Source organism: Allobosea sp. GW821-FHT03A12, assembly GCF_058986765.1.
This window is the reverse complement of the sequence record NZ_JBYSVZ010000001.1, coordinates 1,071,016-1,128,686: the sequence shown is the minus strand read 5'-3', so window position 1 is coordinate 1,128,686 and position 57,671 is coordinate 1,071,016. Positions and strand designations below refer to the sequence as shown.

Here is a 57,671-nt window from a genome sequence, read left to right as displayed (position 1 = left end):
CCACGGTTCGAGCGGCGCCTCGCTGGCACCGAATATGACCGGTCGGCAACATCGCGCTTCTTCTTGTGATGGTCGGCCGGCAATGATCTTTACATTCCGGGCGAACGACCGCACGAGAGGAGCTTGGCGCAATTTCATCTCCAGGTTGTGCGCCCGTCCGGGGGGACTTTCGTGATATCCGTGCTCGCCGCCGAGGCTGAGGGACCATCTGACACGCGGCTCCGCTCGCGTCTGCGCGCGGGAACGGCGCTCGTGCTCCTGTGCACGTCGCTCACCGGTCCGGCGCTGGCTAATGGCGGTGCCGGCGGCAGCGTAAGCCTCGGCCCGGTCGGCGGTGCTGGCGGCGTCGACAATCCCGATATTGCCGGCGGCGCGGGCAGTCCCGGGGTGGCTGACGCAATCAACGCGTCCGGCGGCGGTGGTGGCGGTGCCGGTGCCGGTACAGGCGGTGCCGGGGGCGCGGGCGGCACGAACGCCGGCGACACCGGCGGCACCGGCGGCGCCGGTGGCGCGCACGGCTATGTCGGCGTGGTCCTGCCAGGCGCCAATGCGAGCGGAGGGACCGGCGGCGACGGCGGGAACGGCATCAATCACATCGGAGCGCCCGGCGCAGGCGGCGGCGGCGGCGGCGCCGGTGGCTACGGCGCGGTGGTGACGGGCGCCGGCAATGTCGGGGCGATCGCTTTCACGATCAGCGGTGGAAGCGGCGGCAATGGCGGCAACGGACTCGTGTTCGGTTCCGGCGGCTCGGGCGGCTCGGGCGGCACGGGTCTGCTCTTCACGGCCGGCAGTTCCTCGCTGGCTCTCAGCGGAACCGGGACCATTCGGGGCGGTGACGGCGGGGCCCGCGGTGCGAACGGCAGCGCCTCGGCCGGCGCGGGTGGCGAGGGCATCGTCGGCTCGAACCTGACGATCACCACGGCAGGCACGATCGCAGGCGGCATGTCCGGCGACGGCGCGACCCAGGCGGCGGCGATCCACTTCACCGGCGGTGCCAATGCGCTCACCTTCCTCAATGCCAGCAGCGGCCTCTCCGGCGGCATCGTCGTCGACAGCGGTACGCTGGTCTTCAACCAGCCGACCGCGGTCACGGTCGGCAACGTCATCAGCGGCGGCGGCGCTATCGACAAGCAGGGTGCCGGCACGCTGACGCTGACCGGCAGCAATACCTATACTGGTGGCACGACGCTCACCGCCGGCACGCTCTCGATCTCGTCGAATGCCAATCTCGGCGACGCATCGGGCAGTGTCACCTTCGCCGGAACCAGCACCTTGCAGGTGACGGGAAGCTTCTCGACTGCACGGGCAGTGGCGCTCAACGCCAACGGCACGATCGAGGTGACCGCCGGTCAGACCTTCACCATGGCTGGCACCATCTTCAGCGCCGGCAGCCTGACCAAGACCGGTAGCGGCACGCTGACGCTGACCGGCACCAATTTCTACACCGGCGGCACGACGATCTCGGCCGGCACGGTGTCGGTCTCGTCCAACGCCAATCTCGGCGCGTCCAGCACCACGATCACGCTGAACAACAGCACCATCGTCGGCGGGGCCGGGACCGGGGCCGACGCCGTGCTGCGCACGACGGCAAGCTTCTCCAGCAATCGCAACATCGCCTTCACCGATGGCGGTGGGCGGATCGAGACCGCGACCGGCACGACGCTGACCCTCACCGGCTCGATCACCACCGGCGGCAGCGCCAGCTTCATCAAGCAGGGCGCCGGCACGCTGGTGCTGACCGGCGACAGCTCGGCCGGCAATAACGGGCGGACCTGGGTCAACGAGGGCACGCTGCGGATCCAGGGCGGCGGCAAGCTCGGCAGCAACAGCGCCGGCGGGCAGGCCTATATCAGCAACGGCGCCACCGCGATCGTCACCGGCTTGGGCTCGAGCTGGGAGACCTATGGCCAGATGCGGGTCGGCGAGCATGGCTCGGGCACGCTGCGTATCGAGGCCGGCGGTTCGGTCAAGACCGGCGGCGGCGCGGGCACGGTCGGCATCGTCGGCGGCGGCGGCGACAGTTCGGTCTCGATCAGCGGGGCCGGCTCGCAATGGGTCGGCAACGGCACGCAGGTCTATATCGGCCACGCCAATGCCGGCTCGCTGACGCTCTCCGACGGCGGCAAGTTCGAGCTCATCGGCGCCAGCTCGGTCCTGCAGGCCGGCCTCGTCGGCGGCAGCGCCGGCGGCACGATCAATCTCGGCGCGGCCGAGGGCAGCGCCGCCGCCGCGGCTGGTGACCTCGTCGTCGAGACCGTCTCCCTGAACACCGGCGCCAGCAAGATCGTCTTCAACCATACCGGCGGCAGCTACAATTTCGCGGCCGACATCACCGGCCTCGGCTCGGTGCGCCATATCGCCGGCGTCACCGTCCTGACCGGCAGCAACGACTATTCCGGGCAGACGCAGGTTCTCGGCGGCCGGCTGGTCGCCAACAGCGCGGGCGCCTTCTCGGCGAACTCGGACTATACGGTCGCGACGGGGGCGGCGCTCCAGGTCGCCAGTGGCGTCGGCTCCGCCACGATTGGCTCGCTGTCCGGTTCCGGCGCCGTCATCATCGACACCGGCTCGACATTGATCACCGGCTCGACCAATCAGACCACGACCTTCTCCGGCAGCTTCTCCGGCGGCGGCTCGCTCGAGTTCGACGGCACGGGCTCGCAGATTTACACCGGCACTGGCACACTCGGCGGCTCTCTCTCGCTCTGCTCCTGCGGCGGCGGTTCCTTCGTCATCCGCGGCGGTTCGCTCACCCTCGGCGATTTCATCATGGTCGCCGGCGGCACGCTGGTCGTCGATCAGGGTGGCAAGCTCGACAACGGCGGCAACGCCCTCATCGCCAACTCGACTGTGCGTATCGATGGCGCCGGCACGAAGGTGACCACCGGCGACACCTTCGTCCAGGGTTGGGGCACCGCCAACACGATGACGATCTCGGGCGGGGCAACGCTGACCTCGACCGCGAGCACCCTCGTCAACGGCGTCTACGGCATGTCGTCGACCGCCTCGGCGTTAGTGACGGGTACCGGCTCGCGCTGGACTGTCGGCGGTGGGCTGGAGATCGGCGGCTCGGGCGCCACCTTCGCATCTTCGGTCACGGTGGCCGAGGGCGGCACGCTCGCCCTGACCTCCGGCAACCTCACGATCGACGCACTCGGCACGCTCAGGATCGGCACAGGCGGCGGAGCGGGTACGGTCGCGCTCGCGGCCGGGGCGATCCTGAATGACGGCGCGATCGTCGCCGACTTCACCGATAGCGCGACGCTGGCCATGGTGATCGACGGCACGGGCACGCTGACCAAGCGCGGCTCCGGCACGCTGAGCCTGACCGGCACCAGCACCTATACCGGCGGCACTAAGGTCACGGCCGGCAAGCTCGTCGTCAACGGTTCGATCGCGAGCTCGGTGGTGACGCTCGATGGCGGTGTGCTCGGCGGCTCGGGCACGGTCGGCGGCATCGTCACCAACGCAGGCGCGACGGTGGCGCCGGGCAACTCGATCGGCACCCTGAGCGTCTCCGGCAATGTCGCCTTCGCGACCGGCTCGACCTATCAGGTCGAAGTCAATGCCGCCGGCCAGGGCGACAGGATCGTCGCCTCGGGCAGCGCGGCGATCTGGGGTGGCACGGTGCAGGTGCTGGCCGAGAACGGCAATTACGCGGCCGCGACCACCTACACCATCCTGACCGCCTCGGGCGGCGTGACCGGCCAGTTCTCGAGCGTGACCTCGAACCTCGCCTTCCTGACGCCGTCGCTGGCCTATGACAGCCAGAACGTCAGGCTGACGATGACGCGGAACGACAATTCCTTCGGCCCGGACAATGGCGGCTCCAGCCCCAGCACGGGCGGCACTTATATCGCCGCGAGCCGCAACCAGGGCTTCATCGCGATTGCGGCGGAACGGCTCGGCGTCGGCAATCCGATCTATGACACGCTGATCTCGGGGACGGCGGCCGAAGCCCGCGCCGGCTTCGACCTGCTCTCGGGCGAAGCGCATGCGCAAGCCGTCTCGGTGATGATCGACGAGAGCCGGCTGGTGCGCGACACCATCCTTGGCCATCTGCGCGGCCCGCTGCTGACGCAGGCTCCGGGGCAGGTCGCCGCGAGCTTCACCGCCGACCTGCCCGGCCGCAAGGGTGCGATCGTCATGCCGGCGCCGGTGCCGCAGCCGCGCTACGCCTTCTGGGGCACCGCCTTCGGCAGCACCGGGAATACCGATGCCGATGGCAATGCCGCCAGCCTCAACCGCCGCAGCGGCGGCGCCCTGCTCGGCGCGGACCTGATGCTCTATGAGGCGCCCGGCTCATCGTTCAAAGTCGGCGTCGCCGGCGGCTACAGCCAGTCGCGCTTCGACCTCGATGCCCGCCTGTCGAGCGGCAGGCTCGAAAGCGGCCATGCCGCGCTCTATGCTGGAGCCCGCTTCGGCAATCTCAGGCTCGATACTGGCGCGGCCTATAGCTGGTCGGAAAGCGACATCCGCCGCCAGGTCGCGATACGCGGTTTCGGCGACCTGTTGCGGCTGCAGCGCCCGGGCTCGGTGACGCAGGGCTTTGCCGAGCTCGGCTACGCCTTCGCCTTCAGCGGGGTCGCGCTCGAACCCTTCGCCCAGCTGGCGCTGATCCGCGTCAGCACGGATGCCGGCACCGAGCGTGGTGGGGCAGCGGCGCTGCGCGTGCTTTCCAGCGATCAGACGCTGGGCTTCACCACGCTCGGCCTGCGGGCCGAGGCGCAGCTCGGGGCGATGCCGCTGTTCGCCCGCGCCATGCTCGGCTGGCGCCATGGCTTCGGCGAACTCACCCCGCAGGCCCGCACCGCCTTCGTCGCCGGCACCACCCCGGCCACGGTCTTCGCCGCCCGGATCGACCGCGACGCCCTCGTCGCCGAGGCCGGGCTCGACTGGCGCATCTCCCAGGCCACCGCCCTCGGCCTCACCTACTCCGCCGCCATCGGCGAACGCTCCCGCGACCACGCCCTCAAGGGCAGGGTCGAGATGCGGTTCTGAAGGGACGGAGCTTTCCAAAGCGAGCGCAGCAACGGTTGACAGGGCCGAGATTTCGGCACGTACTGAGCCTGCTAGGTGACTTGTGCTGGATGCCTCCTCTCTGAGCCGGGCTTCCAGGGAAACATTTCGAACCGGCGCTTTTCCTCTGAGCTCGCAAGAGCCAGGGCGAAGCGCCGGTTTTTTTTGTTTCGGTCACTCCGACGTCGCTTGCGAGGGGATAGGGATGACCGACAGGCCGAATACAGCAGAGCCCGCTCCCGCGGCCGAGATGATCCTGTACAACGGCGTGATCCGCACGATGGACCCGGCGAACCCGCTGGCGGAGGCCCTTGCCGTCGCCAGCGGCAGGATCGTCGGGCTCGGCACGCAGGCCGAGGTCATGGCTCTGCAGACGGAAGCGACCGTTCTCGTCGATCTCGGCGGCCGCATGCTGATGCCGGGCCTGATCGATTTCCACGTCCACCTCCTCCCCAGCATGATCGCGCGCCTCCACACGACGGCGCTCGACACGGCCGACGATTTCGACACGATCCTGGGCAAGATCGAAGCGGCCTGCGCCCGCCAGGACGGGCGCGATTGGGTTGTCGCCGGCTCCTACGGAGCGCTCGCTCTCCGCCGGATGCGCGAGCCCGGCGCGCTGGCGGCCCTGGACGCGGTCAGCCGCGGCCGGCCCGTTGCGATGCAGCACCTCAGCGGTCATGGCTATTTCGCCAACTCCGCCGCCTTGCGGATCGCCGGCATCGATGCCGCGACGCCGAACCCGCCGGATGGTGAGATCGTCAAGGATGCCGCAGGACAGCCGACCGGCCTGCTCATCGAGTCCGGTGCCTGGCCTGTCACCGACGCCATCCCCGAACTCACCCCAGCCGGGAAAGCTGAAGCGGCGCGCGCCTCGATCGCCTATCTCAACAGCCTCGGCATCACCGGCTTCGCCGATGCGTCAGCGAGCCTGGAGGCGCTGCAGTTCTACCGGGCCCTCGACGATGCCGGCGCTTTGACCTGCTGGGCCGCCTTCCATCTCGCTTTGAGCCCGACCTGCTCCGGTTATGCGGCCGAAGAGGCCAAGCTCATGCGCGAGCAGCGCCGTGAGCTTTGCGGCCCGCATATGAATGCCGACTTCGCCAAGATCTTCCTGGATGGCGTGCCCTCGCTGCGCACCGCCGCGATGCTCGCCCCCTATGCCGGCGCGCCCGACGAGGCGCCGGTCGCGACCTCGCTGACTCTGGACGAGCTGACCGAGGCGATCGCGGATTTCGATCGCGACGGCCTCGGCGTGAAAGTGCATGCCGTCGGCGACCGCGCCATCCGCATGGTGCTCGATGCGGTCGAGCAGGTGCGCCGCCTTAATGGCCCGGACGGGCCGCAGCACCAGATCGCCCATGGCCAGTTCATCACCGCAGCAGACATCCCGCGCCTGGCCAAGCTCAACGTCTTGCACGACATGTGCCCACCGCTCTGGCATCCCAATTCCGCCAGCCTGACGCATGAGCGGATGGTCGGGCCCGAGCGCTATGCGACGGTCTGGCCGGTGCGCGACATCCTCGCCTCGGGTGCGGCCGTCGTCGCCGCCTCCGACTGGCGCACGATCGCGCCCGACCTCGATCCGTGGGAAGCCATGTGCGGCCTCGTCACCCGGCGCGACCCGACCGGCCGCCACGATGGCGCGCATGCGCCCGATCAGGCGGTGAGCGTCGCCGAGGTCCTGCCGCTCTATACGACCAATCCGGCGGCAGCGATGCGCCTCAGCCACCGCACCGGCCGGCTCGCGCCGGGCTTGTCGGCGGACATGATCATGCTGGACCGCGACCTGATGACGATCGATCCGCTGGCGATCGCGCAGACGAAGGTTTTGGCCACCTGGTTCGAGGGCAGACTCGTCCACGGCAGCGCCTGAGGGAACTGCCGCGCCACAGCCGGAATGACATGACGACACAGTCGACAAGAGGGGAGATCAGGAGCATGCACCGCCGCCATTTCATCGCCGGAGCGAGCGCCGCCGCCGCAGGGCTTGCCATGCCGCGCCTCGGCCATGCGCAGGCGAACCGCGCCCGCACCCTGCGCTTCGCCCCGCATGCCGATCTCAGCTTCGTCGATCCCGGCTGGACGCTGGCCTATATCGCGCGCAACCACGGCTTCATGGTGTTCGACACGCTCTACGGGCTGGATTCCAGCTTCGAGCCGCAGCCCCAGATGGTGGCGGGGCATGTGGTCGAGAACGATGGCCTGCTGTGGCAGCTGACCTTGCGCGACGGGCTGCTCTTCCACGACGGCACGCCGGTGCGCGCCCAGGACTGCGTCGCCAGCATCCGGCGTTGGGCGTCTGCCGACGCGTTCGGCCAGAAGCTGATGGCGGTGACGGACGAGCTCTCGGCCGCCTCCGATCGCGAGATCCGCTTCAAACTCAAGCGCCCCTTCCCGCTCCTGCCCGCCGCGCTCGGCAAGGCCAGCCCGTATATGTGCGCGATCATGCCGGAGCGGATCGCCCTTACGCCGCAGACGACGCAGATCACCGAAGTCATCGGCAGCGGCCCGTTCCGCTTCCTCGCTTCGGAGCGGGTGCCCGGCGCCTCCGCGGCCTATGCCAAGTTCGACCGCTATGTCCCGGCTCCCGGCAAGCCGAGCTTCATCGCCGGCGCCAAGGTCGTCCATTTCGACCGGGTCGAGTGGCTCACCATTCCCGATGCCGGCACAGCCGCGGGCGCGCTCCAGTCGGGCGAGATCGATTGGTGGGAGGCGCCGCCGCCGGACCTGATTCCGCTACTGAAAGGCAACAGCAAGGTCGCCGTCGAGACGCTCGACCCCGCCGGCTCGGTCGGCGTGTTCCGCTTCAACCACCTGCAGCCCCCCTTCAACAACCCGGCGATCCGGCGGGCCGTGCTCGCCGCGGTCGACCAGGCACCGTTCATGCAGGCCATTGCGGGCGACGATCCGGCGATGTGGAACGACCGGGTCGGCTATTTCACCCCCGGCACGCCGATGGCGAACGATGCGGGCATGGCCGGGCTGTTCGGCCCGCGCGACCTCGCCAAGGCCAAGCGCGAGCTGGTCGCCGCCGGCTATCGCGGCGAGCGGGTCGTGCTGCTCGCAGCCTCGAACATCGACGCGATCAACGCGCTGGCTCTGGTCGCGCAGGATTTGCTGACCCGCATCGGCATGAATGTCGACTATGTCTCGACCGACTGGGGCACGGTGATGCAGCGGCGGACCAGCCAGCAGCCGGTCGAGAACGGCGGCTGGAGCGCCTTCATCGGCACCTGGTCCGGCAATGATCTGGTGAATCCGGCGGTCAGCATCAGCCTGCGCGGCGACGGCAAGGCGGCCGGCGGCTGGCTGACCTCGCCCGAGATCGAACGGCTGCGCGACGCCTGGTTCGAGGCGCCCGACCTCGCCGAGCGCCAGCGCATCTGCCGGGCGATCCAGGAGCAGGCCTGGCAGGACGTGCCCTTCATCCCGCTCGGCCAGTGGAAGACGCAAAGCGCCTGGCGCACCAGCATCACCGATCTGCCGCGCGGCATTCCCCTTTTCTGGGGCGCACGGCCAAGCTGAGCGGGGCAGCGGCAGCCCCGCCCTCCCCGTCACACCGCGACGATGCCCGCGGTGAAGCTCTCGACGACGCCGGCAAGATCGCGCGTCGAGCGATCGACATGGCCGGCGGCCTCGGAGACATGGGCGCCCTGGCTCAAGGTCTGGGCCGTCCGCAAGGCGACCTCCTCGATGGTCAGGGCGGCGCGTTCAGCCGCCGCGACCCCTTGCGTCACCGCCTCGACGATCGACGCCACGCCGCTCGCCTGCAGATCGGCCGCGACGATGATGCCGTTGCTGACGTTCACGATCGCCTTCGCCGAGTTGCCGATGGTCCGGCTCGCCGAGAGGGAATCCTCGGCGGCGGATCGAACGACCTTGATCCGGCTGCTGATCTCCTCCGTCGCCGCCTCTGTCCGTGAAGCCAGAAGCTTCACCTCCCGCGCGACCACGACGAACCCCTTGCCCTCCGGCCCCGCGCGCGCCGCCTCGATCGTGGCGTTGAGGGCGAGCAGGTTGGTCTGCCTGGCGATGTCGCTGATCAGGTCCGCGATCCGCTCGATGTCGCGGACGGCGCAGCCGAGCTGCTCCTTGACGGCGATCGACGAGACGACCTCGGCGGCGGCAACCTGGACGAGGGCGGTGGTGTTGCGCGCGGCATCGAGGACCATGGCGATGTTCTCGGACAGCCTGAGGGATTCGGCTTCGACCAGCCGCATGCCCCCCTTCGTCTCCGCAACGGTCGCGAGCAGCTCTTCCAATCCAAGGCGCGAGGTCGTCGAGATCTCCGACAATTGAGTGGCCGCGCCGTTCATCTGGTCGACGGCCTGGGACATCTGCTGCAAGGGCCGGCTGACGGTCTCCTTGAAGTCGCCGGCCAGGTGCTGCACCTGCGTGCGCCGCCGCTGTTCATGACTCGCGCGCTCCTCGGCTTCCTCGCCCAGCGAGGTGATCACCGCGGAAGCCTGGACATGCTCGATGAAGAGCTGCGCCATGGTCCGCAACGCCAGCACCAGCGCCAGGCCGTACATCGCCTGCTGCACCAGATTGGGGACGGCGTGATCGAGCGGCGTGAAGCCGAGCTGGACGATGCGTCCGATCATCAGCATGGCGAGGAACAGCAGTCCGGCCGAGGGAATGATCGCCATGATGAAGACGCCGGCGCAGGCCAGCCCCGCAAGCATGGTCGCGATGATCACCTCCATCTCCGGCGCGACGCTCGGATTGACGACGATCGGCAGCACCGCCCACGGCATCGCGACGATCGCGGTGTCCAGGATGATCCGGGCGACGAAACGCTGCGACGGCGCATCGGTCCTGCGCCGCTCCCGGACCCGCCTGATCCGCGCGATGCCGGCCCAGGCGGTCGCGATCACCCAGGAGGCCCAGGCCAGCGGGAAAAGCCGCCAGCCGTAATAGAGCGCGACGACGGCGATGGTGGCGGCGGAGAGCATGGCCGAAACGAGGATCGGCGGCAGCGTCTGGAGATAGCGGGCGGCTTGTGCCTGGCGCAGCGCGCCGGCGACGGAGCCCGGCAGGAGCGGGAGGCCGAGCGATCGGGTGACCCAGGCGTCGTAGCGCAGGAGCAGGCGCGTGTGCCAGCTCATCTCATGGCGAATAGCAGTCTGCTCCATCACGCACACTCTGAAACGGGGGCACCGGGCCGAAGAGCGCAATCCGCGTCCTGGGCCAGCCCGATGCTTTGACAAGAAGGCCGACCACCGGCAGCGAGCAGGCGAGGCCGCCTGCCCGAGGATGCAGGGTCGATGCCCGCTCCGGCGTCCGCATGAGCCAAGGTCAGGCGCCGGCGCGCCTGACGGACGACACGGCTGGCGCAAGATGAGGAGCACTCCCCCGCAACTCGCCGACGATGCGCCGGGACAGGTCCGCCCCCGCCTCGCCATCCGTCCGATAGGCCGCAACCATCTCGCGCAAGGTCTGCGTCGCGCGTTCGAGCTCCTGCGAGGCGCTCGCGCTCTGCACCGCCATCGACGCGTTCTGCTGGGTGATGTCGTCCATATGCGCCACCACCTTGGCGACTTCGTCGATGCCGTTGGCCTGTTCGCGCGCAGCCTCGGAGATGTCGGCCAGCGCCTCGGCGACGAGCTTTGACGCATCGACGATGTCCGAGAGCGCGGTGCCGGTGTCCTTCACCAGCTTGACGCCGCTCGCGACCTCCAGGGTCGAGTTCGAGATCAGCTTCTTGATGTCGTTCGCCGAGTCGCTCGAGCGCTGCGCCAGCGCCCGCACCTCCGAGGCGACGACAGCGAACCCTTTACCGGCATCGCCCGCCCGCGCCGCCTCGACGGCGGCGTTGAGCGCGAGCAGGTTGGTCTGGAACGCGATCGCATCGATCACGGTTACGATCTCCGCGATGTCGCGCGAGGCCGTCTCGATGCGTTCCATCGCGCTCACCGCCTCGCCGACGATCGCGCCGCCGCGCTGCGCCGCCTCGCTGGCCTTCGCCCCGAGCCCGGTCGCCTGGCGGGCGCGTTCGGCGCTCTGCTTGACCGAGGCGGCGAGTTCCTCGGTCGTTGCCGCGGTCTCCTCCAGGCTGCTCGCCTGCTCCTCGGTCCGCTCAGCGAGATCGCGGCCGTCGCGGCTGATCCTGGCCGAATTCGCCGTGATCTGCCCCGACATCTCCGCGACCGTCCGGACGATCCCCGCGACCGAGTCGAGCAGGTCGTTGACGCCGTTGCAGAGCTCGCCAACTTCGCCGCTTGCGCCTGACAGCGGGACGCGCCGCGTCAGGTCCTTGGCCTTCGCCGAGGCGACCACCGACCTGATCTCCTCGACCGCCAGTCGCAGCGCCTCCTGGGCCGTGACGTTGGCGGTGATGTCGGTGGCGTATTTGACGATCTTGTAGGGCTTGCCGAGCGCATCGAGGATCGGATTGTAGCTGGCCTGGATCCAGAGCTTGCGGCCGCCCTTGCCGAAGCGCAGATACTGCCCGTCATCGTATTCGCCGCGGCCGAGCTTCTTCCAGAAGCGGGCATAGGCATCGCTGCCGCGTTGCGCCGGATCAACGAACAGCGAATGGTGCTTGCCCTTGATCTCATCCAGGGAGTAGCCGACCGTCCTGAGGAAATTGTCGTTGGCGTCGAGCACGGTGCCGGCGAGGTCGAACTCGATCACGGCCTGGGACTTGCGGATCGCCGCGACCTGCCCCTCGAAATTCGCGATCATCGCCTTGTGGTCGGTGATGTCGGTCGCGAACTTCACGACCTTCTCGGGCTTGCCGCTACGGCCGAGCACCGGCGTGTAGACGGCCTGCAGCCAGATCTGGCGCCCGCCCTTGCCGATGCGCCGAAACTGGGCGTCGATCGCCTCGCCCCCGGCCAGCCGGGTCCAGAACCGGCCATAATCTGCCGAGGCTGCGATCTCCGGCTCGACAAAAATCCGATGGTGCTTGCCGACCACCTCGTCGCGCGCATAGCCGACCGTCCGCAGGAAGGTCTCGTTCGCCTCGAGGATGGTGCCGGCAGTGTCGAATTCGATGACCGCCTGCGTGCGACGGATCGCGGCCGCCTCTCCGGCTTCGGTCGGCCGGCGGCCGATCAGCAGGTCAATTGCCATGGTCCGCTCCTTCGACCGCATCGGTGCGAGGAGGGGCGCCGGGCTGGTCGCTGCCGTCGGCAGCCGAACGCTCGCCCGTGGCGGTGAATTGCTCGGCGATATCTTTGTAGGCGACGGAGTAATACGTCACCAGCGACTTGAAGGACAATTCGAAGATGCGGATGAAATTCGACAGGATGGCAATCTTGTCGTCGTCATGGATCTGCGCTTTCTCGATGATGTCCTTCATGAATTTGATTTCGGAATTCACTCTCGCGATAGCTTGCGTAAACGCTTCGACATCCCTGCTCTTTTTGAGAAGGACATGACTTTGCAGATCGATGACCGACATCTTGCCTCTCCGATCAAATTCGGCGCTTCAGTGCTGTTTTTCGATTGAGAACTTGCAGTGACTGCCGGTGCGCACGATGCAGGCGCTCGACCGCCGGCGCGTCCGCATCACACGGAGCCGGCGCGCCCAGAAGATAGCCCTGGGCCTCCCGGCAGCCTTCCTTGCGGATGTAGTCGAACTGCTCTGACGTCTCGATGCCCTCGACGACGGTGGTGATATCGAGCCGCCGGCCGAGATCGGCGACGAACTTGACCACGGCGGCGCTCTCCGGCCGCGTGACGATGTGCCTGATGAACGAGCCGTCGATCTTGACCTTGTCGAACCGGAACATCTGCAGATACGACAGCGAGGAATAGCCGGTCCCGAAATCGTCCAGCGCGATCCGCACACCCATGTCGCGCAGGCGCCGCAGATCGTCGATGCAGCCCGTTTCCGAACCGAACAGGGCAGTCTCCGTCAGCTCGATCTCCAGCCGGTCGGGCGACAGGCCGGACCTGACCAGGACCGCGAGGATGGTCGGCGCCAGCGTGCCCTTGCCGAGCTGGTTGGCCGAGATGTTGACGGCGACGCACGCGCCGTCCGGCCACCGGGCCGCTTCGCAGCAGGCACTCTGCAGCACGAACATGCTCAGCTGGTCGATCAGCCCCCTCTGTTCGGCGATCGGGACGAATTGCGCCGGCGAGATCCAGCCCCTGTCGGGGTGGTGCCAGCGCACCAGCGCTTCACGTGTCGTCACCTGGCCGGTCTCGACGTCGAAGATCGGCTGGTAGAAGACGAACAGCCCGTCCTTCGTCTCGAGCGCGGAGCGCAGGTCGGCTTCCAGCCGCAGGCGCTCCCGCACGCGCACCTCCATCGCCGGGGAGAAGACGAGGACCTGACCTTTGCCGGCGGCCTTGGCCGCGTAGAGGGCCATGTCGGCTCGCGTCAGCAGGAGATCGGCGGCATTGCCGTGCACCGGCGCCAGCGAGATGCCGACCGTGGCGCCAAGCTGGATGCTCCGGCCGTCCCGCAGGTCGTAGGGCGCGCTCAGAGCCCCGACGATCCGCTTGCCAATCCCGGCAGCGGCAGTCTCCGGGATGTCCTGCACGAGAACCGCGAACTCATCGCCTCCGAGCCGCCCGACGGTCATGCCAGGCCCGTTGCAGATCTCGCGCAGGCGATCCGCGACCTGGCCGAGCAGGATGTCGCCCATGTGATGGCCATGCGTGTCGTTGACGCTCTTGAAGCCGTCGAGGTCGACGAGCAGCAGCCCGGTTCGCCCGTCCGGAGCGACGAAGCTGTTGATCAGGGCGTCATGGAAGGAGGTGCGATTGGGGAGCCCCGTCAGCGTGTCGTAATGGGCGAGCTGGCGAATGCGCCTCTCGGCCTCGACTTCTTTGGTGACGAGGGCCCAGATCACCATCTGCCCGAGATCGCAGCCGTCGGCGCCAAGAATGGCCGATATCTTGAGGTCGAGCACTTCCGGCCCGATCTCGATGCGCGCGGCGTGCGGCAGGGAGCCGGATTCGACCAAAGCCCGCCAGGGCTGCTGCGGCTTCTTGTAGAGCGCCTCGATGGGCGCGCCGACGAGCTCGCCGGCCTCGATCGGCAGCAGATGCTCGATCCTGCGCGTCAATGCCCTGGAGGCCTCGTTCGCATAGCCGATCCTGAACGTGCCCGGCTCGACCGTCATCACCGCGGCCGGCATGTCCTCGATCATGTGCAGGAGCCGCTTTTCCTCCCGCTCCCGGCGCCGGGCCTCCATTTGCGCTCTGCGCGGGCGGGCGCGGCTGAAGCCCTGCAACAAGGCGATCATCGGAGAAGCGAAGCGCCGGCATGAATGCGCCCAAGAATATACCGAAGCACGCCCGCGCATGCCGAGGCCCTTCATTACAATGGCAAGTTGGAGAAACGGCGTTGGCTTCGGCATAGGGGGAGCATTCGCTGCCCCCATCGTCCCCGGCCGCCGCATCCTTGTCCGAAATCTCGCAGCGATACTTCGCGCGGTCCGCATCCGAGCGCCTGATAGCTATCGCATTGTCCGGGATCTGCTGCGGTCGGCGCGTTTCGGAACGCCCTCGTCCAGACTTGCCATCAACCGCGGTCGGCCTGAGAACCGCAGGGTGATTTGTGTTTCCAGGCAAACTGAAACTATAATCATAGTCGAAACCGTTGTTGAAAAGTCTGCATGACTACAAGCGGGTGAACTTCCTAAGCAATTGTAAAACTCACATTCGATACGAGATTATCGAGTTATTATCTATCAACAAACAAAACCGCAAACACCGCGATGAATCGGATATTGATACACTGCGAGATCAATAATCCAAGAGATCTTGACAACGCCATGAACACAATACAACCTAGGCGAGCAAAGTGTATTTCATACATAAATTCCGCAACGTCACTCGGATAGGCAACGTAACTGACACTGGAAAATGCAGACAACCGGGCGAACACCTGAGCACTGCAGCGATATTCCCCTAGGACCTATCCCGGCAGGCCTGCCCCGCAGATCGATCGGCAAGTGGATTGCTCGACGTGAAGCAGCTCTTTCCGCGGTGACGGGCAGATCAACGATCGCACCGCAGTAGGCCTGCGGCGCCGTGATGAAGCGCCGGCCGAGACTGCGCGCCCAATGCAGCCCCCGACAAACCCTGTTCGGAGACTACGGCTCGATCAGCCTGTTGCGGATCGCGTAACGAGCCAGATCGACCGCCGTGCGCAGATTCAGCTTCTTCATCGCCGAGGTGCGGTGCGTGTCGACGGTCTTGATGCTGAGGCCCCAGCGCCGCGCAATGGACTTATTCGATTCCCCTTCCGCGACGAGCTGCACGACCTCCCGCTCACGGGCGGTCAATGTCTGCGACGCCACCGTCTTGTCGGTGCAAAGGAGCTGGTCCAGCAGGCATTTCGCCACGCGCTGAGAGAAATAGGTCTTCCCTTCCGCCAGCGCCCGGACGCTGGCGACGACCTCCCGGTCGTCCTCGGACTTGAGCAGATAGCCGCGCGCACCGGCCTTCAGCGCATCATGGATCAGCCCGTCATCGTCATGCATCGTATAGATCAGCATCCGGGTGTCGGGCAGGCTGCGGAGAACCTGCCGAACCGCCTCCAGCCCGTTCAGTATCGGGAGCGAGTGGTCGATCACCACGACGTCGGGAACATGGTCGAGCGTGAGGCGCACCGCCTCCTCGCCATTCCCGGCCTCGGCGCAAACATGCCAGCCCGGTTGGGCTTCTAGGATCGCCCTGAGGCCACCGCGCACGATGGGATGGTCGTCCACGACCAGTATCTTCAGCTCTCGTCTACCCATCATGCTCGGGTCTCGACTTGCTCGCAGCAGTCTCGGTTGTCGGTCTCACGGAATCAAGCGGGCGGGCGCGCCGTATCCGGAACAGATGGCAGCGCGCGCGTCCCGGCCTCTTCAGCCTGATCGATCTCGGCCAGCGGCAGGCGCAGCCGGATCGTCGTTCCTTTTCCTTGCTCGCTCGTGATCTCCAGCCCTCCCTGGCAGTCGTCGACGAAAGTCTGGACCTGGCTTAGCCCCAGGCCGCTGCCCCGCCCCGCCGCCTTGGTGGTGAAGAAGGGGTCCAAGGCCTGGCCGAGGATCGCTTCCGACATGCCCTGCCCGTTGTCGGACACCCGGATTTCGCTCCAGCCCGGCCCAGCCTGCCCCGGAGCGCGCTCGTCCCGGACCTCGAGAAGCACCATCCCCCCGCCCGGCATCGCATCGCGCGCATTCAGGATCAGGTTCAGCAGGACGGCGAGAAGCTGGGGGCGATCGATCCGGCACGGCAGGGCTGATGCCGCGGCCGATAGGCGGACTTCCACCTTCGGCCCTGCGGCGCGATGGAGCATCGGCAGCGCCTCGGATATGACGAGGTTCAGATCGTTGACGCCGGGCGCGCGGTGGCCGGTGCGGGCATGCGACAGCAATTGGGTGACCAGTTCGCCGCCGACAGTGAGGGTGGCATCGATCTGGTCCAGCAATTCGCCCGCCTTCTGCCGCTCCACGACCTCAGGGCGCAGCAGCAGGACGGCAGAGCGGACGATCCTCTGCAGATTTCCGACGTCATGCGCCACCCCCGCCGCGAAGCGGCCGATCGATTCGAGCCGCTCCGCCTCCACCAGGCGCGCTTTGGCCCGCTCTTCCTGTAGCCGATGCCGCCGCGTCAGCGCCTCGATGCCTGCGAACATCACGATGATGATCGCCGCCCCGACGCCCGTCACGGTCATATGCGATCGCCATGAGCTCATCACAGCGGCCTTGCTCATCGTCACGAGCATCACGAGCGGCAGGTTTTCAAGCGCCCTGAAGCTTGCCACCCGCTCGATTCCGTTGATCGGGCTCGTCCCCCAGAAGACCTCTGGAGCGCTCCCGTCCTGAAATCGCCTGAAGGTTTCCCGCCCGGCGGCCGAGGTGCCGATCAAGGCGTGGATATGCGGTGAGCGGGCGAGCTCGACACCATCCCTGCGGAACAGCGCGACGTTACCACCGCCGATCCAGAGCTGGCTGTAGAAGCGCTCGAAATACATCGGATCCACCAGGGCTACCGCAACTCCGGCGAAACTGCCGTCGAGCGCTTCGATCCGGCGCGACAGCGCGATGACCCAGGCTCCGGATGTGCGGCTGCGCAAGGGCGCATCGATATACAGCCCGGCCGAGATGTCATCTCGTTGGACTGCAAAATAGGCGCGGTCGGCCACATTGGTCCGCGGCGTCGTCGCGTAATTCGTGTCTTGCGAGACGAGGCCGTCCGCTCCGACCACGAACAACGCACGCACGAAGGGCAAGGCGCTCAAGCGCTTACGCATCTCGGCGATGAAACGGGGATCGCTGTTGGTCAGGTTGGGCGTGCCCGCCGCCTCCGCCGCCACGCTTTGAAGGCTCAGATCGATCGATTGAATCGTGCGGGCCGTCTGCTCGGACAGAAGCTTCACCAGATTGACGACGTTGCGCTCCGCGTCCTCTTGCGCGGCCCGATGGCTGCGCCAGGTCTCGAATGCCAGCAAGCCCAGTATGCCCAGCACCAGAAGCAGCGCCGATGTCGGGCGGTGGAACACGGTCATCATAGGCGCCGCCGTTCATCGGGCGGCTCATGTCGCTGCATGCCCATCACTTCGGGAAAAAACTGGATCGCTTCGAAACGCAGACGTGCACTGGTCCTTTGTTCTATCGCATCATCTTCGCGCCGGCGGATATCCACTTTGCGCGAAGATCATACTGGCAGTCCTTCACGACAGTTCGAAATCAGGTCGATACCCGATGCATTCTCGGCGGAATTCTGAGCCGCTCCCCGCCTGGTGAGGGCGCGGCGGATGACATCGGCTTGCTGCCCGCGATCTTTCAGCTGGACTGTCGAGCCTCCGGCGAGCCGCCCTCAGAGCTTTCGGTGGGTCACGTCCTGAAGCATCTTGCGGCCCAGCATGAGATCGGCGGCCAGCTTGCGCAGCTTCGCGCCTCGTCCCCAACCGGTCGCCTCTTTGGTCTCGCGCGATTCACACGCCCCAACCAGCCGCGGTGGCACGATTCCTGATTGCGTGATTCCAGGTCACTCCAAAGGAACGACTGGAAGGCATGGCGCCCAATCTGCGGATCCTCATCGTGGACGCGAACCAGATCCGGGCCGCGATCATCGAGGAAGGCCTGCGGGAAGCGGGTTACGATCAGCTCATCCGCATGACGGCGACGACCGGTCTCGTCGCCGCCATCGAAAGCCATGACCCCGATGTCGTGGTGATCGACCTCGAAGACCCCAGCCGCGACGCGCTGGCCGACATGTTCCTGGTCAGCCGCCATGTCCGCCGGCCGATCACCATGTTCGTCGACCAGTCGGATTCGGCCTCGATCGAGGCCGCCGTCGAGGCCGGCGTCTCCGCCTATATCGTCGACGGGCTGAAGAAGGAGCGGATGCAGCCGATCCTGCAGACCTGCATCAGCCGCTTCAATGCCTTCCGCAAGCTGCGCGAGGAACTCGACGAAGCCCGCTCGCAATTGGAGGACCGTAAGACGATCGACCGCGCCAAGGGCATCGTCATGCGGCTGAAGGGCCTGTCCGAGGACGAGGCTTACGCCCTGATGCGCCGCACCGCGATGAACGAGAAGCGCAAGCTCGTCGACATCGCCCGCTCCCTCATCACCGCCGCGGAGATGCTGAAATGACGACGCTGCACCTGCGGGTCGGCTTCATGCCGCTGGTCGATTGCGCACTGGTCGTTCTGGCCAAGGACGAGGGATTCGCCGAGGCTGAGGGGTTGAATCTGGAGCTGGTCCGCGAGGTCTCGTGGTCGAATCTGCGTGACAAGCTGAATGTGCGCCTGTTCGATGCCGCCCATATGCTCGGCCCGGCCGCCATCGCCGCGACGCTCGGCATCGGCGGCGTCAAGGCCCCGATGGCGGCGCCGCTGGCGCTCAACCGCGATGGCGCCGCGATCACCCTTTCGCTGCGACGCTTCGAGGAATTGTCTCGCCTCGCCGAGGGGGAACTGTCCGATACGACCGCCTCAGCCCGCGCACTCGCCGCCATGGTCGCACGCCGCAGGGCTTCGGGCCTGCCGCCGCTCACCTTCGCCGCGGTGTTCGGCTTCTCGACTCATACCTACCTGCTCGGCGAATGGCTGGAGAAAGCCGGGCTCATGCTCGGCGAGGATATACGCTTCGAGGTCGTGCCACCGCCGCAAACCGTCGAGGCGCTCGCCAGCGGGCGGATCGACGGTTTCTGCGCCGGTGCGCCCTGGAATTCGGCGGCAGTCGCCGCTGGCGTTGGCGCGATGGTCCATGCCAGCGTCGACCTCAGGCGCAACTGCCACGACAAGGTTCTGGCCTGGCGTGCCGACGATGTGCAGAAGCGCCCGGCCGCCGTCTCGAAGCTTGGCTCCGCGATCCTGAAGGCCAGCGCCTGGGCCTGCCGTCCGGAGAATGTCTCGCGCATGGCGCATCACCTGTCCGCGCCGGATCGGCTCGCGCTGCCGGCAGAGCTCATCGAGCGCATCCTGCAGGGAGAGCTGATCCAGGGCGCCGACCGGTCGACGCGCCTGATCGAGCGGTTCATCCGATTCGACCGGGACGCCCTGCGTCCCGACCCGGATGATGCCGACTGGGTTCTTGCCGGCATGGAGCGCGCCGGGCAGGTCATGGCGACACCGCAAATGCGCGACGCCGCACGTCATGTCTTTCTGCCTGCCTCTTTTGACAGCATCTTAGCGTAGGCAAAAGAGTAGCCCATTACTTAGGCAATTGCGTCGCGATTGTGCGCTGCAACAAACAACCCTCGCGCACCACCTGCGCCGCGCCGCCAGCAATCTATGGCAATTCAAGGCTGGGGCTGCCGGTAGGCGGTTGGCACGATCCTTGTAGGAAGTGATGCGACGCGGCCAACGCTGCCCGCGCCATCCCCGATCCGGAAGACACAGCAACGTCGCTGTCGGAATGCGCCTGTCGAGGCGTCTTTCGCGCGGCGTTTTTCGCATTCGGGGCTGGTTTCAGGCGGCCAGCAATTCAGCAATCAAGAGGCGATCGATGACGCACAGCTCCAAGGCCCGGACCAGGGCAGTCGCGGCCCGGCAGATGGGCACAAGCCGCCGCGACTTCTTGAATCTGTCCGGCACGGCCGCCTTGCTCGCCGCTGCGAAGACCGCCCTGCCTTCCGGCGCCTTCGCGCAGACAGCGGGGCCAGAGGTCAAGGGCACCCGCCTCGGCTACATCGCTCTGACAGATGCGGCGCCTCTGATCATCGCTAAGGAGAAGGGCCTCTACGCCAAATATGGCCTGCCGGACATGGACATCGCCAAGCAGGCTTCCTGGGGCGCGACGCGCGACAACATGGCGCTCGGCTTCAAGAACAACGGCATCGACGGCGGCCACATCCTGCGCCCGAAGACGCATCTCTATTCCACCGGCAAGGTCATGCAGAACGGCCAGCCTTTGCCGATGTACACGCTGCTCAACCTCAATGAGGACGGGCAGGCGATCTCGGTCTCCAACGAATACAAGGACCTCAACGTCCAGAAGGACGCTTCGCCGCTGAAGCAGGCCTTCGAGCGCAAGAAGGCCGCCGGCAAGGAACTGACGGCCGCCATGACCTTCCCGGGCGGCACCCACGACCTCTGGATCCGTTACTGGCTCGCCGCCGGCGGCATCGACCCCGACACCGAGATCAAGGTCATCGTCGTGCCGCCGCCGCAGATGGTGGCGAACATGAAGGTCGGCACCATGGACTGCTTCTGCGTCGGCGAGCCCTGGAACGAGCAGCTCGTCAACCAGAACATCGGCTACAGCGCCCTGACTACCGGCGAGCTCTGGTTCAGGCATCCCGAGAAGATCCTCGGCATGCGCGCCGATTTCGTCGATGCCAATCCCAAGGCGACGCAGGCCATCCTGATGGCCGTGATGGAAGCCCAGATGTGGGCCGACAAGATGGAGAACCGCCAGGAGCTCGCCGAGATCGTCGGCAAGCGGCAATGGTTCAACGTCCCGACCGGCGACATCAACAAGCGCCTGCTCGGCGACATCAACTACGGCAATGGCCGCGAGGCGAAGGGCACCAATCTCTATATGAAGTTCTGGGGCGAAGGCGGCGCGACCTCCTGTCCCTGGAAGAGCCTCGACACCTGGTTCGTCACCGAGAACATCCGCTGGGGCAAGTTCGAGCCGACGATCGACATCAAGGCCCTGGTCGACAAGACCAACCGTGCCGATCTCTGGCGGGAAGCCGCGAAGACGCTTGGTGTCGCCGGCGCCCCGACTGCGGATTCCCGCGGCGTCGAGACTTTCTTCGACGGCATGAAGTTCGATCCCGCAGCGCCGCTGGAGTATCTCAAGGCGCTGAAGATCAAGCGGGTGGCCTGACACCATGGCCGAGCCCCTGATCATCGTCGGCAATGGCATGGCCGCGACGCGGCTGGCTGACGAGCTCAGCCGGCAGGCGCTCGGACGCTATGCGGTCGCGGTGATCGGGGACGAGCCGCGGCTGGCCTACAACCGCGTGCTGCTCTCGCCGCTGCTGGCGGGCGAGATCGCCGAGCCCGAGATCGAGCTGAAGCCCGCCGCCTGGTGGCAAGCGCGCGGCGTCTCGATGCTTTACGGCAAGCCGGTCACGAGCATCGACCGGGCGGGAAAAAGCGTGACCCTGGCCGACGGTCTCGTCCTGCCTTACGGCAAGCTCGTGCTCGCGACCGGCTCGCGACCGCTGATGCCGCCGGTGCCGGGGCTGGATCTGCCCGGCGTCGCCAGCTTCCGCGACGTCGCCGATGTCGCGCTGTTCCGCACCATTGCCGCGACCGGCGCGCGCATCGTGGTGATCGGCGGCGGCCTGCTCGGACTGGAGGCGGCCTACGGGCTCGCCAGGATCGGCAGCAAGGTCACGCTGCTGCATCTCGCCGACCGGCTGATGGAGCGCCAACTCGATCGTGAGGGGGCCGGCCTGCTCGCCGGCGAGATCGCGGCTCGCGGCATCGACATTCGCCTGAACTGCACGGCCGAGCGCTTCGTCGGCAAGAGCCGTGTCGAGGCGGTCGAGCTGACCGATGGCGGCCTGATCCCGGCCGACCTCGTCGTCGTCGCCATTGGCGTGCGCCCGCGCGTCGATCTCGCCGTCGCCGCTGGGCTCGACGTCAATCGCGGCATCGATGTCGATGACGGTCTCGCCAGCAGCGATCCCTGCATCTTCGCCATCGGCGAATGTGCCGAGCATCGAGGCCTGGTCTACGGCCTGGTCGAGCCCGCCTATGAGCAGGCCCGCGTGCTGGCCGCGCGACTTGCCGGTGCGAGAGAGCGTTATACCGGTTCGCTGCTGGCGACCAACCTCAAGGTCAGCGGCGTCGGCGTCTTCTCGGCAGGCTCGGTCGAGCCGGGAGAGGACGATGAAGTCCTGCTGCTGCGCGACCCGGCCGCCGGCATCTACCGCAAGTTCCTGCTGCGCCAGGGGCGGCTCGCCGGCTGCGTTCTCGTCGGCGACACCAGCGGCGCGCTGTTCTATCTCGGGCTGATCCGCTCGGGCCAGGACATCAGCGCGATCCGCGCCGACCTGCCATTTGGCGAGGGCTATTGCGTCGGGATGGCTGCGTGATGCGCCACGATGCTCCCCTCGCTCCGGCTGCGACCTGCACGACCTGCCCCTATTGTGGGGTCGGCTGTGGCGTCAAGGCGACGCCGGACGGGCTGGGCGGCGCCTCCATCGCCGGAGACGCCGACCATCCGGCCAATCGCGGGCGGCTCTGCTCCAAGGGCTCGGCGCTCGGCGAGACGCTCGGGCTCGGCACCCGCGTGCAGCATCCGCTGAAACGCAACGCCGCCGGCAGCTATGACAGAGCCAGTTGGGACGAGGCGCTCGATGCCGTCGCGGCCGGTCTGCGGGCCATTGCCGCCGAGCACGGCCCCGAGGCGATCGCCTTCTACCTCTCCGGCCAGCTCCTGACCGAGGACTACTACGTCGCCAACAAGCTGGCGAAGGGCTTCATCGGCACGCCGCATGTCGATACCAATTCGCGGCTCTGCATGTCGTCGACGGTCGCGGCCCAGCGCCGGGTCTTCGGCTCGGACACCGTGCCCGGCGCCTACGAGGATTTGGACAGTGCCGACCTGATCGTTCTCGTCGGCTCGAACACGGCCTGGTGCCATCCGATCCTGTTCCGCCGGATGCAGGACAATCGGCGGGAACGCGGCGCGCGCGTCGTCGTCCTCGATCCGCGGGTCACCGCGACTGCGGAAGACGCCGACATGGTTCTGGCGCTGAAGCCCGGCTCCGACGCCGCGCTGTTCGCAGGCCTGCTCGTCCACCTCGCCGATCGCGGTCTCGTCGACCGGACCTATGTCACGCGCCATGTCGCCGGCTTCGATGAGGCGCTCGCCAACGCGCGGGAAATTGCACCGGACATCGCCGCGGTGTCCGGTGCCACCGGCCTGAAACCTGAGGAGATCGCGGCCTTTTACGAGCTCTGGGCGAGCACACCGCATGTCGTCACGGCCTGGAGCCAGGGCGTCAACCAGTCGGCGCAAGGGACCGACAAGGTCGCCGCGATCCTGAACTGCCACCTCGCCACAGGCCGGATCGGGCGGCCCGGCTGCGGCCCCTTCTCCCTGACCGGCCAGCCCAACGCCATGGGCGGGCGTGAGGTCGGCGGCCTCGCCAATATGCTCGCCGCCCATATGGGCTACGGCGCGGACGAGATCGACCGCGTCCGTCGCTTCTGGCAGGCACCCAATATCGTCGGTCACGAGGGCCTGAAAGCCGTCGAGATGCTCGAGGCGGTCGCCGAGCGCTGCATCCGCGCGATGTGGGTGATGGCGACGAACCCCGCCGTCTCCCTTCCGAATGCCGACAAGGTTCGCGTCGCGCTCACCGGGCTCGATCTTTTCGTCGTCTCCGAGAACGTGCTCTCCAACGACACGCTCGCGGCCAGGCCGCATTTCATCCTGCCGGCCGCCGCCTGGGGCGAGAAGGACGGCACCGTCACCAATTCCGAGCGCCGCATCTCGCGCCAGCGCGCCTTCCTGGCCTTGCCGGGCGAGGTGAAGCCGGATTGGTGGATCATCTGCGAGATCGCCAGGCGCCTCGGCTTCGGCGCGGCCTTCGCCTATGCCGGCCCGCACGAAATCTATGCCGAGCACGCGGCGCTCTCGGCCTTCGAGAACGACGGTACCCGCGATTTCGACATCGGCGCCCATGCCGGCCTCGACAAGGCCTCCTACTACGGTCTCGAGCCGGTGCAATGGCCCGTGCCGGCCCATCAGCCGCAAGGCACAGCGCGACTCTTCGGCGATGGGAACTTCTTCGGTCCCGGGCGCCGCGCGCAGATGCGCCCGCTCGCTGTGCCGCAACTCGCCTCGACGGTGAGCGAAGCCTTCCCGCTACTGCTCAATACCGGCCGCGTGCGTGACCACTGGCATACGATGACCCGGACCGGCCTCAGCCCGCGGCTCAGCGCCCATATCGCCGAGCCCTCGGTCTATCTGCATCCGGCCGACATTACGCGCTTCGGGCTTGTCGAGGGCGGTTTTGCGCGCCTGGCCAGCGCCCATGGCAGCGCCGTGCTCAAGGTCAGCGCCGATGACGGCGTTTCTCCCGGCGAGCTGTTCGCGCCGATCCACTGGTCGGGCGAGACCGCTTCCGACGCGCGGATCGGAGCCCTAACGCAGCCGCTTTGCGATCCCTTCTCCGGCCAGCCGGAAATGAAGGCGACGCCGATCGCGATCGCGCCCGTCACCTATCGCTTCGAAGGCTTCGTCCTCGCGCGGGAGCCCTTCGCCCTTCCAGCCGGAAGCTGGTGGACGCGGCTTGCCGTGCAGGGCGGCGAAGGCCGGCTCTTCGCCACCGATGCCTCGGTCGATGCGATCGCAAGCCTGGTGCGCGAGCATTTCGATGCGGACGAGCTGACCGAGCTGATCGACCGCGACGGCGGCAGCTATCGCTGTGCCGTGTTGCGCGATGGCCGGCTCCAGGCCGCCCTCTTCCTCGCTCCGGCTGGCCGCGCGCCGCTCTGGGACACGGTCAAGGCCGTCTTCGCCGATCCGGCGGCGACCGTGCAGAGCCGGCTTGCCCTGCTGGCGGGGCGCAATCCCGGCGGCGCCGATCCCGGGGCGACCGTCTGCGCCTGCTTCGGCGTCGGCCTGAACGCCATTCGCGCCGCCTTCGAGGCCGGCGCGGCAACGGCCGAGGAGATCGGCGTTCAACTCAAGGCGGGGACCAATTGCGGCTCCTGCCTCCCCGAAATCCGCCGCATCGGCGCGCAGTCCCGCGCGAGCGAGGCGGCATGACGAATGCGACGCAAACGCCCGATCAGAGGAGAGACTGGAACATGGGTCAGCCTGTCTTGAAAGGCACGACTGCGAGCGCGACGGTCGTCGCGCTCTCGGGCAAGCCGTCCGAGGTCGTGCCCCTGCCGGCCGGCCCCGCGAAGCCCTTCGCGGCCAGGCTCGCGCCCCTGGCGAAAGGCGCCCTCGTCAACCTGCTGCCACCGCTGATCACCATCGCGCTGATCCTGCTGTTCTGGCAGATCGCTGCGTCCGGTCCGCAATCCTCGCTGCCGCCACCCTCCAAGATCTGGGAGGAGGCCAAGGATCTCATCACCGAGCCGTTCTACTGGGCAGGCTCGCAGGATATCGGGCTCGGCTGGCGCATCCTGGTCTCGCTGCAGCGCGTCGCGATCGGCTTCACCCTGGCGGCGGTGGTCGGCGTGCTGCTCGGAGCCCTGGTCGGCCAGTCGATCTGGGCGACGCGCGGCCTCGACCCGGTCTTCCAGGTGTTGCGCACGGTGCCGCCGCTCGCTTGGCTGCCGCTCTCGCTCGCCGCTTTTCGTGACAGCCAGCCCTCGGCGATCTTCGTGATCTTCATCACCGCGATCTGGCCGGTGATCATCAACACCGCCGTCGGCATCCGCAACATCCCGCAGGACTATCGCAACGTCGCCAAGGTGCTGCGGCTGAACCAGATCGAGTTCTTCTACAAGATCATGGTGCCCTCGGCCGCGCCTTACATCTTCACCGGCCTCAGGATCGGCGTCGGCCTGTCCTGGCTCGCCATCGTCGCCGCCGAGATGCTGACCGGCGGCGTCGGCATCGGCTTCTTCATCTGGGATGCGTGGAACTCGTCCCGCCTCTCCGACATCATCGTGGCGCTGGTCTATATCGGCGTGGTCGGCTTCCTGCTCGACCGGCTCGTCGCTCTCATCGGCCATGTCGTCACCCGCGGCACCGCGACCAACTGAGGGGACGAAGCGATGAGCTATCTCAAGATCGACCATGTCGACAAACGCTTCCAGCGCGGCACTGCCACGACGGAAGTGCTCAAGGACGTCAGCCTCGTCATCGACAAGGGCGAATTCGTCTCGATCATCGGCCATTCCGGCTGCGGCAAGTCGACCTTGCTCAACATCATCGCCGGGCTCACCCCCGCGACCACCGGCGGCATCCTGCTCGAAGGCAAGGAGGTCAACGCGCCGGGCCCGGACCGGGCCGTGGTCTTCCAGAACCACTCGCTGCTGCCCTGGCTCACCGTCTACGACAATGTCGCGCTCGCCGTGAACAAGGTCTTCGGCGGCAAGAAGAGCAAGGCTGAGCGGCATGACTGGATCATGCACAATCTCGATCTCGTCCAGATGGGGCACGCCAAGGACAAGCGGCCGGGCGAGATCTCGGGCGGCATGAAGCAGCGCGTCGGCATCGCGCGCGGCCTGGCGATGGAACCCAAGATCCTGCTGCTCGACGAGCCCTTCGGCGCGCTCGACGCGCTCACCCGCGCCCATCTGCAGGACTCGGTGATGCAGATCCACGCGGCGCTCGGCAACACCATGATCATGATCACCCACGACGTCGACGAGGCCGTGCTGCTCTCCGACCGGATCGTGATGCTGACCAACGGCCCCTCCGCGCGCATCGGCGAGGTGCTCGACGTGCGCCTCGCCCGCCCGCGCAAGCGGCTGGAGCTGGTCACCGACCGCACCTACATCGCCGCGCGCGAGGCGGTGCTGAAGTTCCTCTACGAGCGCCATCGCTTCGTCGAGGCGGCGTGACGGCACCGGCCATGAGCGACGATTTCACCCTCGACCAGAAGCGCTACCTCGAAGGCTTCGTCAGCGGCATGCAGTCGGCCCGCACGGCGCGCGGCCTCGGCCCGCTCGGCGGCGCGCCGGGCAGCGCCCCGGCCAAGCCTGATGGTCCCGACAGGGAGCATGCGCAGGCGCAGGCCAGGACGGTCGCGGCCGGTGGCAAGCTCGTCGATCAGGAGAAGTGGAAAGCGGCCGAGCATCCGTTCGACGCCTATGCCCGTTTCAAGGATCAGGCCGCGTCGGGCACCTACCCCAAGCCGGAGGACAATTTCCGCTGGCGCTATCACGGCCTGTTCTATGTGGCGCCGGCGCAGAACAGCTATATGTGCCGGCTGCGCATTGCCAACGGCATCCTCAAGGCCTGGCAGTTCGCCGGCGTCGCCGACATCGCCGAAAGCCTCGGCGGCGGCTACAGCCACGTCACCACCCGCGCCAACCTCCAGATCCGCGAGATCACCGCCGAGAACGCCCCGCTACTGCTGGAAGGCCTGGCTGATCTCGGCCTGACCGCGAAAGGCTCCGGCGCCGACAATATCCGCAACGTCACGGGCTCGGCGACAGCCGGCATCGACCCGCTCGAACTCCTCGACACCCGCCCGCATGCCCGCGCCTGGCACCACCACATCCTAAACGACCGCTCGCTCTACGGGCTGCCGCGCAAGTTCAACGTCGCCTTTGACGGCGCCGGCTCGATCGCGACGCTGGAAGACACCAACGATATCGGCTTCCAGGCCATCGAGGTCGCAGAGGGGGCAGCTTTCGAAGGGCAGCCGGTCGCGCCCGGCATCTGGTATCGCCTCGCGCTCGGCGGCATCACCGGCCACAAGGATCTCGCCCGCGACACCGGGGTGATCGTCGCGCCGTCCGACGCGATCGCGGTCGCCGATGCGATCGTCCGCGTTTTCATTGCTAATGGCGACCGCACCGACCGCAACAAGTCACGGCTCAAATACGTCCTCGATGCCTGGGGCTTCGACAAGTTCCTCACCGCCGTCGAGGAGAAGCTCGGCCGCCGGCTGGTCCGGCTAGACGGCGCCTTCGTCAGGCCGCGACCGCTCTATGACCGGCTCGCCCATATCGGCGTTCACAGTCAGGCTCAAGCCGGCCTCAACTGGGTCGGCGTCGCGCTGCCAGTGGGCAAGCTCACAGTCGCGCAGATGCGGACCATCGCAGCCATCTCACAGCAGTGTGGCGACGGCGATATCCGTCTGACCGTGTGGCAGAACCTGCTGATCTCCGGCGTGCCCGATGCCAGGATCGACGACGTGCTGGCCAATCTGCAGGCGATCGGCCTCTCGGCCGAAACCTCGGTATTGCGGGCCGGGCTGATCGCCTGCACAGGCGCGACCGGCTGCAAGTTCGCCGCCGCCCACACCAAGGAGGATGCGCTCGCCATTGCCGCCCATTGCGAGCCGCGCATCACGCTGGACCTGCCGGTCAACATCCACCTCACCGGCTGCCACCATTCCTGCGCCCAGCACTATATCGGCGATCTCGGCCTGATCGGCGCCAAGGTGCCGGTCAACGAGGAGGGCGACACGGTGCCGGGCTACGACCTCCTTGTCGGCGGCGGCTATGGCGTCGATGGCGGGATGGCCCGGCCCTTCCGCGAGAAGGTCAAGGCCGAGGAGGCGCCGGCCCTGGTCGAGGCGATCCTGCGCACCTGGCAGGTGCATCGCGCCGCGCCCGACGAAAGCTTCGTCGCCTTTGCCCGCCGCCACGAGATCGCAGCCCTGCAGGCACTGGTCGAGCAGATCGGAGGTGCGGCATGACCGTCCAGAGCCCGAACCCGATCGTCCAGGTGCTGCCGGAAACCGCGCCCTTCAGCGAGGAGCAGCGCTCCTGGCTCAACGGCTTCTTCGCCGGCCTGCTCTCGCTCGACAATGCCGGTGTGACCGCGCTCTCGCCTGCCGAGAACGCCGCGGTCATGGCCGAGGCCGACGACGGCGCGCCCTGGCACGATCCGTCCCTGGAGATGGCCGAGCGCATGGGGCTTGCCGAGGGCAAGCCGCTGCCCCGCAAGCTCTACGCCGCCATGGCCCAGCAGGATTGCGGGCAGTGCGGCTATGTCTGCGAGACCTATTCCGCCGCCATCGCCGAGGGCAAGGAAGGCCGGCTCAATCTCTGCGCGCCCGGCGGCAAGGAGACGCTGCGTCAGCTCAAGGCCCTGATGGAGGAAGGTAGTGCAGTTCCGGCTGCTGCGGCCGAGCCTGCCTCTGTCGCCCCTGTCGGCCCGATCGGCCGCTCCCGCGAGAACCCGGCGCTCGCGACCTTCTTGTCGCGGCGCAAGCTCAATGGCGAGGGGTCCGAGAAGGAGACCTGGCATGTCGAGCTCGACCTCGTCGAAAGCGGTCTCGACTATATCGTCGGCGACGCCTTCGGCATCGTCGCGCAGAACGACCCGCGCCTCGTCGATGCGGTGATCGCGCTGTTGGGTGCGCGGCCGGACGCGGAGATCGGCGGCAAGTCGCTGCGTGGGAGACTTCTGGAGGACTGCGCCCTTGGCCCCGCGCCGGACGCGCTGTTCCAGCTCCTGTCCTATGTCACGGGCGGCGAGGCTCGCGCCAAGGCGAGACGCCTTGCCGCTGGCGAGGACCCCGATGGCGACCTCGATCGACTCGACGTGCTCGGCGCGCTGCACAAGTTCTCGCAGGCCCGGCTCTCGGCGGAAGCCTTCGTCGAGGCCCTCGACCCGCTGCAGCCGCGGCTCTATTCGATCTCCTCGTCGCACAAGGCCACGCCCGGACGCATTACGCTGACGGTCGATGCGGTGCGCTATAGGATCGGCTCGCGCCCGCGCTGGGGCGTCGCCTCGACCTTCCTCGCCGAACGCGTCGCCCCCGGCGACAAGCTGCCGGTCTATGTCCAGCGCGCCCATGGCTTCGGGCTGCCGGCCGATCCGGCGGCGCCCGTGATCATGTGCGGCCCCGGCACCGGGATCGCGCCCTTTCGTGCTTTCCTCCACGACCGGCAGGCGACGAAGGCGCCAGGCCGCAACTGGCTGTTCTTCGGCCACCAGCGCCGGACCTGCGACTTCTTCTACGAGGAGGAGCTGCAGGCGATGAAGGATTCCGGCTTCCTCACCAACCTGACGCTGGCCTGGTCCCGCGACGGCGACAAGGTCTATGTCCAGGACCGCATGCGCGAACGCGGCGGCGAGCTCTGGTCATGGCTTGAGCAAGGCGCGCATTTCTATGTCTGCGGCGACGCCAAGCGCATGGCCAGGGATGTCGAGCGCGCGCTGGTCGATATCGTCGCGGAGCATGGCGGGCGCTCTGCCGAGGACGCGATCGCCTATGTCGCGTCCTTGCGGAAGGCGGGGCGCTATCAGGCAGACGTCTATTAGAGCTCCAGGCTCGCTGAGCCATGCTGGCGCCGCTCTGCCCATCAACGACGAAGGGCGCTGTGTCGCCTCAAAACCTGGCCTTCCGCACCGCTACATCGCCTGCAGGTGATTTTGCGCCCCCGCGACCGGTGAAAAATGGCGCCCTAAAATCAAAAACTTACAGGGGGAAATAGCGGAGAGTGAGAACGAAAGTTCGAACTCGGAACCAGGAGCGCGACCGGCCGAAAGGCCGCCCCATCGGAGCCCTGAGCGAAGCGAACTGGCGTGAGATAAAAGAGATGGCGGACAGGGAGGGATTTGAACCCCCGATACCCTTGCAGGTATGCCGCATTTCGAGTGCGGTGCATTCAACCACTCTGCCACCTGTCCGCGGTCGCTCTGGTCGAGGCGGGGTGCTTACTACACATTGCATCCGCCCGACACAAGCCTTTCCGGAACGATGCGTCCACAACTCCGTCATCGCCCTGAAATCCGCAGCTGCCATGCTGCTTTTCCTTGACGCATCGCCCTCGCGCGACTAGGAAGCCGCGTCCGGCGTGGGGAAACCCGCGCCTGATCTCTTTTGGCTGCCGCCGACCATGCCGCTTCGATGCGGCGGACGCAGCGGGCCCGGAAGAGCAAACCCGACCACGCAACCGACTGCCAAAAAGCCGTCCCGCGTGCGCCCTTCAGGGGCACATGACAGGGCGGGGCTCAACATGGAGAACACTAAGATGTTCGCAGTCATCAAGACCGGTGGCAAGCAGTTCCGCGTCGCCGCCAATGACCGCATTACCGTCGCCAAGATCGAGGGCAACCCCGGCGACACCGTCGCTTTCGGCTCCGTCCTGATGCTGACCGACGGCGAGAAGTCGACGATCGGCGCCCCCTTCCTCGGTGACATCACCGTCGCCGGCGAGATCGTCGAGCAGGCTCGCGGCGAGAAGGTCATCGCCTTCAAGAAGCGCCGCCGCCAGAATTCGAAGCGCAAGCGCGGCTTCCGCGCCGAGCTGACCGTGGTGCGCATCACCGACATCCTCACCGGCGGCAAGAAGCCGGAGATGAAGAAGGGCGAAGCCGCCCCGGTCGCGCTCAAGGCCGGCAGCGAAGCCGTCAAGGGCAAGGCCGCACCGAAGGCCGCCAAGGCTGAGAAGGCCGAGGGCCTCGACGCCTCCAACCTCTCGCTGATCTCGGGCGTCGGCCCAACCATCGAGAAGAAGCTGCGCGCCGCCGGGATCACCTCCTGGAACGATATCGCCGCCTGGACCGAGGCCGACGTCGCCAAGTGGGACGAAGAGCTGAAGCTGCGTGGCCGCGCCACCCGCGAGGAGTGGGTCGAGCAGGCCAAGGAGCTGCTCGCCGGCAAGCCGCCGCGGGCCAAGGCCGACCAGGCCGAGCTCGCTTCCGGCGAGGACTACTGACCGGCGCTGACAGGCTCCGCGAAGCTTCACGCCCGATCGGGGTGGCATTTGCCGCCGATTCGGGTTACATGGACTGAAGAGTTTTTGAGGTAGGGCGTTATGGCTCACAAAAAGGCAGGCGGCTCGTCGCGCAACGGTCGCGACTCCGAAAGCAAGCGTCTCGGCGTGAAGCGCTTCGGCGACCAGGCGGTCGTGGCCGGCAACATCATTATTCGTCAGCGCGGCACCAAATGGCACGCCGGCGTGAACGTCGGCATGGGCAAAGACCATACGCTCTTTGCCACGTCGAACGGTCGCGTCCGATTCACGACGAAGCTCGGCCGAGCTTTCGTGAACGTAGTCCCGGCCCAAGAGGCCGCAGAATAAACGGCGGATAGGGAATGTTCTCGATCCGCCGGTTCCATCGAACCGGACGGATCAAGGGAATAAAAGCCCGAAAGCGGGTTTCCCGAAGGTCAGCGAGGGGGAGATGGGACCAAAGCCCAGCTCCCCCTTTCGTTTGCGCCGACGGAGAGACCCGATGTTCCCCGAATTGACGAGAGACGACGTCTTCCGGCTCGAGACCAGGCGGCTGTGGCTGCGCTGGCCGCGGATCGCCGACGCCACCGCGATTCTGCGCCTCGCCGGCGAGAAGGCCGTGGCCGAGATGACCGCCTCGATCCCGCATCCCTATCCGACCCAGGCGGTCGATCCCTTCGTCTTCGCGACGCGCAAGGGCAATGCGCTCGGCGAGCATCTCGTGCTGGCGATCACCCCGCGTGAGAAGCCGAACGAGCTGATCGGCATGATCGGCGCGCACAAGCAGGCGAGCGGGCGGCCCTTCATCGGCTACTGGCTCGGCACGCCGCACTGGAACAAGGGCTATGCCACCGAGGCGGTGCAGGCGCTGATCGACACCATGTTCTCGCTGGTCGAGATCGATGCGATCGAGGCCGACACCCGCGTCATCAACCCGGCCTCGCGCCGGGTGCTGGAGAAGAGCGGCTTCCGGCAGGAAGGCTCCTTCCTGAAGTCGCTGCCGGCGCGTGGCGGGCTGTTCCCTTGCGAACAGTACCGGCTCGACCGCTCGACCTGGTCGGCGCTGAAGAGCTGGAGCGCCTCCGGCTGGGCCCCGCTGCCGGCTGCCGAACAGCAGCAGCAGGCTGACAGCTTCAGCGAAGAGCCCTGCATGGCCTGAAATCAACGGGCCCGCCTGATGGCGGGCCCGTTTGTCAGCGCAACGCATTGCCCCGCCCGCCGCATCCGACTACCAAGCTCCAATGAAATTCCTCGACCAAGCCAAGATCTATGTGAAGGCCGGTGACGGCGGCGCCGGCTGCGTCTCGTTCCGGCGCGAGAAGTTCATCGAGTTCGGCGGGCCCAATGGCGGCGATGGCGGGCGCGGCGGCGACGTCGTGGTCGAATGCGTGCAGGGCCTGAACACGCTGATCGACTTCCGCTTCCAGCAGCATTTCAAGGCCCGGATCGGCGAGCACGGCATGGGCAAGGACCGGCACGGTGCCAATGGCCCCCCGATCGTGCTCAAGGTGCCGCCGGGTACCGAGATCCTCGACGAGGACGGCGAGACGCTGATCGCCGACCTGACCGAGCCCGGCCAGCGCTTCGTCCTGTGCAAGGGCGGCAATGGCGGCTTCGGCAACGCCTATTTCAAGACCTCGACCAACCAGGCGCCGCGCCATGCCAATCCCGGCCTTCCGGGCGAGGAGCGCTGGGTCTGGCTGCGGCTCAAGCTGATCGCCGATGCCGGCCTGGTCGGCCTGCCCAATGCCGGCAAGTCGACCTTCCTCGCCACGGTGACGGCGGCCAAGCCCAAGATCGCCGACTACCCCTTCACCACGCTGCATCCCGGCCTCGGCGTCGTCCGCGTCGACGCACGCGAGATGGTGCTCGCAGACATTCCCGGCCTGATCGAGGGCGCGCATGAGGGCCACGGCCTCGGCGACCGCTTCCTCGGCCATATCGAGCGTTGCCGCGTGCTGCTGCATCTGGTCGAGGGCACGAGCGAGCATGCCGGCAAGGCCTACAAGACCGTGCGCAAGGAACTCGCCGCCTATGGCGCCGATCTCGACGAGAAGCCGGAGATCGTGGCGCTCTCCAAGGTCGACGCGCTGACGCCGGAGGCGCGTAAGGAACAGCTCGCCCGCCTGAAGCGCGCCTGTGGCCGTACCCCCATCGCGCTCTCCGCCGCCTCGGGCGAAGGCGTCGAGGCGGCGCTGCGCGCGGTCTTCGCCGTGGTCGAGGAAGCACGCGCCCAGGAAGCCAAGGACGAGGCTCCGGCGCAGGAGACCGGCTGGCATCCTTGACAGCCGTTCACAACTGCCGCTTGCGCTACGGCCAGTCCTGGTCTTGAAGTCGGAGATTGCCCGCTTTCCGGACCTTCGCTGCCATGCTGAGACGACTGACCGCCCTCGCCATCACCACCGGTCTCCTGGCTGGCACGGCGTTCGCCCAGGCTCCGGCGCAACGCCCTCCCCAGCAGCGACCGGGCCAGGCGGCACAGGCGACCCCGGCCCCTGGCGCCGTCTCCCAGCCCGACAACACCACCGCGAGCTATGGCGACTGGGTGCTGCGCTGCCAGCAGAGCGTCGCAGCCCGCGTCTGCGAGATCGTGCAGACCCTCGAGCAGCAGGGCCAGCGTGGCCCGATCGCGCTGGTCGCCATCGGCCGGCCGGTCAAGGAAGAGCCGATCAAGCTGGTGATCCAGGTGCCGCCGAACCTGTCGCTCGGCGACAAGGCCGCCATACGCGTCACCATCGCCGACAAGGATGAGGCCGTCGCCGTCTTCCAGCGCTGCCTGCCCGGCGGCTGCTTCGCCGAGGCCAGCCTGAGCGATGATGTCTTCAAGCGCTGGCGCGGTTTCAGCGAAGCCGCCCAGATGCGCTATCTCGACGCCGGCAAGCGTGAGGTCGCGCTGCCGCTCTCCTTCCGCGGCTTCCCTGCCGCGGCCGAGGCGCTGCAGCGCGAGCCGTGAGCCAAACTGTCATGCTCGGGTCTTCGCTGCGCTTCGCCCGAGAATGACGCTTTTCAATGCGCCCCGGACGGCCTTGCATTGCGCAGGGTCGTCAGCGCCACGGCAATGCAGAACACCATGCCGGCGATCGCGATCAGCGCGACCGCATGGAAGCCGGTCATGAAGGCCTCGCGCGCCGCCTGGAGCAGATGCGCCGACTGGTCCGGCGCCAGCTTCTCGGCCGCAGCCAGCGCCCCGCCGAGCGTCGAGCGCGCCGGCGCCAGCGTCGCACTATCCACGCCCGTGACCGACAGCCCCGCCATGCCCTGGCGATAGAGCGCCGCGCCCAGGCTGCCGAAGACCGCGATGCCGAGCGCGCCGCCCAGCTCGATGCTGGTCTCGGACATGGCCGAGGCCGCCCCCGCCCGCTCCTGTGGCGCCGAGCCGACCACGATTCCGGTCGTCAGCGCGATCACCGGCGTGAAGCCGATCGAGAACACGATCGATGAGGCGACGATCTGGACGAGGTTCGGCGCGAAGGCGAGCCAGGCAAAGCCGAGGCCGGATAAAAGCATGCCGCCCGCCATCAGCGTCGCCGGCTTGAAGCGCACGGATAGCGGCGTCACGGCGAAGGAGGCGAGCGTGAAGGCGACCGCCGAGGGCAGCGACCAGATGCCCGCTTCCAGCGGCGTCAGCCCCGCGACCAGTTGCAGATACTGCGCCATGAAGATGAAGCTGCCGAACATCACCATGATGCCGGCGAGATTGATCGCCAGCGCCGCGCGGAAGGCGGGAATCCCGAACAGGGCAAGGTCGACCATCGGATCGGCGAGGCGCGTCTGCCGGCGCGCGAACACCAGGCCGAATACGAGCCCGGCGACGATGCAGCCGACGGCAGAAACCGAAAGCCCAAACTCGGCCCAGTGCTTGATGCCGTAGATCACCGGCAGGATCGCCGCCAGCGAGAGCAGCGCGCTGATAAGGTCGAGCCGGCCCGCCTGCGGCGCCTTGTACTCCGGCAGCAGGATCGGGCCGATCACCAGCAGGATCAGCATCGGCGGCACCGCGATCAGGAAGACCGAGCCCCACCAGAAATACTCGATCAGCGCTCCGCCGATCAGCGGGCCGATCACGGCGCCAGCCGAGAAGCTGGCGATCCACATCGAGATCGCGAAGGTGCGCTCGGTCTCGTCCTCGAACATCACCGCGATCAGCGACAGCGTCGACGGAGCCAGCGTCGCCCCGGCGATGCCGAGCAGCGCCCGCATCACGATCAGCATCTCGGTGCTGGTCGAGAACGCGGCGACGGTCGAGGCCAGGCCGAAGGCGGCCGCACCGATCAGCAGCAGCTTGCGCCGGCCGATCCGGTCGCCGAGCGTGCCCATGGTCATCAGGAAGCCGGCGACCATGAAGCCGTAGATGTCGATGATCCAGAGCAACTCGCCGGCCGTCGGCTTGAGCTCGCGCGTCAGCGTCGGGACCGCCAGGTTCAGCACCGTCAGGTCCATCGAGTAGATCATGCAGGGGAAGGCGATCGCGATCAGGCCGAGCCATTCGCGGCGGGTGGCCTTGCGCGCCGGCACAGCGGCGGTAGTCGAAGTCGTCACGGCGAAGTCTCTTTCGGATCTTTTTAAGCAGCAAGACTGCCATTCGAATGTGGCAGCTCCTGTCAGCAGTTGCCGGCCGTCCGCGCATGCCCGGCATGCTTGCAGCAGGGCCAACGCGCCACCTTGGCGCTATGCCGGCCGTGCCCGCCGCAACAGCAGCGTGTCATGTCCGGAGAAGCTGACCAGGCGCTCGTCCTGGAAGCCGAAGCGTCGCGCCAGCCGCAGCGAAGGCTCGTTCTCCGGTGCGATCAGGCAGACCGAGCTTTCGTGTGCGCCTTGCCCATCGAGCCAGGCGAGCGCGGCAGTCAGCGCCTCCCCGGCAAAGCCCTGGCCATGCGCCCAGCTTGCCAGAACCCAGCCGGCCTCGGGTATGCCACGGATCGACGGCTCGACCGCCCGGTGGAAATCGGCGAAGCCGAGATCGCCGACGAAGCGGCCGCTCGCCTTCTCGGTCAACGCCCAATAGCCGTAACCGAGCAACGCCCAGAGCCCGCGATAGCGCAGCAGCCGCATCCAGGCTTCCTGCGGCGTCGAGGGCTGGCCGATATGATGCACCACCGCCGCATCGCCCCACATCTGGCTGAGTGGCTCGAAATGCTCGACGCCGTGCAGGTCGAGGACGAGGCGTTCGGTTTCAAGGCGAATCGCTTCAGCCCTCCGCGAACTGCAGCCGGTAGAGCCGCGCATAGGCGCCGTCACGCGCGATCAGCGTGTCGTGGTCGCCTGTCTCGATCACCCTGCCTTCGTCGAGCACGACGATCTGGTCGGCCTCGCGCACGGTCGAGAGCCGATGCGCGATGACGAGCGTTGTCCGGCCCTTCATCAGCTCCGCCAGCGCCTCCTGCACCAGGCGCTCCGACTGGGTGTCGAGCGCGCTGGTCGCCTCGTCGAGCAAGAGGATCGGCGCATCCTTGAGGATGGCACGGGCGATGGCGAGCCGCTGGCGCTCACCGCCGGACAGCCGCGAGCCGCGCTCGCCCACCCTGGTGTCATAGCCGTCCGGCATCGCCATGATGAAGTCGTGCGCCGCTGCCGCCTTGGCCGCGGCGACGATGTCGGCCTCGCTCGCACCCTGGCGGCCGAAGCCGATATTGGCGCGGACAGTGTCGTCGAACAGCACGACGTCCTGGCTGACCACGCCGATCTGGCCACGCAGGCTGCGCAGGGTCGCATCGCGGATATCCTGTCCGTCGATCTCGACTTTGCCGTCGCTGGGATCGTAGAGCCGCGGCACCAGCGCCAGCATGGTCGACTTGCCCGAGCCAGAGCGGCCGACCAGCGCCGTGGTCTTGCCGGCTTCGGCGACGAGGTCGATGCCTTCGAGTCCGCGCTGGTCGTCGCGATAGCGGAAGCGCAAGTCGCGGAACGCGACCTCGCCGCCGCTCACCGCGAGGGGCCTGGCGTCTGGACGCTCGGTGATCAGCGGCTTCTCGTCGATCAGCGCGTAATAGCGCTTCAGCGAGGCGCCGGCCTCCTGGACGATGGCGTTGAGGTTGCCGAGCGAGCGCATCGGCTGGGCCGCCAGCAGCAGCGCCGAGACATAGCCGGTGAAGTCGCCGACCGTGGAACTGCCCGAGGTGATGCGCACGCCGATTGCCGAGAGCACGCCGGCGACCGCGAGCCCGCCGGCGACCTCGAGCAGCGGGTCGAGCCGGCCGCGCGCATTGGCCGCCTTCATCTTCAGCGTCCGGATCGTCTCGAAGGCTCCCGCCGCGCGCGCCTTGAGATAGGGCTCGAGCGAATCGGTCTTGGCGACGCGCGCGCCCTGCAGGCTCTCGGTGACGAGACCCGCCATGATGCCGGTCTGCTCCTGCTGCGACATCGCCATGCGACGCAGCTTCTTGCCGATCCGGCCGATCGGCCGGGCGACGACCGGCGCGATCAGGAGCACGACCGCCGTCATCTTCCAGTCGATCCACAGCATGGCGCCGACCAGTGCGATCGCCGTCATCACATCGCGGATCGCGATGTTGACCAGCCGCGTCAGCGCCTCCTTGACGAAAGTGAAGTCGGTGGTGAAGCGCTGCGTCAGCGAGGCCGGGTTCTCTCTTTGCAGCTGCGACAGGTCTGCGTCGATCAGGTGCGCATAGAGCGCACTCTGCATGTCGGCCTCGATCCGGCTGACGACGCTGTTGGTCATCACCGTCTGGGTCAGCAGCGAAAAGCCCTTGATCGCGGTGACGATCACCACGACGACGGCAACGGCGTTGACGACGCCGATCTCGAAATCGATCGACTTCGACACCAGCCGCTCCATGCGGCGCACGAAGCCGGTCGCCTCGGCCCCGATCGGGTCGGCGAAGGCGTCGAAAGCCGCCTTGATCAGCAGTGGATAGAAGCTCGTCGTCGCCGCGATGACCACGACGAGACCGAGGATGGCGAGGAGTTGCGGCGTGTATTGCCGTCCGCGCTCGTGCCAGACTCGGGCGAAGAGCGCAAAGGTGTCGTCGGTGACGCGGCCGATCTTCATGGGGCGCGGCCTAACATGGCCGCCATGCGAGCGCCACTGCCGGTCTTGCTCCGGACACGAAGCTGACGTCCGATGGCCATGAGTTGATTCATCAGATTCGAGAGCACATGCCCCTTTCCCCGCCGGCTCGGCCCGGACAATCCTTCGCCGAGATCGATACGCCTGCACTGATCATCGATCTCGATGCCTTCGAGCGGAATCTCGTCACCATGGCGGCTTTCGCCGAGGCGACCGGCGTGCGGCTGCGCCCGCATGCCAAGACCCACAAGAGCCCCGAGATCGCCCTGCGGCAGATCGCCCATGGTGCCGTCGGGCAATGCTGCCAGAAGGTCGGCGAGGCGGAGATCCTGGTCGCCGGTGGCGTCACCGACGTGCTCGTCACCAACGAGATCGCCGGCGCTGCCAAGCTCGACCGGCTGGCCAAGCTCGCCCGCGAGGCCCGCATCGGCCTCTGCGTCGACCATGTCGACGGCGTGCGCGAGGCGGCCGAGGCGGCGGCGCGCAACGATGTCGTCCTCGACGTGCTGGTCGAGCTCGACATCGGCGGGCGCCGCTGCGGCGTCGCGCCCGGCGAGGCGGCGGTCCGGCTCGCCGAAGCGGTGGCACGCAGCAACACGCTGCGCTTCCGCGGCGTGCAGGCCTATCACGGCTCGGCTCAGCACATGCGCTCGGTCGACGAGCGCAGCGAGGCGGTCGAGCGCGCCGGGCTCCTCACCCGCAATGTGATCGAGCGGCTGTCCCATGCCGGCCTCACCTGCGACACCGTCGGTGGCGCCGGCACCGGCACCTTCGACCTCGAGGGCCGCTCGGGCATCTGGAACGAGCTGCAATGCGGCTCCTACATCTTCATGGACGCCGACTATGCCCGCAACCGCATGGCCGACGGCTCGACCTTCCACACCTTCCAGCATGCGCTGTTCGTGCTCGCCGGGGTGATGAGCAAGCCGACCCCGGACCGCGCCATCGTCGATGCCGGCCACAAGGCCGCAGCGATCGATTCAGGCATGCCGGTGCCCTGGCAGCGCGATGGCGTGATCTACACAAAGCCCTCCGACGAGCACGGCATCCTGACCGGAGACCCTGTCGCCGTGCCGCATCGCGGCGAGCGCGTACTGCTCGTGCCCGGCCATTGCGACCCGACCGTCAACCTGCACGACTGGTTTGTCTGCGTGCGCGGTCTCAATGGCCCCGACGCCCATGTCGAGGCGGTCTGGCCGGTCGCGGGGCGCGGGGCGCTCAGCTGATTCCAGCAGGCATGATGTCGTCCGAAAACCGGCGTCCACTTTTCGGCATCATGCCCTGATGCTGGCGGAACTGGCGCTGCATGCCCTGACGCCGGCCGCGCCGCTGGCACGCCGGTTCGGCCTGTTGCGGGAGGGCGTCGCGCTCTGGTCGCGCGGCCGGCGCCAGCGTAAGGCCTGGGAGCCGCATCAGGCCCGCTGCCGCACCCTGATCGCCGAGGTCGCAGCCTCCCTGCCCCGGCGGCGCAAGGTCGTGGTGCTCGGCTCCGGCCCCGCCCGCGACATCCCGCTGGACGCCCTCTGCGCCAGCTTCGACGCGGTCGTGCTCGTCGACATCGTCCATCTGCCGCCGCTGCGCCTGAAGCTCTGGCGGCAGCCGAACATCAGCCTCCTCAGCCGCGACCTTACCGGCGCGATGGCCTGGCTAGCTGGCGACGTTGAGAGCCGGCAGGACCCGCTCGCCGATCTCGTCGCCGACGATGCCGTAGACCTTGTCATCTCCGCTAATCTGCTGTCGCAGCTCGCCTGGCCAGTGGCAGACTGGCTTGAGGACAATCCCGCCCGCGCCGCTGCCCTCCCCAACGATCTCCCGGCCCGCTGCATCGCCTCGCATCTCGATGATCTCTCCCGCTTCAAGGGCCATGTCTGCCTGATCAGCGATGTCGAGATGGTCGAGCGCGACCGCAGCGGCGCGATCCATGAGCGGCTCGACCTGATGTACGGCGTCACGCTGCCGAAGGAGGATGAGAGCTGGCTCTGGCCGGTCGCGCCCTTCGGCGAGGCCGAGCGCGAGCGGGAATATGTGCACAAGGTCTGCGTTTGGCGACGATACGAGGGCCGATCGTCAGCCCTCTGACACCGTGTAGACCTTGTGGACCACCCCGTTCTCGGTTCTGTGGGTCCGAAAGCCTCGCGCCTCGTAATAGGCAAGGCCCATCGGGTTGTCGTCCCGGATAGCGGCGTCGATCCGGCCAATGCCCGCCTCCGAAGCAGCCTGCCGCGTGACCGCGAACAGCGCCGTGCCGACCCCCTTCCGGCCGGCGCGTGGCGAGACATGTGTCCCTATGCTTCCCCAGCCCTCCGGCGTTCCGTAGGGATCGCCGGTCCGGGCCCGGCGCAGGGACTGGAAACCGAGGACTGTCCCGGCATCGTCGAGCGCGACCGTGCAGGCAACGCGGTCAGGGTGGGCGATATAGGTCGCGAGAACGAAATCAGGATCACTGGGACGCTCTCGCCCGTATGCGGCGATGATGGCGCGCAGGACCGCGCTCATCGCCTCCGCATCGCCAGTGACGGCAGGTCGTGTGCGCATATCGCCGGATCCTTACGCTGCGAGTTCGCCATCACGCCACCGCCAGCCGCCGCCTGACGATCTCGGCGTGGAAACGCGCCCCATGGATCAACCCCGCATCGTCGAAATCATAGCGCGGATTGTGCAGCGGGGCGCTTGCGCCATTGCCGACGAAGGAGAAGCAGCCCGGCACATGCGCGAGGAAACGGGCGAAGTCCTCCGAGCCGGTGAAAGGCTCCGATACCACGGAGACGTTCTCCGCGCCCAGCACCGCGCGCGCCGCCTCCAGCGCAGCTTCCGTCTGCACCGGTTGGTTGAGCAGCGGCACGAATTCGCGGGTGTAGGTGACCGACTGCTCGACATTGTAGGCACGCGCGATGCCTTCGCTGATCACGCGCATCTGCGCCTCGATGTCGGCGCTGACTTCGGGATGGAAGCTGCGGGCATCGCCAAGGATGCGGGCCTGCCCCGGCAGGGCGTTGCGGGTACCATCGGTGATCAGCTCCGTCACCGAGACCACCGCGATCTGGGCCGGGCTAAGACGGCGCGAGACGATGGTCTGCAGGCTGGTGACGAGGGCGCAGGCAGCGACGAGCGTCTCCTTGCCGACATGCGGGCGGGCGGCATGGCCGCCGACGCCGGTCAGGACGATCTCGAAATTGTCCTCGGCCGACATGATCGGGCCGATACGGGTCTGGAACTTGCCGACCGGCAGCCCCGGCGCATTGTGCAGCCCGTAGATCTCCTCGAACGGGAAACGCTCCATCAGCCCGTCATCGAGCATGGCGAGCGCGCCGCGGCCCCATTCCTCGGCCGGCTGGAAGACAAAGCGCACCGTGCCGTCGAAGCCGCCCTCCTCCGCCAGCAGCTTCGCCGCGCCGAGCAGCATGGCGGTATGCCCGTCATGGCCGCAGGCGTGCATGACGCCGGGATTGCCGGAGCGATGGAGAAATTCACTTTGCTCGGGGATGCGCAGTGCGTCCATGTCGGCCCGCAGTGCGATCGCCCGGTTGCCGCTACCCCGCTTCAATGTGCCGACCACGCCGGTCCCGCCGACACCCTCGGCGACATCGTCGAGCCCGAATTCGCGCAGCTTGCCCGCGACGAAAGCGCCGGTTCGCCTCTCCTCGAAGCCGAATTCCGGGTGGGCATGCAGATCGCGCCGCCAGCCGGTCATCTCCTGCACGAGCTTGTCGGGATCGATCGTCACGGGCTGTCCTCGCCTGCTTCACTGAGGCAGAAGACTATGTCGATGCCGACGCAAGAGGCGCTGCAATTGCTCCGCCGATTTGCAAGCTTGTTTCACAGGCGATCATGGCCAGGCCGCACCGAACAGGCCTCGCCGAACGGCTGCCGAGACGCCATGTTCTATCCCTCGCTGCAAGGGCAGGCGATTCTGGCAGAGGCTGCCATGCGAGAAAGCGGGTAGGGATGGAAGTCATGGACTGGCAAGCGACCCGGCTGGGCGAGACCGAGGCCCCCCTGCCCGAGCGGACCGATGCCCGGCTCGTCTTCATCGGCCGCATCCGCACGCCCTTCGCGACTCGCGACGACTGCCCGCGCCAGGGCCGGCAGGACGGCCCTCTCTGCCGCGTCGAAATTGATCCGTATTGGCAGGCGGCGCTCAAGGGCATCGAGGCCTTCGCCGAGCTTGACCTGCTCTACTGGATGCATGAAGCGCGGCGCGATCTGCTGACGCAGACCCCGCGCGGCGGCGGCACGCTCGGCACCTTCGCCTTGCGCTCGCCGGTCAGGCCCAACCCGATCGCATTGTCGCGGGTCAAGCTCGAAGGCGTGGAAGGCGGGACTCTGCTGGTGCGCGGGCTCGACTGCCTCGACGGCACGCCGCTCCTCGACATCAAGCCGCACCGCTGCAGCCATTCGCAAGGGTCGACGGAAACCTCCCATGCCGCATCCTGACCGCCGCGCCGTCCTCGCCGGCCTCGGCGCGACGCTCGCCGCTCCGCGCCTCGCTTGCGCCGCGACCATCCGCGACGGCGCCGGCCGCGAGGTCCCGGCTCCCGCCAAGGTCGAGCGCATCTTTCCGGCCGGGCCGCCGGCGGCGATCCTGGTCTACACGCTCGCACCCGACCTCCTGGCCGGCTGGACACGCGCTCCAACGCAACAGGAGCGCGAATTCCTGCTGCCGGGGATCGGCGATAAACCCGAACTCGGCCGCATCACCGGCCGCGGCAACAGCGCCAATCTCGAAGCCGTGCTCCAGGCCAGGCCCGATCTCATCATCGATTCCGGCTCGACCGGGCCCACCTATGTCGAGCTCGCCGAGCGCGTGCAGCAGCAGACCGGCATTCCCTATGCCTTGCTCGACGGCCGCTTCGGAGAGACCCCGGCAAGCTACCGCGTCCTCGGCCAACTCACCGGCCGCAGCGAGCGCGCCGAGACGCTGGCGCGCTGGTGCGAGGACAGTTTCGCGACGATCCGCGGCCGCATCGCTTCGATCCCGGCCGGGAAGCGGCCGAGCGTCTACTATGCGCGCGGCCCGCGCGGGCTGGAAACCGGGCTTGGCGGCTCGATCAATGTCGAGACCTTGAGCTTCCTCGGCGCCCGCAATGCCGCAGCCGAGCAGCAGGGCAGCGGCCTCGCCCAGGTCTCGCTCGAACAGGTGCTGGCCTGGAATCCCGACGTCATCGTCACCATCGACCTTGCCTTCTTCGAGAGCGTGCGCAGCGATCCCAACTGGGCCGGCGTAAAGGCGGTGCGCGAGGGCCGCGTCCATCTCTCGCCGAAGCTGCCCTTCGGCTGGGTCGACTTCCCGCCCTCGGTCAATCGCATGATCGGCCTGTGGTGGCTGGCGCAGCTGCTCTATCCCGCACAATTCCCGGAGGACATCCGCAAGCTCGCCCGCGATTTCCATGCGCTGTTCTACCAGGTGACGCCGAGCGAGGCACAGCTCGACCGCGTGCTGGCGGGGCGGGGGTGATGCACTCGCCTCAACACGACCTGCACGTCTTTCCGGGGCATGCCGCAGGCCTGAGCCCGGAATCGATGAACACCGGCCTTTCCGTCATGGTCGGACTTGTCCCGACCATCCACGCCTTCGCTTCATTGATCGGGCACGGCGTCCAAGACGTGGATGCTCGCCACAAGGGCGAGCATGACGAACTGGAACAGCGTCGTGTTCGTGGGTTCCGGGCTCTTCGCTGCGCGAAGCCCCGGAATGACAGCGCATTTCCATCACCATGACCTCTTCCCTGCGCGGCAATCTGATCGCCCTTGTCCTGCTGGCGCTCGCCGTGCTCGCCGCCTTCGCGCTCGGGCGCTTTCCGGTCGCGCCCGGCGATCTCGGCCGCCTCGTCTGGTCGCTGGTCGCGGGCGAACCCTCTGGCCTGCCGACTCAGATCGAGACGGTGATCTGGAACATCCGCGGCCCGCGTATCGTAGCTGCGATCCTGTGCGGGGCGGCGCTCGCCATCGCCGGCTGCGCCTTCCAGGGCCTGTTCCGCAACCCGCTGGTCTCGCCCGATATCCTCGGCGCGTCATCCGGCGCGGCACTCGGCGCCGTCATCGGCATCTATCTCTCGCTCGGCCTCATCGGCATCCAGCTTGCCGCCTTCGCCGGCGGGCTCGTCGCGGTCGGCGCAGTTTACGCCGTCGGTTCGACGATCCGGCGCGGCGATCCCGTGCTCGTGCTGGTGCTGACCGGCGTCGTCGTCGGCTCGCTGCTCGGCGCCGGCATCGGCCTGGTGAAGTACTGGGCCGACCCCTACAACCAGCTCCCGGCCATGACCTTCTGGCTGCTCGGCAGCCTTGCCGGCACGGCCAAGCCCGATCTCATCCCCTTGCTTGGCCCGGTCTTGGTCGGCGCGGTCATCCTGCTGGCGCTGCGCTGGCGCATGAACGTGATGTCGCTGCCGGAAGAGGAGGCGCGCGCGCTCGGCCTCGCCACCGGCCCGCTGCGCATCGCCATCGTCGCCGCCGCGACTTTGGTGACCGCGGCGAGCGTCGCCGCGGCCGGCATCATCGGCTGGGTCGGCCTCGTCGTGCCGCATCTCGCCCGCTTCCTCGTCGGCCCCGATTTCGGCCGGCTGCTTCCGACCGCGGCGCTGCTCGGCGGCGGCTACCTGCTTGCCATCGACACGCTGGCGCGCACCGCAGCCCCGGTCGAGACACCGCTCGGCATCCTCACCGCGGTGATCGGCACGCCGTTCTTCATCTGGCTGCTGGCGTCTGCGCGCGGGGGCTGGTCGTGAGCCTCGAAGCCTCCGCCCTCGCCTATGGCTACCGCGAACGCGAGATCGGCCGCGACATCGCGCTCAACCTTGCCGGCGGCGAGGTGCTTGCACTGCTGGGTCCGAACGGTCACGGCAAGACGACGCTGCTCAAGACCCTGCTCGGCCTGCTGCCGGCCAAGGCGGGTTCGCTCACGCTGGACGGCCAGCCATTGGCTGCACTTTCCGTCGGCGAGCGGGCCCGCGCCCTCGCCTATGTGCCGCAGGTGCATGCCGGCACCTTCGCCTTCTCGGTCAGCGAGATCGTGCTGATGGGCCGCACCGCCCGCTCCAGCCTGTTCGCAGCCCCCTCGGCGCATGACCGCGAGATGGTGCAGGCGATGCTGCAAAGGCTCGGCATCGAACATCTGGCCGCACGCCCCTATACCGAGATCTCCGGCGGCGAACGCCAGCTCGTCATGATCGCCCGCGCCCTCGCCCAGGAGCCGCGCTACGTCATCCTGGATGAGCCGACCGCGAGCCTCGATTTCGGCAACCAGGGCAAGGTGATGAGCCAGATCCGCCGCTTCGCCGGCGAAGGCCTCGGCGTGCTCTTCACCACCCATGATCCCAACCAGGCGCTGCGCTATGCCGACCGTGCGCTGCTGCTGCGCGACGGCCGGGCGCTCGCCAGCGGCAAGGCGAACGAGCTCATGACGCCGGAACGACTGGCCGCGCTCTATGGCGTCGCGATCGAGACCGTCATGGGCCACGACGGCAGGCTCGCCTTCCTGCCGGGCTGAGCGGCATCTCGCCGCAAGCGCCGATCCCGTCGCAATCTCCCGGTCCTGTTTACCTCGGATCAGAACATGGCGTGAGATCGTCGCGCCGCCGGCGGGCTTGCCCGCTTTCGGTGGCACGATCGGCCGGCCTTTGCGATGCCTGGGGGACAGTGAATGAAGCGCATCATCGGAGCCGCGCTCCTGGTCGGACTTGCCGCCATCGCAGGCGTGTCGGGAGCACGTGCCCAGCAGCCGACCCAGGCTTCGATCGAGGCGTTGCTGCCGGAGTTCGAGAAGCAGGTCGCCGAAGGCATGAAGGCCTTCTCGGTGCCCGGCGTCGCCGTCGGCATCGTCCATGACGACAAGCTGATCTACGGCAAGGGCTTCGGCGTCCGCGAACTCGGCAAGGCCGAGCAGATCACGCCCGAGACGATCTTCCAGGTCGGCTCGACCACCAAGGCCTTCCTCGCCACCACCCTGGCGCAGGCGGTCGATGCCGGCCGGCTCGGCTGGAACGATCCGGTGATCGACCACATCCCCGAATTCCAGCTCGCCGACCCCTGGATCACCCGCGATTTCCGCGTGCTCGACCTCGCTGCCCAGCGCTCCGGCCTGACGCCTTACGTCAACGACGCGCTCACCATGCTCGGCTACGACAAGCAGACGCTGATCCGCTCACTGCGCGTCGCGCCGCAGCTCGGACTGTTCCGCTCCGATTTCCGCTATCTCAACATCCCGCATGTCGTCGGCGGCGAGATCGTGGCCAAGGTCAACGGCGCGCCGTCCTGGTTCGATTCCCTGCAGAAGAGCGTGCTGGCCCCGCTCGGCATGAACGCGACCACGGCCACGGCCGAGGCGATCACCGCGGCACCCAATCATGCCCAGGGCCACCGCCTCGCCGACAAACCGGTCGCCGTGCCCTTCCACCCGTCCTTCCCCTATGCGCTCGGCCCCGCCGGGGCGCTGAACTCGAACATCCCCGACATGGCCAAATGGCTGCGCCTGCAGCTCGGTCGCGGCCAGTTCGAGGGCAAGGTCCTGGTCTCCGAGGACAATCTCGACGTCACCTGGACGCCGCGCGTCGCCATGAACGAACGCACCTCCTATGCCGTCGGCTGGGTCGCGACCGCGACGCCGCGCGGCCGGATCATCTGGCACAATGGCGGCACCTCCGGCTTCGGCGCGCATGCCGGCTTCCTGCCCGATGGCAGGACCGGCATCGTCATCCTGACCAATCTCGAGAATCTCGGCCTGCCGGACGCGCTGGCAATGTGGTTCTACGACCGGGTCCTCGGCAACCCCGCCGTCGACAATGTCGCCCTCGCGGCTGCCGCCACGAAGAAACGCCGCGAGGCGGCGCAGGCCGAGGCCGCGGGTTTCGTACCCGGCCCCCTGTCGTCGCTCGCCGCCGGCTTCGCCGGCAGCTATGCCTCGCCGATCCTGGGCGACGCGACCGTGGCGCTCGCCAACGGCAAGCTCAGCCTGACGCTGGAGAGAACCGAGGCGCAGCTGCTGCTGGAGCCGAACAAGGATGATCCTTACCTCTTCCAGGCGCGCCTCGCGCCGGTCGGCGCCTTCGTCGCGCCCGCCGCGATGTCAGGCGACGAGCCCTTCGTCCGCCTGCGCTTCGAGACCGACGCCGCCGGCAAGATCGCGCAGATGCGCTGGCTCAGCCCCGAGCTGCCGCACAACTTCGCGCGCGCTGCCCAGTGACGGGAAGGAGCATCATCATGACGACCCGATCCGTTCTCCTGTCGTTCGCCATCGCCCTCGCCGCCAGCTCTGGCGCCTCGGCTACGCCGGCCTTCATGCCTCTTCCGGAAATCACTCCCGCGCTGCCGGTCGAGCCAGCCCGCTCGGCCCTGCGCAAGTTCTTCGACGCACTCGGCGACGATGACGTTCATGACGATCACTACGACTGGAACGACTATCGCGACGCGACCTCGCGCAAGGACCGCATCCGCGACTGGCAGCGCATGCAGCTCGACGCGCAGCGAGATTACTGGCGCCAACAGAAGGACATGCAGAAGCGGGCGATCAAGGCCCAGCGCGGCTGGTAGGCAGTCATCGCAGCAGCCGCGTCAGACTTTGGCAGGAAACCGTCCCACCCCCCTTACCTTTCCCCCTCGGGCTGTTGCATAGTCGCCCAGACGTGGCGTCATGGCGCCACACGATGGGGAATGGACATGAAGACCTTTGCTCTCGCCGCGGCGCTGCTCGCCGCCGGCACCCTCGCCGCTTCCGCGCAGCAGCTCGCGCCCAGCCCGACGCTCGATGCGATCAAGGCGCGCGGCCATCTCGAATGCGGCGTGCATCTCGGCCTGCCCGGCTTCTCCTTCGCCAACGACAAGGGCGAATGGACCGGGCTCGACGTCGATTATTGCCGTGCGCTCGCCGCCGCCGTGCTCGGCGATGCCACCAAGGTGAAATACACCCCGACCTCGGTGCAGCAGCGCTGGCCGATCCTGCAATCGGGCCAGGTCGACGTGCTCTCGCGCAACTCGACCATCACCTTCTCGCGCAACGCCACGCTCGGCCTCAACTTCCAGGGCATCAACTTCTACGAGGGCCAGACCTTCATCGTCCGCAAGAAGGCGAATGTGAAGTCGGCCGAGGATCTCGACGGCGCCTCGGTCTGCGTCGCCGCCGGCTCGACCGAGGAGAAGAACGCCGCCGACTGGTTCCGCGAGCGCAACCTCAAGGTCACCATCACCAATTTCCAGAAGAACGACGACGCCATCACCGCCTATGACAGCGGCCGCTGCGACGCCTACACCGCCGGCGTCGGCGCCCTCGCCGGCCAGCGCGCCAAGCTCAAGGTTCCGGACGACCACGTCATCCTGACCAAGCCGATCTCGAACGATCCGCAGGGCCCGGTGACCCGCTATGGCGACGAGCGTTGGCAGCTGATCGTGCGCTGGGTGCTGAACGGCACCATCGCCGCCGAGATGCTCGGCGTCACTTCCAAGAACGTCGACGAGATGAAGGCGAACTCGAAGAACACCGAGGTTCGCCGCCTGCTCGGCGCCGAGGGTGGCTTCGGCGCGATGATGGGCCTGCCCGATGACTGGATGTACAAGGCGATCAAGCAGGTCGGGAACTATGGCGAGAGCTATGAGCGCACCGTCGGCATGGACTCGCCGCTGAAGCTCGAGCGCGGCCAGAACCAGCTCTGGACCAAGGGCGGCCTGCTCTTCACCCCGCCCTTCCAATGAGATGCCCCGTCATGGTCGGGCTTGACCCGACCATCGCGGAAACCAGCCTTCGTGTCAGGAGATTCTCGGGTCGCAGCTTAGCTGCACCCGAGAATGACGCCCCAAGCCGGACGGCCGCCCCTTGAGCAAAGCCTTCGCCTTCATCAACGACAAGCGCGTCCGCGACGTCTTCTACCAGGCGGCGCTGCTGATCGGCCTCGTGGCGCTGCTGGTCTATTTCATCCGCAACGCCTCGCAGAACATGGTCCAGGCCGGCATCGCTTCCGGCTTCGACTTCCTCTGGCGCACCTCCGGCATCGAGGTGCCCTTCGTCCTGACCAACTACACCCAGTCGGACAACATCTTGTCGCTCTTCTGGGCCGGCGTCGCCAATACGATGCTGGTCACGGTAATCGCGCTGGTGCTGTCGACGGCTCTCGGCTTCCTGATCGGCATCGCCCGGCTCTCCTCGATCTGGCTGGTCCAGGCGATCGCCGGCGCCTATGTCGAGTTCGTCCGCAATATCCCGCTGCTGTTCTTCGTGCTGTTCTGGTATTTCGGCGTCATCGCCGCCTTGCCCGCCCCGCGCGAAAGCCTCTCGGTCTTCGGCGTCGCCTTCCTCAACAATCGCGGCCTGACCATCCCGCTGCCGGACGCCGGCGCGAATTTCAAATACGCCTTCATCGCGATCGCGATCTCCTGCCTGCTGCATTGGCTCTTCATGCGCTGGGCGAAGCGGCGCAAGGAGGCGACGGGTCAGGACGCACCGATCCTGCGCGTCGGCCTCGTCCTGCTTCTCCTCGTCCCTGTCTTGGCGCTCGCCTGGGCGACGCTGGCGACGCGCTGGGACATTCCCGTGCTGCGCGGCTTCAACTATCGCGGCGGCTTCGTCGTCATCCCTGAATTCGTCGCGCTGCTGGCGGCGCTGGTCACCTACACCGCCGGCTTCATCGCCGAGATCGTGCGCGGCGGCATCCAGTCGGTGCCGCATGGCCAGATCGAGGCCTCGAGCGCGCTCGGCCTCAGGCCCGGCCAGACGCTCCGCCTCGTCACCATCCCGCAGGCGCTGCGGGTGATGACGCCGCCGATGACCAACCAGTACCTCAACGTGCTGAAAAACTCGTCCTTCGGCGCCGCGATCGCCTATCCTGACGTCGTCAGCCTGTTCATGGGCTCGGCGCTCAACAACACCGGCCAGGCGATCGAGATCATCGCCATGACGCTCGCGGTCTATCTCGTCATCGGCCTCGCCGTCTCGGCCTTCATGAACTGGTACAATGCCCGCATCGCGCTGGTGACCCGATGAGCGCCGCCACTCTCCCGACCAGCTGGCGCGAGCGCCTGTTCGGCTCCCCGACCATCGCCGTGGTGACGCTGCTGCTCGCTGCGCTGATCGCCTGGATCGCCGTCCCGATCATCCGCTGGGCCCTGATCGACGCGACCTGGAGCGGCCAGACCCGCAACGACTGCACCGGCAGCGGCGCCTGCTGGGTTTTCATCAAGGCCCGCTTCGGCCAGTTCATGTACGGCTTCTATCCCGTCGAGGAGCGCTGGCGGCCGAATCTTGCCGGCATTCTCTTCGCGCTCTCCGGCGCGGCGATCATCCTCGCGCCGAAGCGGCTGAAGCTGAGTCTCGGCCTCGCCGCGCTCGTCATCCTGCCGCCGCTCGGCGTCTGGCTGCTCGCCGGCGGCTTCGGCCTGCGCGCGATCGAGACGCGCGAATGGGGCGGGCTGATGCTGACCGTCTTCATCTCGATCTATGCCAGCCTGATCGCGATCCCGCTCGGCATCCTGCTCGCGCTCGGCCGGCAATCCGAGCTCAAGGTGATCAAGCTGATCTCGGTGCTGTTCATCGAGTTCTGGCGCGGCGTGCCGATCATCGCGGTGATCTTCCTGGCCTCGCTGCTGCTGCCGCTGATCATGCCCTCGGGCATCGGCGTCGACCGGCTGGCCCGCGCCGTGATCGGCCTCGGCTTCTGCATTGCCGCCTATATGGCCGAAGCGGTGCGCGGCGGCCTGCAGGCGCTGCCGAAGGGCCAGCGCGAGGCGGCGACCGCGCTCGGCCTCAGCTACTGGAAGGCGACCTGGTTCATCATCCTGCCGCAGGCCCTGCGCATCTCGCTGCCGGCGATCACCAACGAATTCATCGCGCTGGTCAAGAACACCACGCTGGTGCTGGTGGTCTCGATCCTCGATCTGCTCGGCATCGCCCAGGCCTCGCTCGCCGATCCCAATTGGGTCGGCATGAACATGGAGGCCTATGTCTTCTCCGGCGCGCTCTACTGGCTGATCTGCTTTGCGCTCTCGCGCTGGAGCAAGAGCCTGGAGACCAAGCGCGGGCGGTAGCAGGGCCGCAGCACGCGTCATGCTCGGGCTCGCTCCGAGCATCTCTGGCCGGAGCTTCCTCCTGCCAGCGCCTTCTCATCCTGAGATTCTCGGATCGGCGCTTGGCGCCGCCCGAGAATGACGGTGAGCCTTCAGCCCTTCATGTAATCGTGGATCTTCCTGCCGAAGGGCAGCGTCAGGTCGGCGATGAAGTGATGCGCGCCCAGCACCTTGCGCACCGGCAGGTCGGCGACCGGCGCGTTGACATGCGGGATCAGGTGCAGCCGCCCCGGGCCGATCCAGGAGCCCTTCACCGTGATGTCGGTGAGATTGAGCGCGACCAGCTGGCAGATCTCCGGCTCGCCGTCGACGCCCGGGATGATCTTCAGATTGACCTGCGTCTTGGTCAGCATCGCCGTGGTCTTCACGCCGTTGCCGGCGAGGCTCTCATGCTTGTAGCCCATCGTGCCCATGGCGACCTGCTGGCCGGCATATTCGAGCGTGCCGGTCAGAGTGTCCTTGACCACTTCGAGCTTGGGGTGGGCGTATTTCTTCGGGAAGCCCCAGATCTCGCGGCCGGCCGAGATCGGCGGCTCGAGGTCGAGATACATCTGCGAGACGAAGCTGACCTCCTCCTCGCCGAACAGGCAGGGGATGACGATGCCGGTCTCTGTATAGGTGCCGAAGCCGGAGGAATCCGGCATCTTGATCCATTCGTAGCTGACGATCGGCTGAGCGATCGGCATCAGCGGCTCGGGCAGGTGGTGGCGGATCAGCTCCGGATCGGTCTCGTAGCTGATCACCATGTATTCGCGATTGATGAAGCGGTAGGGTCCTGCCGGGTAGCTCGGCCCGGCGAGCGGCATCGAAGGCAGGTCGAGGATCTGCTGGCGGTTCATGATGGTGCCCTCACTGCGCGGTCCAGCCGCCATCGACCGGCAGGATGACGCCGGTGATCGACTTTGCCGCATCGGACGCGAGGAAGACAGCGAGCGCCGCCACCTCCTCGCTGGTGACGAATTGCTTGGTCGGCTGGGCATGGAGCAATACGTCGTTGATGACCTGCTCCTTGGTGAGCCCCCGCGCCGCCATGGTCTCGGGGATCTGCTTCTCGACCAAAGGCGTCCAGACATAGCCGGGGCAGATCGCGTTGGCGGTGATCCCGAAGGTCGCCGCCTCCAGCGCGACCGTCTTGGTCAGACCGGCGATGCCGTGCTTGGCCGCGACATAGGCCGACTTGAACGGCGAGGCGACCAGCGCGTGGGCAGAGGCCGTGTTGATGATCCGGCCCCATTTGCGCTGTTTCATCCCCGGCAGCGCCGCGCGAATGGCGTGGAAGGCGGCCGAAAGGTTGATCGCGATGATCGCGTCCCATTTCTCGACCGGGAACTCCTCGACCGGCGAGACGAACTGGATGCCGGCATTGTTGACGAGGATGTCGACGCCGCCGAACTCGGCCTCCGCCTCGGCGATCATCGCGGCGATCGCGCCGCCATGGGCCATGTCGGCCGGCGAGTAGCGCGCCTTCACCCCGAAATCGGCCTCGATGCCGGCGCGCTCCTGCTCGATCGCCTCCGGCGCGCCGAAGCCGTTGATGACGATGTTGGCGCCCTCGGCCGCATAGGCGCGGGCGATGGAAAGGCCGATGCCGGAAGTCGAGCCGGTGACGACGGCGGTCTTGCCCTTGAGCATGCGTGATCTCCCAGCCGCTAGAGGCCGTTCCGATCAGCTTGCCCAGCAAGCTGATCGGAAAAACGATCTCTAAACTCAAAGCAAGAGACGGATTCACCGATCAGGTTGGTTCAACCTGATCGGATCCGGCTCTGGACAGCGACGCGAAACTGCATCGCAAGGTCCATGCCGCTGAGGTGGAAGAGCAAGCTGACGGGGCGATGAAGCTTGTCTGACGGGGCAATGACACCGATATCTGATGCCGCCCACGTCACATGCCTGTCACCGCCTGCCCCTCAGACATGGGCAAATCCAGCTCTCCCCCCACAGACCGAGCGAACGGAATCTGCGCCATGAACGCCCCTTTTGCGCCGTCTTCCACTGAACGCTATCTCGGCTGGCGGCCCGAGCGCTGCGACCGCGTCGCGCTCGTGCTCCAGGGCGGCGGCGCGCTCGGCGCCTACCAGGCCGGGGTCTATCAGGCGCTGCACGAGGCCGATATCGAGCCGGACTGGGTCTCGGGCGTCTCGATCGGCGCGATCAACTCGGCGATCATCGCCGGCAATCCGCGTGAGCGCCGGATCGAGCGGCTGCAGGAGTTCTGGGACCGGATCACCAACCGCAAGGTCTGGTGGTTCACGCCCGAGGGCGACGTCTTCCGCCAGGCGCGCAACGCCCAGAGCTCGATGTACACGATGCTGCTGGGCCAGCCCGGCTTCTTCGAGCCGCGCCGGACCAATCCCTGGCTCGCCTTCGCCGGCTCGACCGACGCGACCAGCTTCTACGACACCGGCCCCTTGCGCGAGACCTTGCTCGAGCTGGTCGATTTCGACCTGATCAACTCAAGGCGCATCCATTTCTCGGTCGGTGCCGTCAACGCGCTCTCCGGCAATTTCGTCTATTTCGACAACCGGCTGGAAGAGATCACCCCCGAGCATGTCATGGCCTCCGGCGCCCTGCCGCCGGCCTTCCCGACCGTGCAGATCGGCACCGACCATTACTGGGACGGCGGCATCGTCTCGAACACGCCGCTGCAGCATCTGCTCGCCCAGGACGACACGCTGAACTCGCTGATCTTCCAGGTCGATCTGTTCTCCTCGCGCGGGCCGCTGCCGCGCACGCTCCAGGACGTGATGGGGCGGCAGAAGGACATCATGTACTCCTCGCGCACCCGCCTGATGACCGACCTGTTCCAGACCCTGCAGGGCTGGAAGAAGAAGGCCCATGACGCGCTGAGCAAGATTCCCGACGCCGAATTGAGCGCCGATGATCGCAAGCTGCGCGACGAGCTCGCATTGCTGCCCGAGCACACCATCCTGCAGCTGATCTACCAGCAGAAATCCTACGAAGGCCACGCCAAGGACTACGAGTTCTCGCGCACCTCGATGACGGATCACTGGCGCTCGGGCCACGAGGACACCAAGCTGACCCTGACCCGCAAGGACTGGCTGGTGATCCCGCCCGACGGCGCCGGCATCTGGACCCACGACGTCCATCGCGACTTCGAGCGGCGCTGAACGTCGGCGCGCTCTATCAGCGTTCCTGTGGCGGCACATTGCGCAGCAGGTCGCTGCGCTCGCGCCGCTGCTCGGCCGTCCACTGCGAATGATGCCGCTTCGTACCCGCCGGCCGGTTCGCCAAGCCGAGGCCGAGCCCGCCCCAGTCGCCGACCGGGCGAACAGGCCGTTGCACGAAGCCGCCACCGCAGCTCGGGCAGACATTCTCCAGCACCCGCTCGGCGCAATCGGCGCAATAGGTGCATTCATAGCTGCAGATCCGCGCCGCCAGTGAAGCCGGCGGCAGATCGCAGTCGCAGAGTTCGCAGTTCGGCCTCAGCTCCAGCATGGCGTCTTTCCTCTCATTGCGGGGACTGGATGCCACGAGGCGGCGATGTCATAAATGACAAGATGACCTCGTTTCCTGCCATGGCTGCCGCGACGCCGATCCGCGTCGTCATCCTGCTCTTCCCGCGCACCAAGCTGCTCGACGTCACCGGACCCTTGCAGGTCTTCTATGACGCTAAGCGTGCCGATGGCAGCACCGTCTACGAGATCACTCTCGCCTCCGAGCATGGCGGCCCAGTCGAGACCGATGCCGGCGTGCCGCTGCCGAGCGTCTCGCTCAAGGAAGCCGCGGCGCGGCCGATCGACACGCTGCTGGTCTCGGGCGGCCGCTCGGCGCTGGAGGCTGCCGGCTCGGCTGCACTGCTCACCTTCCTGCGCGAGCAGAGCGGCAAGACCCGCCGGCTCGGCTCGATCTGCCTCGGCGCCTTCATACTCGCCGCCGCCGGCCTGCTCGATGGCTGCGAGGCGACGACGCATTGGCAATACACTGGCCGGCTCGGCGTGGCCCATCCGGCAACCACTGTGAGACCGGACGCGATCTTCGTCAGCAATGGCCGGATCTGGACATCGGCCGGCGTCTCCACCGGCATCGACATGGCGCTCGCCATGGTCGAGGAGGACATGGGACGCAAGGCGGCGCTCGATCTGGCGCGCGACCTCGTGCTCTACCTCAAGCGCCCCGGCGGCCAGGCTCAGTTCAGCGGCGAATTGCAGCGCCAGTCGCGCGATGCAGCGGGTCGTTTCGAGACCCTGCACGCCCATATACGCGAGCATGCCGCCGGCGACCTTTCCGTGCCCGAGCTCGCCCGCATCATGGCGATGAGCCCGCGCCATTTCGCCAGGGTCTATGCGCAGGAGACCGGCATGAGCCCAGCCAAGGCGGTCGAGGCCGTCAGGCTCGATCTCGCCCGCGACATGCTCGAAGAAACCGACATCGGCATCCAGCAGATCGCGGTCCGTGCCGGCTTCGGCGATGACGAGCGCCTGCGCCGCGCCTTCCTGCGTCGCTACGGCGTCGCGCCGGGCGAGTACCGGACGCGCTTCGGCAACGCGCGAACCGGCTAGCCCCGCCCCAGCTCCACCGGTACCGAATAGGAGCGCTTCACCCGCCCGAGCGCGAAGCTCGATTCGATCGAGGCGACATTGTCGAGCCGCGTCAGCTTGTCCTTGAGGAAGCGCTCATAGGCGGCGAGATCGCTGACGATGATGCGCAGGAGGTAGTCGCGCTGGCCGGTCATCAGATAGCAGTCGGCGACCTCGGGCCAGCGCGAGACCGCCGCGGCGAAGCGGTCGAGTTCCTCCTCGCGCTGGCGCTCCAGCTTGATCGAGGCGAAGACCGAGACGGGCAGGCCGAGCTTCTCCTGGTTCACGATGGCGACGTAGCCCTCGATGATCCCGGCCTCTTCCAGCAGGCGCACCCGCCTGGCACAGGGGCTGGGCGAGAGCCCGACCTTGCCGGCGAGCTCCTGCACACTGATGCGCCCGTCCGCCTGCAAGGCCTGGACGATGCGGCGATCGATATCGTCGAGCTTGAACTCTGGCATTTTCCCTCGCCTGATGCCACGAACTTAGCGGAAACCGCCAAGAGCGGAAGAGCCGGGCAATGATTGTGATATTCACGTCACGGTTGCAGTTTTGCTAGACCTTCAGCATTGGCGAGCGCTGGCGAACGCGCGCGACTCAGGTCAACTCGGGCTCTCGCCGTCTGGATCCCGACATGCTCAATCGCCTGCTTTCGCTCTGCCTTCTGGCAGCCGCTCTCTCCGGCTGCGTCAGCGTCCCGAACCCGCTTTCGCCGCCACAGGTCGAGGCGCTTCATCTCACGGCGGTGGCGGTCGAGGTCGATCCGGCGGCAACACTCTGGTGGGGCGATGGCGACCGTGCCTATGCCCGCAGCAAGGGTCTGCCGGAGCAGGATTCGGAAGAGCTGTCGAAGACGCCGGAAGCGCGCGCCTTCATCGCCAAGGCCGCCTCGGACAAGATTGTTGCCGCGCTCCAGCAGCAGCTCAAGCCGGTGCTCGCCGGCCAGCGGCCGGTCAAGGTTATCGTGACCCTGCGCGAGCTCCGTGTGACCTCCGTCATTCAGCGCATCCTGGTCGGCGGTCCGCATGAGATGACCGCCAGCGTGACGATCACCGACGCGAAGACCGGCGTGCCGATCCTGTCCCATCCCGGGCAGCGGTCGATCGCACGCGCCGGCGAAGGCATCGGCGGCACGCTCGTCGACGCGGCCTTTCTCGCCGCCCCGATCGATCGGCTGACCAATAATTTCGCCGAGGACTTCCGGAACTGGCTGCTGCCACAGCAGCCACCACAATAAATTCCCGGCGATCTTGGTGGTTTCCGCCAAATCAAGGTGTCTTGGAGCTGATCTTTAGCTGCCTTCGCCAAGCGAACCATGCATGATGGCTCGCGCTGGAGGCCA

The 57,671-nt window shown here is 67.3% G+C and carries 47 protein-coding genes and 1 tRNA gene; 32 read left to right on the top strand and 16 right to left on the bottom strand.

The genetic code is table 11. The features are described from left to right. The first annotated feature begins 252 nt into the window (after positions 1-252). The 3 genes from AC3WLC_RS05290 to AC3WLC_RS05280 all read left to right on the top strand — a co-directional run bounded on the left by AC3WLC_RS05290 (position 253) and on the right by AC3WLC_RS05280 (position 8,547). Positions 253-5,001 (top strand): autotransporter domain-containing protein, encoded by a 4,749-nt coding sequence (locus AC3WLC_RS05290; protein ID WP_493682875.1) that lies wholly within the window; start codon positions 253-255, stop codon positions 4,999-5,001. Positions 5,002-5,224: 223 nt separating this feature from the next. Continuing rightward, on the top strand, positions 5,225-6,895 hold the full coding sequence (locus AC3WLC_RS05285; protein WP_493682874.1) for an amidohydrolase: 1,671 nt from the start codon (positions 5,225-5,227) through the stop codon (positions 6,893-6,895). 65 nt (positions 6,896-6,960) lie between these two features. Then, on the top strand, positions 6,961-8,547 hold the full coding sequence (locus AC3WLC_RS05280; protein ID WP_493682873.1) for an ABC transporter substrate-binding protein: 1,587 nt from the start codon (positions 6,961-6,963) through the stop codon (positions 8,545-8,547). A gap of 29 nt (positions 8,548-8,576) precedes the next feature. Here AC3WLC_RS05280 and AC3WLC_RS05275 read toward each other — a convergent pair whose 3' ends face one another. From AC3WLC_RS05275 to AC3WLC_RS05250, 6 genes are all read right to left on the bottom strand, one after another. Next, a complete protein-coding gene (locus AC3WLC_RS05275; RefSeq protein ID WP_493682872.1) occupies positions 8,577-10,157 on the bottom strand; it encodes a methyl-accepting chemotaxis protein in 1,581 nt (526 codons plus the stop codon). Between the two features lie 163 nt (positions 10,158-10,320). Then, on the bottom strand, positions 10,321-12,099 hold the full coding sequence (locus AC3WLC_RS05270) for a methyl-accepting chemotaxis protein (protein ID WP_493682871.1): 1,779 nt from the start codon (positions 12,097-12,099) through the stop codon (positions 10,321-10,323). Further along, on the bottom strand, positions 12,089-12,430 hold the full coding sequence (locus AC3WLC_RS05265) for a hypothetical protein (RefSeq protein WP_493682870.1): 342 nt from the start codon (positions 12,428-12,430) through the stop codon (positions 12,089-12,091). The genes AC3WLC_RS05270 and AC3WLC_RS05265 overlap by 11 nt, the downstream gene beginning before the upstream one ends. Before the next feature lie 13 nt (positions 12,431-12,443). Continuing rightward, entirely contained in the window at positions 12,444-14,174 is a 1,731-nt protein-coding gene (locus AC3WLC_RS05260) for a putative bifunctional diguanylate cyclase/phosphodiesterase (protein ID WP_493682869.1), read from the bottom strand. A 903-nt stretch (positions 14,175-15,077) separates the two neighbouring features. Next, positions 15,078-15,695 (bottom strand): response regulator, encoded by a 618-nt coding sequence (locus AC3WLC_RS05255; RefSeq protein WP_493682868.1) that lies wholly within the window; start codon positions 15,693-15,695, stop codon positions 15,078-15,080. An 83-nt stretch (positions 15,696-15,778) separates the two neighbouring features. Beyond that, positions 15,779-17,485 carry an ATP-binding protein gene (locus tag AC3WLC_RS05250; protein ID WP_493682867.1) on the bottom strand — a complete coding sequence of 569 codons (1,707 nt, stop codon included), beginning with the start codon at positions 17,483-17,485 and terminating at the stop codon, positions 15,779-15,781. A 26-nt stretch (positions 17,486-17,511) separates the two neighbouring features. On the opposite strand from AC3WLC_RS05250, the gene AC3WLC_RS05245 reads away from it, so the two are divergent. From AC3WLC_RS05245 to AC3WLC_RS05200, 10 genes are all read left to right on the top strand, one after another. Then, positions 17,512-17,949: a hypothetical protein gene (locus AC3WLC_RS05245; RefSeq protein WP_493682866.1), complete on the top strand. Its 438-nt coding sequence runs from the start codon at positions 17,512-17,514 to the stop codon at positions 17,947-17,949. 41 nt (positions 17,950-17,990) lie between these two features. Continuing rightward, positions 17,991-18,575 carry an ANTAR domain-containing response regulator gene (locus AC3WLC_RS05240; RefSeq protein ID WP_493682865.1) on the top strand — a complete coding sequence of 195 codons (585 nt, stop codon included), beginning with the start codon at positions 17,991-17,993 and terminating at the stop codon, positions 18,573-18,575. Beyond that, on the top strand, positions 18,572-19,621 hold the full coding sequence (locus AC3WLC_RS05235; RefSeq protein ID WP_493682864.1) for a CmpA/NrtA family ABC transporter substrate-binding protein: 1,050 nt from the start codon (positions 18,572-18,574) through the stop codon (positions 19,619-19,621). The genes AC3WLC_RS05240 and AC3WLC_RS05235 overlap by 4 nt, the downstream gene beginning before the upstream one ends. A gap of 310 nt (positions 19,622-19,931) precedes the next feature. Then, positions 19,932-21,260, top strand: a complete 1,329-nt coding sequence (locus AC3WLC_RS05230; protein WP_493682863.1) for a CmpA/NrtA family ABC transporter substrate-binding protein — start codon at positions 19,932-19,934, stop codon at positions 21,258-21,260. Positions 21,261-21,264: 4 nt separating this feature from the next. Beyond that, positions 21,265-22,479: an NAD(P)/FAD-dependent oxidoreductase gene (locus AC3WLC_RS05225; RefSeq protein ID WP_493682862.1), complete on the top strand. Its 1,215-nt coding sequence runs from the start codon at positions 21,265-21,267 to the stop codon at positions 22,477-22,479. Beyond that, on the top strand, positions 22,479-25,166 hold the full coding sequence (locus AC3WLC_RS05220) for a molybdopterin-dependent oxidoreductase (protein ID WP_493682861.1): 2,688 nt from the start codon (positions 22,479-22,481) through the stop codon (positions 25,164-25,166). Before AC3WLC_RS05225 ends, AC3WLC_RS05220 begins: the two co-directional genes overlap by 1 nt. A 41-nt stretch (positions 25,167-25,207) precedes the next feature. Further along, positions 25,208-26,116: a nitrate ABC transporter permease gene (ntrB, locus tag AC3WLC_RS05215; RefSeq protein ID WP_493682860.1), complete on the top strand. Its 909-nt coding sequence runs from the start codon at positions 25,208-25,210 to the stop codon at positions 26,114-26,116. Between the two features lie 12 nt (positions 26,117-26,128). Continuing rightward, entirely contained in the window at positions 26,129-26,920 is a 792-nt protein-coding gene (locus tag AC3WLC_RS05210; RefSeq protein ID WP_493682859.1) for an ABC transporter ATP-binding protein, read from the top strand. An 11-nt stretch (positions 26,921-26,931) separates the two neighbouring features. Further along, positions 26,932-28,728: a NirA family protein gene (locus AC3WLC_RS05205; RefSeq protein WP_493682858.1), complete on the top strand. Its 1,797-nt coding sequence runs from the start codon at positions 26,932-26,934 to the stop codon at positions 28,726-28,728. Beyond that, the gene (locus AC3WLC_RS05200; RefSeq protein ID WP_493682857.1) at positions 28,725-30,302 is read left to right on the top strand and encodes a sulfite reductase subunit alpha; all 1,578 of its coding nucleotides are present in this window, start codon (positions 28,725-28,727) and stop codon (positions 30,300-30,302) included. Before AC3WLC_RS05205 ends, AC3WLC_RS05200 begins: the two co-directional genes overlap by 4 nt. Before the next feature lie 279 nt (positions 30,303-30,581). Here the strand turns inward: AC3WLC_RS05200 and AC3WLC_RS05195 are convergent. Continuing rightward, positions 30,582-30,671, bottom strand: a tRNA-Ser gene (locus AC3WLC_RS05195). Between the two features lie 344 nt (positions 30,672-31,015). Between AC3WLC_RS05195 and AC3WLC_RS05190 the strand changes: the two genes are divergently transcribed. The 5 genes from AC3WLC_RS05190 (at position 31,016) to AC3WLC_RS05170 (ending at position 34,673) form a co-directional block, all read left to right on the top strand. Further along, a complete protein-coding gene (locus tag AC3WLC_RS05190; RefSeq protein WP_092156691.1) occupies positions 31,016-31,702 on the top strand; it encodes a 50S ribosomal protein L21 in 687 nt (228 codons plus the stop codon). A 99-nt stretch (positions 31,703-31,801) separates the two neighbouring features. Continuing rightward, the gene (rpmA, locus tag AC3WLC_RS05185; protein ID WP_091842353.1) at positions 31,802-32,068 is read left to right on the top strand and encodes a 50S ribosomal protein L27; all 267 of its coding nucleotides are present in this window, start codon (positions 31,802-31,804) and stop codon (positions 32,066-32,068) included. A 154-nt stretch (positions 32,069-32,222) separates the two neighbouring features. Then, a complete protein-coding gene (locus AC3WLC_RS05180; protein ID WP_346361856.1) occupies positions 32,223-32,879 on the top strand; it encodes a GNAT family N-acetyltransferase in 657 nt (218 codons plus the stop codon). Between the two features lie 82 nt (positions 32,880-32,961). Beyond that, positions 32,962-34,005 carry a GTPase ObgE gene (obgE, locus tag AC3WLC_RS05175; protein WP_493682856.1) on the top strand — a complete coding sequence of 348 codons (1,044 nt, stop codon included), beginning with the start codon at positions 32,962-32,964 and terminating at the stop codon, positions 34,003-34,005. A gap of 83 nt (positions 34,006-34,088) precedes the next feature. Next, positions 34,089-34,673: an invasion associated locus B family protein gene (locus AC3WLC_RS05170; RefSeq protein WP_493682855.1), complete on the top strand. Its 585-nt coding sequence runs from the start codon at positions 34,089-34,091 to the stop codon at positions 34,671-34,673. A 53-nt stretch (positions 34,674-34,726) separates the two neighbouring features. On the opposite strand, the gene AC3WLC_RS05165 is transcribed toward AC3WLC_RS05170, so the two are convergent. The 3 genes from AC3WLC_RS05165 to AC3WLC_RS05155 form a co-directional block, all read right to left on the bottom strand. Further along, a complete protein-coding gene (locus AC3WLC_RS05165; RefSeq protein WP_493682854.1) occupies positions 34,727-36,259 on the bottom strand; it encodes an MFS transporter in 1,533 nt (510 codons plus the stop codon). 129 nt (positions 36,260-36,388) lie between these two features. Continuing rightward, positions 36,389-36,946, bottom strand: coding sequence for a GNAT family N-acetyltransferase (locus AC3WLC_RS05160; RefSeq protein ID WP_493682853.1), 558 nt, complete (start codon positions 36,944-36,946; stop codon positions 36,389-36,391). Continuing rightward, on the bottom strand, positions 36,909-38,729 hold the full coding sequence (locus AC3WLC_RS05155; protein ID WP_493682852.1) for an ABC transporter ATP-binding protein: 1,821 nt from the start codon (positions 38,727-38,729) through the stop codon (positions 36,909-36,911). The genes AC3WLC_RS05160 and AC3WLC_RS05155 overlap by 38 nt, the downstream gene beginning before the upstream one ends. Positions 38,730-38,836: 107 nt before the next feature. Here AC3WLC_RS05155 and AC3WLC_RS05150 point away from each other — a divergent pair, with 107 nt between their 5' ends. Both AC3WLC_RS05150 and AC3WLC_RS05145 read left to right on the top strand, forming a co-directional pair. Further along, positions 38,837-39,973: a DSD1 family PLP-dependent enzyme gene (locus AC3WLC_RS05150; RefSeq protein ID WP_493682851.1), complete on the top strand. Its 1,137-nt coding sequence runs from the start codon at positions 38,837-38,839 to the stop codon at positions 39,971-39,973. Between the two features lie 58 nt (positions 39,974-40,031). Next, positions 40,032-40,826 (top strand): hypothetical protein, encoded by a 795-nt coding sequence (locus tag AC3WLC_RS05145; protein WP_493682850.1) that lies wholly within the window; start codon positions 40,032-40,034, stop codon positions 40,824-40,826. Here AC3WLC_RS05145 and AC3WLC_RS05140 read toward each other — a convergent pair. Both AC3WLC_RS05140 and AC3WLC_RS05135 read right to left on the bottom strand, forming a co-directional pair. After that, positions 40,815-41,282 (bottom strand): GNAT family N-acetyltransferase, encoded by a 468-nt coding sequence (locus AC3WLC_RS05140; protein WP_493682849.1) that lies wholly within the window; start codon positions 41,280-41,282, stop codon positions 40,815-40,817. The genes AC3WLC_RS05145 and AC3WLC_RS05140 overlap by 12 nt on opposite strands. Before the next feature lie 31 nt (positions 41,283-41,313). Then, complete coding sequence (locus tag AC3WLC_RS05135) at positions 41,314-42,471, bottom strand: M20 aminoacylase family protein (protein WP_493682848.1); 1,158 nt, start codon at positions 42,469-42,471, stop codon at positions 41,314-41,316. A 230-nt stretch (positions 42,472-42,701) separates the two neighbouring features. On the opposite strand from AC3WLC_RS05135, the gene tsaA reads away from it, so the two are divergent. The 9 genes from tsaA to AC3WLC_RS05090 all read left to right on the top strand — a co-directional run bounded on the left by tsaA (position 42,702) and on the right by AC3WLC_RS05090 (position 51,752). Continuing rightward, positions 42,702-43,181 carry a tRNA (N6-threonylcarbamoyladenosine(37)-N6)-methyltransferase TrmO gene (gene tsaA, locus AC3WLC_RS05130; RefSeq protein WP_493682847.1) on the top strand — a complete coding sequence of 160 codons (480 nt, stop codon included), beginning with the start codon at positions 42,702-42,704 and terminating at the stop codon, positions 43,179-43,181. Beyond that, a complete protein-coding gene (locus AC3WLC_RS05125) occupies positions 43,168-44,202 on the top strand; it encodes an iron ABC transporter substrate-binding protein (RefSeq protein WP_493682846.1) in 1,035 nt (344 codons plus the stop codon). The genes tsaA and AC3WLC_RS05125 overlap by 14 nt, the downstream gene beginning before the upstream one ends. Positions 44,203-44,461: 259 nt before the next feature. After that, positions 44,462-45,472 (top strand): FecCD family ABC transporter permease, encoded by a 1,011-nt coding sequence (locus AC3WLC_RS05120; RefSeq protein ID WP_493682845.1) that lies wholly within the window; start codon positions 44,462-44,464, stop codon positions 45,470-45,472. Further along, the gene (locus AC3WLC_RS05115) at positions 45,469-46,233 is read left to right on the top strand and encodes an ABC transporter ATP-binding protein (protein WP_493682844.1); all 765 of its coding nucleotides are present in this window, start codon (positions 45,469-45,471) and stop codon (positions 46,231-46,233) included. Before AC3WLC_RS05120 ends, AC3WLC_RS05115 begins: the two co-directional genes overlap by 4 nt. Positions 46,234-46,386: 153 nt before the next feature. Continuing rightward, entirely contained in the window at positions 46,387-47,925 is a 1,539-nt protein-coding gene (locus tag AC3WLC_RS05110; RefSeq protein WP_493682843.1) for a serine hydrolase, read from the top strand. Between the two features lie 17 nt (positions 47,926-47,942). Beyond that, positions 47,943-48,272 (top strand): hypothetical protein, encoded by a 330-nt coding sequence (locus AC3WLC_RS05105; protein ID WP_493682842.1) that lies wholly within the window; start codon positions 47,943-47,945, stop codon positions 48,270-48,272. 126 nt (positions 48,273-48,398) lie between these two features. Next, the gene (locus tag AC3WLC_RS05100) at positions 48,399-49,427 is read left to right on the top strand and encodes an amino acid ABC transporter substrate-binding protein (protein ID WP_346361877.1); all 1,029 of its coding nucleotides are present in this window, start codon (positions 48,399-48,401) and stop codon (positions 49,425-49,427) included. Between the two features lie 121 nt (positions 49,428-49,548). Continuing rightward, a complete protein-coding gene (locus tag AC3WLC_RS05095) occupies positions 49,549-50,712 on the top strand; it encodes an amino acid ABC transporter permease (RefSeq protein ID WP_493682841.1) in 1,164 nt (387 codons plus the stop codon). Continuing rightward, positions 50,709-51,752, top strand: coding sequence for an amino acid ABC transporter permease (locus AC3WLC_RS05090; protein WP_493682840.1), 1,044 nt, complete (start codon positions 50,709-50,711; stop codon positions 51,750-51,752). Before AC3WLC_RS05095 ends, AC3WLC_RS05090 begins: the two co-directional genes overlap by 4 nt. A gap of 131 nt (positions 51,753-51,883) precedes the next feature. On the opposite strand, the gene AC3WLC_RS05085 is transcribed toward AC3WLC_RS05090, so the two are convergent. Further along, the gene (locus tag AC3WLC_RS05085) at positions 51,884-52,630 is read right to left on the bottom strand and encodes an acetoacetate decarboxylase (RefSeq protein ID WP_493682839.1); all 747 of its coding nucleotides are present in this window, start codon (positions 52,628-52,630) and stop codon (positions 51,884-51,886) included. Positions 52,631-52,640: 10 nt separating this feature from the next. Beyond that, positions 52,641-53,423, bottom strand: coding sequence for a 3-hydroxybutyrate dehydrogenase (locus AC3WLC_RS05080; protein ID WP_493682838.1), 783 nt, complete (start codon positions 53,421-53,423; stop codon positions 52,641-52,643). Between the two features lie 332 nt (positions 53,424-53,755). Here AC3WLC_RS05080 and AC3WLC_RS05075 point away from each other — a divergent pair, with 332 nt between their 5' ends. Beyond that, entirely contained in the window at positions 53,756-54,919 is a 1,164-nt protein-coding gene (locus tag AC3WLC_RS05075) for a patatin-like phospholipase family protein (RefSeq protein WP_493682837.1), read from the top strand. Between the two features lie 16 nt (positions 54,920-54,935). Here the strand turns inward: AC3WLC_RS05075 and AC3WLC_RS05070 are convergent, their stop codons facing one another. Beyond that, positions 54,936-55,247 carry a DUF1272 domain-containing protein gene (locus tag AC3WLC_RS05070; protein WP_493682836.1) on the bottom strand — a complete coding sequence of 104 codons (312 nt, stop codon included), beginning with the start codon at positions 55,245-55,247 and terminating at the stop codon, positions 54,936-54,938. A 62-nt stretch (positions 55,248-55,309) separates the two neighbouring features. Here AC3WLC_RS05070 and AC3WLC_RS05065 point away from each other — a divergent pair, with 62 nt between their 5' ends. After that, a complete protein-coding gene (locus AC3WLC_RS05065; RefSeq protein ID WP_493682835.1) occupies positions 55,310-56,311 on the top strand; it encodes a GlxA family transcriptional regulator in 1,002 nt (333 codons plus the stop codon). On the opposite strand, the gene AC3WLC_RS05060 is transcribed toward AC3WLC_RS05065, so the two are convergent. After that, a complete protein-coding gene (locus AC3WLC_RS05060) occupies positions 56,308-56,790 on the bottom strand; it encodes an Lrp/AsnC family transcriptional regulator (RefSeq protein WP_057191519.1) in 483 nt (160 codons plus the stop codon). The two genes, AC3WLC_RS05065 and AC3WLC_RS05060, sit on opposite strands and share 4 nt — an antisense overlap. Positions 56,791-56,963: 173 nt before the next feature. Here AC3WLC_RS05060 and AC3WLC_RS05055 point away from each other — a divergent pair, with 173 nt between their 5' ends. Continuing rightward, on the top strand, positions 56,964-57,566 hold the full coding sequence (locus AC3WLC_RS05055) for a hypothetical protein (RefSeq protein ID WP_493682834.1): 603 nt from the start codon (positions 56,964-56,966) through the stop codon (positions 57,564-57,566). The last annotated feature ends 105 nt before the right edge of the window (positions 57,567-57,671 follow it).

Bases quoted from the DNA above. Each gene is read 5' to 3' on its own strand.
- AC3WLC_RS05250 (WP_493682867.1), bottom strand. From the start codon at position 17,485: ATGATGACCGTGTTCCACCGCCCGACATCGGCGCTGCTTCTGGTGCTG.
- AC3WLC_RS05110 (WP_493682843.1), top strand. From the start codon at position 46,387: ATGAAGCGCATCATCGGAGCCGCGCTCCTGGTCGGACTTGCCGCCATC.
- AC3WLC_RS05060 (WP_057191519.1), bottom strand. From the start codon at position 56,790: ATGCCAGAGTTCAAGCTCGACGATATCGATCGCCGCATCGTCCAGGCC.
- AC3WLC_RS05105 (WP_493682842.1), top strand. From the start codon at position 47,943: ATGACGACCCGATCCGTTCTCCTGTCGTTCGCCATCGCCCTCGCCGCC.
- AC3WLC_RS05055 (WP_493682834.1), top strand. From the start codon at position 56,964: ATGCTCAATCGCCTGCTTTCGCTCTGCCTTCTGGCAGCCGCTCTCTCC.
- AC3WLC_RS05270 (WP_493682871.1), bottom strand. From the start codon at position 12,099: ATGGCAATTGACCTGCTGATCGGCCGCCGGCCGACCGAAGCCGGAGAG.
- AC3WLC_RS05085 (WP_493682839.1), bottom strand. From the start codon at position 52,630: ATGAACCGCCAGCAGATCCTCGACCTGCCTTCGATGCCGCTCGCCGGG.
- AC3WLC_RS05200 (WP_493682857.1), top strand. From the start codon at position 28,725: ATGACCGTCCAGAGCCCGAACCCGATCGTCCAGGTGCTGCCGGAAACC.
- AC3WLC_RS05280 (WP_493682873.1), top strand. From the start codon at position 6,961: ATGCACCGCCGCCATTTCATCGCCGGAGCGAGCGCCGCCGCCGCAGGG.
- AC3WLC_RS05285 (WP_493682874.1), top strand. From the start codon at position 5,225: ATGACCGACAGGCCGAATACAGCAGAGCCCGCTCCCGCGGCCGAGATG.
- AC3WLC_RS05160 (WP_493682853.1), bottom strand. From the start codon at position 36,946: ATGCGCGGCTCTACCGGCTGCAGTTCGCGGAGGGCTGAAGCGATTCGC.
- AC3WLC_RS05190 (WP_092156691.1), top strand. From the start codon at position 31,016: ATGTTCGCAGTCATCAAGACCGGTGGCAAGCAGTTCCGCGTCGCCGCC.
- tsaA (WP_493682847.1), top strand. From the start codon at position 42,702: ATGGACTGGCAAGCGACCCGGCTGGGCGAGACCGAGGCCCCCCTGCCC.
- AC3WLC_RS05150 (WP_493682851.1), top strand. From the start codon at position 38,837: ATGCCCCTTTCCCCGCCGGCTCGGCCCGGACAATCCTTCGCCGAGATC.
- AC3WLC_RS05230 (WP_493682863.1), top strand. From the start codon at position 19,932: ATGACGCACAGCTCCAAGGCCCGGACCAGGGCAGTCGCGGCCCGGCAG.
- AC3WLC_RS05245 (WP_493682866.1), top strand. From the start codon at position 17,512: ATGTCGCTGCATGCCCATCACTTCGGGAAAAAACTGGATCGCTTCGAA.
- AC3WLC_RS05265 (WP_493682870.1), bottom strand. From the start codon at position 12,430: ATGTCGGTCATCGATCTGCAAAGTCATGTCCTTCTCAAAAAGAGCAGG.
- AC3WLC_RS05205 (WP_493682858.1), top strand. From the start codon at position 26,932: ATGAGCGACGATTTCACCCTCGACCAGAAGCGCTACCTCGAAGGCTTC.
- AC3WLC_RS05260 (WP_493682869.1), bottom strand. From the start codon at position 14,174: ATGGAGGCCCGGCGCCGGGAGCGGGAGGAAAAGCGGCTCCTGCACATG.
- AC3WLC_RS05210 (WP_493682859.1), top strand. From the start codon at position 26,129: ATGAGCTATCTCAAGATCGACCATGTCGACAAACGCTTCCAGCGCGGC.
- obgE (WP_493682856.1), top strand. From the start codon at position 32,962: ATGAAATTCCTCGACCAAGCCAAGATCTATGTGAAGGCCGGTGACGGC.
- AC3WLC_RS05145 (WP_493682850.1), top strand. From the start codon at position 40,032: ATGCTGGCGGAACTGGCGCTGCATGCCCTGACGCCGGCCGCGCCGCTG.
- AC3WLC_RS05155 (WP_493682852.1), bottom strand. From the start codon at position 38,729: ATGAAGATCGGCCGCGTCACCGACGACACCTTTGCGCTCTTCGCCCGA.
- AC3WLC_RS05275 (WP_493682872.1), bottom strand. From the start codon at position 10,157: ATGGAGCAGACTGCTATTCGCCATGAGATGAGCTGGCACACGCGCCTG.
- AC3WLC_RS05075 (WP_493682837.1), top strand. From the start codon at position 53,756: ATGAACGCCCCTTTTGCGCCGTCTTCCACTGAACGCTATCTCGGCTGG.
- AC3WLC_RS05080 (WP_493682838.1), bottom strand. From the start codon at position 53,423: ATGCTCAAGGGCAAGACCGCCGTCGTCACCGGCTCGACTTCCGGCATC.
- AC3WLC_RS05070 (WP_493682836.1), bottom strand. From the start codon at position 55,247: ATGCTGGAGCTGAGGCCGAACTGCGAACTCTGCGACTGCGATCTGCCG.
- AC3WLC_RS05090 (WP_493682840.1), top strand. From the start codon at position 50,709: ATGAGCGCCGCCACTCTCCCGACCAGCTGGCGCGAGCGCCTGTTCGGC.
- AC3WLC_RS05100 (WP_346361877.1), top strand. From the start codon at position 48,399: ATGAAGACCTTTGCTCTCGCCGCGGCGCTGCTCGCCGCCGGCACCCTC.
- AC3WLC_RS05120 (WP_493682845.1), top strand. From the start codon at position 44,462: ATGACCTCTTCCCTGCGCGGCAATCTGATCGCCCTTGTCCTGCTGGCG.
- AC3WLC_RS05065 (WP_493682835.1), top strand. From the start codon at position 55,310: ATGACCTCGTTTCCTGCCATGGCTGCCGCGACGCCGATCCGCGTCGTC.
- AC3WLC_RS05180 (WP_346361856.1), top strand. From the start codon at position 32,223: ATGTTCCCCGAATTGACGAGAGACGACGTCTTCCGGCTCGAGACCAGG.
- AC3WLC_RS05140 (WP_493682849.1), bottom strand. From the start codon at position 41,282: ATGCGCACACGACCTGCCGTCACTGGCGATGCGGAGGCGATGAGCGCG.
- rpmA (WP_091842353.1), top strand. From the start codon at position 31,802: ATGGCTCACAAAAAGGCAGGCGGCTCGTCGCGCAACGGTCGCGACTCC.
- AC3WLC_RS05170 (WP_493682855.1), top strand. From the start codon at position 34,089: ATGCTGAGACGACTGACCGCCCTCGCCATCACCACCGGTCTCCTGGCT.
- AC3WLC_RS05240 (WP_493682865.1), top strand. From the start codon at position 17,991: ATGGCGCCCAATCTGCGGATCCTCATCGTGGACGCGAACCAGATCCGG.
- AC3WLC_RS05235 (WP_493682864.1), top strand. From the start codon at position 18,572: ATGACGACGCTGCACCTGCGGGTCGGCTTCATGCCGCTGGTCGATTGC.
- AC3WLC_RS05125 (WP_493682846.1), top strand. From the start codon at position 43,168: ATGCCGCATCCTGACCGCCGCGCCGTCCTCGCCGGCCTCGGCGCGACG.
- AC3WLC_RS05220 (WP_493682861.1), top strand. From the start codon at position 22,479: ATGCGCCACGATGCTCCCCTCGCTCCGGCTGCGACCTGCACGACCTGC.
- AC3WLC_RS05225 (WP_493682862.1), top strand. From the start codon at position 21,265: ATGGCCGAGCCCCTGATCATCGTCGGCAATGGCATGGCCGCGACGCGG.
- ntrB (WP_493682860.1), top strand. From the start codon at position 25,208: ATGGGTCAGCCTGTCTTGAAAGGCACGACTGCGAGCGCGACGGTCGTC.